This window comes from Sporosarcina sp. NCCP-2222 (assembly GCF_023168145.1).
Taxonomy (GTDB): Bacteria; Bacillota; Bacilli; order Bacillales_A; family Planococcaceae; genus Sporosarcina.
The window spans coordinates 240,587-298,257 of sequence record NZ_BQYK01000005.1; the positions used below are offsets into that span (position 1 = coordinate 240,587).

At 42.4% G+C, this 57,671-nt stretch carries 61 protein-coding genes and 1 riboswitch (1 of these 62 cut by a window edge); of the genes, 17 read left to right on the forward strand and 44 right to left on the reverse strand.

Annotation, left to right across the window (positions count from 1 at the left end; genetic code table 11):
* A partial coding sequence (locus tag NCCP2222_RS13020; protein WP_248512781.1) for a DNA/RNA helicase domain-containing protein occupies window positions 1-1,375 on the reverse strand: 1,375 nt, incomplete at its 3' end.
* 584 nt (window positions 1,376-1,959) lie between these two features.
* Here NCCP2222_RS13020 and NCCP2222_RS13025 point away from each other — a divergent pair.
* Complete coding sequence (locus NCCP2222_RS13025) at window positions 1,960-2,322, forward strand: hypothetical protein (protein WP_248512782.1); 363 nt, start codon at window positions 1,960-1,962, stop codon at window positions 2,320-2,322.
* Window positions 2,323-2,611: 289 nt separating this feature from the next.
* On the opposite strand, the gene NCCP2222_RS13030 is transcribed toward NCCP2222_RS13025, so the two are convergent.
* Window positions 2,612-4,552 carry a DUF2207 domain-containing protein gene (locus NCCP2222_RS13030; RefSeq protein WP_248512783.1) on the reverse strand — a complete coding sequence of 647 codons (1,941 nt, stop codon included), beginning with the start codon at window positions 4,550-4,552 and terminating at the stop codon, window positions 2,612-2,614.
* A 241-nt stretch (window positions 4,553-4,793) separates the two neighbouring features.
* Between NCCP2222_RS13030 and NCCP2222_RS13035 the strand changes: the two genes are divergently transcribed.
* Window positions 4,794-5,591 carry a hypothetical protein gene (locus NCCP2222_RS13035; protein WP_248512784.1) on the forward strand — a complete coding sequence of 266 codons (798 nt, stop codon included), beginning with the start codon at window positions 4,794-4,796 and terminating at the stop codon, window positions 5,589-5,591.
* A 213-nt stretch (window positions 5,592-5,804) separates the two neighbouring features.
* Here NCCP2222_RS13035 and NCCP2222_RS13040 read toward each other — a convergent pair whose 3' ends face one another.
* From NCCP2222_RS13040 to NCCP2222_RS13065, 6 genes are all read right to left on the reverse strand, one after another.
* Window positions 5,805-7,082: a DUF4179 domain-containing protein gene (locus NCCP2222_RS13040; RefSeq protein WP_248512785.1), complete on the reverse strand. Its 1,278-nt coding sequence runs from the start codon at window positions 7,080-7,082 to the stop codon at window positions 5,805-5,807.
* Entirely contained in the window at window positions 7,075-7,602 is a 528-nt protein-coding gene (locus NCCP2222_RS13045) for an RNA polymerase sigma factor (protein WP_248512786.1), read from the reverse strand. Before NCCP2222_RS13045 ends, NCCP2222_RS13040 begins: the two co-directional genes overlap by 8 nt.
* Window positions 7,603-8,261: 659 nt before the next feature.
* Window positions 8,262-9,707 (reverse strand): S-layer homology domain-containing protein, encoded by a 1,446-nt coding sequence (locus tag NCCP2222_RS13050; RefSeq protein WP_248512787.1) that lies wholly within the window; start codon window positions 9,705-9,707, stop codon window positions 8,262-8,264.
* A gap of 53 nt (window positions 9,708-9,760) precedes the next feature.
* A complete protein-coding gene (locus NCCP2222_RS13055; protein ID WP_248512788.1) occupies window positions 9,761-10,858 on the reverse strand; it encodes an S-layer homology domain-containing protein in 1,098 nt (365 codons plus the stop codon).
* Window positions 10,859-11,005: 147 nt separating this feature from the next.
* Window positions 11,006-11,377 (reverse strand): VOC family protein, encoded by a 372-nt coding sequence (locus tag NCCP2222_RS13060; RefSeq protein ID WP_248512789.1) that lies wholly within the window; start codon window positions 11,375-11,377, stop codon window positions 11,006-11,008.
* A 47-nt stretch (window positions 11,378-11,424) separates the two neighbouring features.
* Window positions 11,425-11,910 carry a hypothetical protein gene (locus NCCP2222_RS13065; RefSeq protein WP_248512790.1) on the reverse strand — a complete coding sequence of 162 codons (486 nt, stop codon included), beginning with the start codon at window positions 11,908-11,910 and terminating at the stop codon, window positions 11,425-11,427.
* Window positions 11,911-12,414: 504 nt separating this feature from the next.
* Between NCCP2222_RS13065 and NCCP2222_RS13070 the strand changes: the two genes are divergently transcribed.
* Window positions 12,415-12,855 carry a YybH family protein gene (locus NCCP2222_RS13070; protein WP_248512791.1) on the forward strand — a complete coding sequence of 147 codons (441 nt, stop codon included), beginning with the start codon at window positions 12,415-12,417 and terminating at the stop codon, window positions 12,853-12,855.
* A 105-nt stretch (window positions 12,856-12,960) separates the two neighbouring features.
* Here the strand turns inward: NCCP2222_RS13070 and NCCP2222_RS13075 are convergent, their stop codons facing one another.
* From NCCP2222_RS13075 to NCCP2222_RS13125, 11 genes are all read right to left on the reverse strand, one after another.
* The gene (locus tag NCCP2222_RS13075) at window positions 12,961-13,374 is read right to left on the reverse strand and encodes a MarR family winged helix-turn-helix transcriptional regulator (RefSeq protein WP_248512792.1); all 414 of its coding nucleotides are present in this window, start codon (window positions 13,372-13,374) and stop codon (window positions 12,961-12,963) included.
* 198 nt (window positions 13,375-13,572) lie between these two features.
* Window positions 13,573-14,838 carry an MFS transporter gene (locus NCCP2222_RS13080; RefSeq protein WP_248512793.1) on the reverse strand — a complete coding sequence of 422 codons (1,266 nt, stop codon included), beginning with the start codon at window positions 14,836-14,838 and terminating at the stop codon, window positions 13,573-13,575.
* Between the two features lie 652 nt (window positions 14,839-15,490).
* Window positions 15,491-16,573, reverse strand: a complete 1,083-nt coding sequence (locus tag NCCP2222_RS13085; protein ID WP_248512794.1) for a LolA family protein — start codon at window positions 16,571-16,573, stop codon at window positions 15,491-15,493.
* Window positions 16,570-18,024, reverse strand: coding sequence for a HAMP domain-containing sensor histidine kinase (locus tag NCCP2222_RS13090; RefSeq protein ID WP_248512795.1), 1,455 nt, complete (start codon window positions 18,022-18,024; stop codon window positions 16,570-16,572). Before NCCP2222_RS13090 ends, NCCP2222_RS13085 begins: the two co-directional genes overlap by 4 nt.
* Window positions 18,021-18,722, reverse strand: a complete 702-nt coding sequence (locus tag NCCP2222_RS13095; RefSeq protein WP_248512796.1) for a response regulator transcription factor — start codon at window positions 18,720-18,722, stop codon at window positions 18,021-18,023. Before NCCP2222_RS13095 ends, NCCP2222_RS13090 begins: the two co-directional genes overlap by 4 nt.
* A 209-nt stretch (window positions 18,723-18,931) precedes the next feature.
* On the reverse strand, window positions 18,932-20,230 hold the full coding sequence (locus NCCP2222_RS13100; protein ID WP_248512797.1) for a polysaccharide deacetylase family protein: 1,299 nt from the start codon (window positions 20,228-20,230) through the stop codon (window positions 18,932-18,934).
* 232 nt (window positions 20,231-20,462) lie between these two features.
* Window positions 20,463-21,191: an ABC transporter permease gene (locus NCCP2222_RS13105; protein WP_248512798.1), complete on the reverse strand. Its 729-nt coding sequence runs from the start codon at window positions 21,189-21,191 to the stop codon at window positions 20,463-20,465.
* On the reverse strand, window positions 21,188-21,916 hold the full coding sequence (locus tag NCCP2222_RS13110; protein WP_248512799.1) for an ABC transporter ATP-binding protein: 729 nt from the start codon (window positions 21,914-21,916) through the stop codon (window positions 21,188-21,190). The genes NCCP2222_RS13105 and NCCP2222_RS13110 overlap by 4 nt, the downstream gene beginning before the upstream one ends.
* Window positions 21,916-22,347 carry a helix-turn-helix domain-containing protein gene (locus NCCP2222_RS13115; RefSeq protein ID WP_248512800.1) on the reverse strand — a complete coding sequence of 144 codons (432 nt, stop codon included), beginning with the start codon at window positions 22,345-22,347 and terminating at the stop codon, window positions 21,916-21,918. Before NCCP2222_RS13115 ends, NCCP2222_RS13110 begins: the two co-directional genes overlap by 1 nt.
* A 263-nt stretch (window positions 22,348-22,610) precedes the next feature.
* Window positions 22,611-23,870, reverse strand: coding sequence for a peptidase U32 family protein (locus NCCP2222_RS13120; RefSeq protein ID WP_248512801.1), 1,260 nt, complete (start codon window positions 23,868-23,870; stop codon window positions 22,611-22,613).
* A 12-nt stretch (window positions 23,871-23,882) separates the two neighbouring features.
* Window positions 23,883-24,794 (reverse strand): peptidase U32 family protein, encoded by a 912-nt coding sequence (locus NCCP2222_RS13125; protein WP_375709189.1) that lies wholly within the window; start codon window positions 24,792-24,794, stop codon window positions 23,883-23,885.
* Between the two features lie 283 nt (window positions 24,795-25,077).
* Between NCCP2222_RS13125 and NCCP2222_RS13130 the strand changes: the two genes are divergently transcribed.
* From NCCP2222_RS13130 to NCCP2222_RS13155, 6 genes are all read left to right on the forward strand, one after another.
* The gene (locus NCCP2222_RS13130) at window positions 25,078-25,995 is read left to right on the forward strand and encodes a LysR family transcriptional regulator (protein WP_248512803.1); all 918 of its coding nucleotides are present in this window, start codon (window positions 25,078-25,080) and stop codon (window positions 25,993-25,995) included.
* 102 nt (window positions 25,996-26,097) lie between these two features.
* A complete protein-coding gene (locus NCCP2222_RS13135) occupies window positions 26,098-27,204 on the forward strand; it encodes a 5-methyltetrahydropteroyltriglutamate--homocysteine S-methyltransferase (RefSeq protein ID WP_248512804.1) in 1,107 nt (368 codons plus the stop codon).
* Between the two features lie 805 nt (window positions 27,205-28,009).
* A riboswitch (purine riboswitch) is annotated at window positions 28,010-28,111 on the forward strand.
* Window positions 28,112-28,264: 153 nt separating this feature from the next.
* Window positions 28,265-29,125 carry a DUF3100 domain-containing protein gene (locus NCCP2222_RS13140; RefSeq protein ID WP_248512805.1) on the forward strand — a complete coding sequence of 287 codons (861 nt, stop codon included), beginning with the start codon at window positions 28,265-28,267 and terminating at the stop codon, window positions 29,123-29,125.
* Between the two features lies 1 nt (window position 29,126).
* Entirely contained in the window at window positions 29,127-29,579 is a 453-nt protein-coding gene (locus NCCP2222_RS13145; protein ID WP_248512806.1) for a hypothetical protein, read from the forward strand.
* Between the two features lie 30 nt (window positions 29,580-29,609).
* Window positions 29,610-30,956, forward strand: coding sequence for an amidohydrolase family protein (locus NCCP2222_RS13150; RefSeq protein WP_248512807.1), 1,347 nt, complete (start codon window positions 29,610-29,612; stop codon window positions 30,954-30,956).
* A 37-nt stretch (window positions 30,957-30,993) separates the two neighbouring features.
* Window positions 30,994-31,767 (forward strand): sulfite exporter TauE/SafE family protein, encoded by a 774-nt coding sequence (locus tag NCCP2222_RS13155; RefSeq protein WP_248512808.1) that lies wholly within the window; start codon window positions 30,994-30,996, stop codon window positions 31,765-31,767.
* Between the two features lie 147 nt (window positions 31,768-31,914).
* Here NCCP2222_RS13155 and NCCP2222_RS13160 read toward each other — a convergent pair whose 3' ends face one another.
* From NCCP2222_RS13160 to NCCP2222_RS13175, 4 genes are all read right to left on the reverse strand, one after another.
* Window positions 31,915-32,484, reverse strand: coding sequence for a lysozyme inhibitor LprI family protein (locus NCCP2222_RS13160; protein WP_248512809.1), 570 nt, complete (start codon window positions 32,482-32,484; stop codon window positions 31,915-31,917).
* A gap of 120 nt (window positions 32,485-32,604) precedes the next feature.
* A complete protein-coding gene (locus NCCP2222_RS13165) occupies window positions 32,605-33,123 on the reverse strand; it encodes a DinB family protein (protein ID WP_248512810.1) in 519 nt (172 codons plus the stop codon).
* Window positions 33,124-33,763: 640 nt separating this feature from the next.
* Entirely contained in the window at window positions 33,764-34,420 is a 657-nt protein-coding gene (locus tag NCCP2222_RS13170; protein ID WP_248512811.1) for a zf-HC2 domain-containing protein, read from the reverse strand.
* Window positions 34,401-34,907 (reverse strand): RNA polymerase sigma factor, encoded by a 507-nt coding sequence (locus NCCP2222_RS13175; protein WP_248512812.1) that lies wholly within the window; start codon window positions 34,905-34,907, stop codon window positions 34,401-34,403. Before NCCP2222_RS13175 ends, NCCP2222_RS13170 begins: the two co-directional genes overlap by 20 nt.
* A gap of 275 nt (window positions 34,908-35,182) precedes the next feature.
* Between NCCP2222_RS13175 and NCCP2222_RS13180 the strand changes: the two genes are divergently transcribed.
* From NCCP2222_RS13180 to NCCP2222_RS13200, 5 genes are read left to right on the forward strand one after another with little or no spacing between them, the layout of a single operon-like run.
* Entirely contained in the window at window positions 35,183-35,899 is a 717-nt protein-coding gene (locus NCCP2222_RS13180; protein ID WP_248512813.1) for an SDR family NAD(P)-dependent oxidoreductase, read from the forward strand.
* The gene (locus NCCP2222_RS13185) at window positions 35,899-36,927 is read left to right on the forward strand and encodes an S-adenosylmethionine:tRNA ribosyltransferase-isomerase (protein ID WP_248512814.1); all 1,029 of its coding nucleotides are present in this window, start codon (window positions 35,899-35,901) and stop codon (window positions 36,925-36,927) included. The genes NCCP2222_RS13180 and NCCP2222_RS13185 overlap by 1 nt, the downstream gene beginning before the upstream one ends.
* A 13-nt stretch (window positions 36,928-36,940) precedes the next feature.
* A complete protein-coding gene (locus NCCP2222_RS13190; RefSeq protein ID WP_248512815.1) occupies window positions 36,941-37,288 on the forward strand; it encodes a VOC family protein in 348 nt (115 codons plus the stop codon).
* Between the two features lie 34 nt (window positions 37,289-37,322).
* Window positions 37,323-38,441, forward strand: a complete 1,119-nt coding sequence (locus NCCP2222_RS13195; RefSeq protein WP_248512816.1) for a GAF domain-containing sensor histidine kinase — start codon at window positions 37,323-37,325, stop codon at window positions 38,439-38,441.
* Between the two features lie 29 nt (window positions 38,442-38,470).
* Window positions 38,471-39,112, forward strand: a complete 642-nt coding sequence (locus NCCP2222_RS13200; protein WP_248512817.1) for a response regulator — start codon at window positions 38,471-38,473, stop codon at window positions 39,110-39,112.
* A 77-nt stretch (window positions 39,113-39,189) separates the two neighbouring features.
* On the opposite strand, the gene NCCP2222_RS13205 is transcribed toward NCCP2222_RS13200, so the two are convergent.
* Complete coding sequence (locus NCCP2222_RS13205; protein WP_248512818.1) at window positions 39,190-40,104, reverse strand: helix-turn-helix transcriptional regulator; 915 nt, start codon at window positions 40,102-40,104, stop codon at window positions 39,190-39,192.
* A 102-nt stretch (window positions 40,105-40,206) separates the two neighbouring features.
* Here NCCP2222_RS13205 and NCCP2222_RS13210 point away from each other — a divergent pair, with 102 nt between their 5' ends.
* The gene (locus NCCP2222_RS13210) at window positions 40,207-41,130 is read left to right on the forward strand and encodes a DMT family transporter (RefSeq protein WP_248512819.1); all 924 of its coding nucleotides are present in this window, start codon (window positions 40,207-40,209) and stop codon (window positions 41,128-41,130) included.
* 150 nt (window positions 41,131-41,280) lie between these two features.
* Here the strand turns inward: NCCP2222_RS13210 and NCCP2222_RS13215 are convergent, their stop codons facing one another.
* Window positions 41,281-41,541 carry an ATP-binding protein gene (locus tag NCCP2222_RS13215; protein WP_309295967.1) on the reverse strand — a complete coding sequence of 87 codons (261 nt, stop codon included), beginning with the start codon at window positions 41,539-41,541 and terminating at the stop codon, window positions 41,281-41,283.
* An 87-nt stretch (window positions 41,542-41,628) separates the two neighbouring features.
* Entirely contained in the window at window positions 41,629-42,066 is a 438-nt protein-coding gene (locus tag NCCP2222_RS13220) for a cell wall hydrolase (RefSeq protein WP_248512820.1), read from the reverse strand.
* Window positions 42,067-42,240: 174 nt separating this feature from the next.
* Between NCCP2222_RS13220 and NCCP2222_RS13225 the strand changes: the two genes are divergently transcribed.
* Both NCCP2222_RS13225 and NCCP2222_RS13230 read left to right on the forward strand, forming a co-directional pair.
* A complete protein-coding gene (locus tag NCCP2222_RS13225; RefSeq protein ID WP_248512821.1) occupies window positions 42,241-42,876 on the forward strand; it encodes a hypothetical protein in 636 nt (211 codons plus the stop codon).
* Window positions 42,867-43,895 carry a transglutaminase domain-containing protein gene (locus NCCP2222_RS13230; protein WP_248512822.1) on the forward strand — a complete coding sequence of 343 codons (1,029 nt, stop codon included), beginning with the start codon at window positions 42,867-42,869 and terminating at the stop codon, window positions 43,893-43,895. The genes NCCP2222_RS13225 and NCCP2222_RS13230 overlap by 10 nt, the downstream gene beginning before the upstream one ends.
* Before the next feature lie 100 nt (window positions 43,896-43,995).
* Here the strand turns inward: NCCP2222_RS13230 and NCCP2222_RS13235 are convergent, their stop codons facing one another.
* The 18 genes from NCCP2222_RS13235 to groL all read right to left on the reverse strand — a co-directional run.
* On the reverse strand, window positions 43,996-44,505 hold the full coding sequence (locus NCCP2222_RS13235; RefSeq protein WP_248512823.1) for a GNAT family N-acetyltransferase: 510 nt from the start codon (window positions 44,503-44,505) through the stop codon (window positions 43,996-43,998).
* A 76-nt stretch (window positions 44,506-44,581) separates the two neighbouring features.
* A complete protein-coding gene (locus tag NCCP2222_RS13240) occupies window positions 44,582-45,415 on the reverse strand; it encodes an ROK family protein (protein ID WP_248512824.1) in 834 nt (277 codons plus the stop codon).
* Window positions 45,416-45,440: 25 nt separating this feature from the next.
* Window positions 45,441-45,758 carry a hypothetical protein gene (locus tag NCCP2222_RS13245; RefSeq protein ID WP_248512825.1) on the reverse strand — a complete coding sequence of 106 codons (318 nt, stop codon included), beginning with the start codon at window positions 45,756-45,758 and terminating at the stop codon, window positions 45,441-45,443.
* A 56-nt stretch (window positions 45,759-45,814) separates the two neighbouring features.
* Window positions 45,815-46,192: a hypothetical protein gene (locus NCCP2222_RS13250; RefSeq protein WP_248512826.1), complete on the reverse strand. Its 378-nt coding sequence runs from the start codon at window positions 46,190-46,192 to the stop codon at window positions 45,815-45,817.
* 362 nt (window positions 46,193-46,554) lie between these two features.
* Window positions 46,555-47,076: an SMI1/KNR4 family protein gene (locus tag NCCP2222_RS13255; RefSeq protein ID WP_248512827.1), complete on the reverse strand. Its 522-nt coding sequence runs from the start codon at window positions 47,074-47,076 to the stop codon at window positions 46,555-46,557.
* A 186-nt stretch (window positions 47,077-47,262) separates the two neighbouring features.
* Window positions 47,263-47,583: a hypothetical protein gene (locus tag NCCP2222_RS13260; protein WP_248512828.1), complete on the reverse strand. Its 321-nt coding sequence runs from the start codon at window positions 47,581-47,583 to the stop codon at window positions 47,263-47,265.
* Between the two features lie 206 nt (window positions 47,584-47,789).
* On the reverse strand, window positions 47,790-48,212 hold the full coding sequence (locus tag NCCP2222_RS13265; RefSeq protein ID WP_248512829.1) for an SMI1/KNR4 family protein: 423 nt from the start codon (window positions 48,210-48,212) through the stop codon (window positions 47,790-47,792).
* Window positions 48,213-48,436: 224 nt separating this feature from the next.
* Window positions 48,437-48,901: a DUF600 domain-containing protein gene (locus NCCP2222_RS13270; RefSeq protein WP_248512830.1), complete on the reverse strand. Its 465-nt coding sequence runs from the start codon at window positions 48,899-48,901 to the stop codon at window positions 48,437-48,439.
* Between the two features lie 111 nt (window positions 48,902-49,012).
* Window positions 49,013-49,366: an SMI1/KNR4 family protein gene (locus tag NCCP2222_RS13275; protein WP_248512831.1), complete on the reverse strand. Its 354-nt coding sequence runs from the start codon at window positions 49,364-49,366 to the stop codon at window positions 49,013-49,015.
* Between the two features lie 416 nt (window positions 49,367-49,782).
* The gene (locus NCCP2222_RS13280; RefSeq protein WP_248512832.1) at window positions 49,783-50,316 is read right to left on the reverse strand and encodes a hypothetical protein; all 534 of its coding nucleotides are present in this window, start codon (window positions 50,314-50,316) and stop codon (window positions 49,783-49,785) included.
* A gap of 54 nt (window positions 50,317-50,370) precedes the next feature.
* Window positions 50,371-51,048 carry a hypothetical protein gene (locus tag NCCP2222_RS13285; protein ID WP_248512833.1) on the reverse strand — a complete coding sequence of 226 codons (678 nt, stop codon included), beginning with the start codon at window positions 51,046-51,048 and terminating at the stop codon, window positions 50,371-50,373.
* Between the two features lie 143 nt (window positions 51,049-51,191).
* Complete coding sequence (locus NCCP2222_RS13290) at window positions 51,192-51,635, reverse strand: SMI1/KNR4 family protein (RefSeq protein ID WP_248512834.1); 444 nt, start codon at window positions 51,633-51,635, stop codon at window positions 51,192-51,194.
* 310 nt (window positions 51,636-51,945) lie between these two features.
* On the reverse strand, window positions 51,946-52,347 hold the full coding sequence (locus NCCP2222_RS13295) for a contact-dependent growth inhibition system immunity protein (protein ID WP_248512835.1): 402 nt from the start codon (window positions 52,345-52,347) through the stop codon (window positions 51,946-51,948).
* Window positions 52,348-52,882: 535 nt separating this feature from the next.
* Window positions 52,883-53,134, reverse strand: coding sequence for a hypothetical protein (locus NCCP2222_RS13300; protein WP_000268085.1), 252 nt, complete (start codon window positions 53,132-53,134; stop codon window positions 52,883-52,885).
* A 50-nt stretch (window positions 53,135-53,184) separates the two neighbouring features.
* A complete protein-coding gene (locus NCCP2222_RS13305; protein WP_248512836.1) occupies window positions 53,185-53,589 on the reverse strand; it encodes a hypothetical protein in 405 nt (134 codons plus the stop codon).
* 459 nt (window positions 53,590-54,048) lie between these two features.
* The gene (locus NCCP2222_RS13310; RefSeq protein WP_248512837.1) at window positions 54,049-54,522 is read right to left on the reverse strand and encodes an SMI1/KNR4 family protein; all 474 of its coding nucleotides are present in this window, start codon (window positions 54,520-54,522) and stop codon (window positions 54,049-54,051) included.
* A 21-nt stretch (window positions 54,523-54,543) separates the two neighbouring features.
* A complete protein-coding gene (locus NCCP2222_RS13315) occupies window positions 54,544-56,535 on the reverse strand; it encodes a T7SS effector LXG polymorphic toxin (protein ID WP_248512838.1) in 1,992 nt (663 codons plus the stop codon).
* A gap of 407 nt (window positions 56,536-56,942) precedes the next feature.
* A protein-coding gene (gene groL, locus NCCP2222_RS13320; RefSeq protein WP_248512839.1) for a chaperonin GroEL crosses the window boundary here: on the reverse strand, window positions 56,943-57,671 show its 3' portion. Its footprint extends 897 nt past the window's final position; only the last 729 of its 1,626 coding nucleotides appear in the window; the start codon falls outside the window, past its right edge; its stop codon occupies window positions 56,943-56,945.

A 57,671-nucleotide genomic window follows, 5' to 3' on the forward strand; every position in this document is an offset into this window, starting at 1 on the left:
CCAGCATTTCATTCGGATCATCATAGAGCCTGATGTCATAATCCATGCCTAGGTCGTTTTTGTTTGCAGTATTCCTGATTTGCAGCACATCGTCCAGCCATGCGATATAGCCATCCGAGCCGTCGCAGCGGAATTGGGATGTGAGTTCGCATGAAATGACTTCAGCGTTGTATTCTTTGGCATATTGCTTGATTAGATCTACGCTGCCAATATCGCTTAAGGTGACTTTTTGATTTTCATCTATAAAAAAGAGGGTGAACTTTGAACCTTTGATCAGCTCTTTCACCTGGTTTTCGCCTTTATTCCTGTATAGGCCGGATTTTTCGTTCAGCCGATGTGCCTCATCAACAATCAGTGCATCAAATTCATTATCGCCTACTTCTGTAAAACTACCTGACCCTTTGAACAGATTGTCAATATGGGATTTCTTAAAATCACCTTTCAGCTTTGTGGAATAGATATGCCTAGGTGCCGAGTTCTTTGTCACATACATGGAGACAAGTCCTTGGTTAATAAGGTTGACCAGCAAATTAATTGCAAGGACTGACTTTCCGGTGCCCGGCCCTCCTTCCACAATCATGACATGCTTCTTATCCGTTTTAACTGCTTCCAGGGCAAGTTGAAATGCCTCTTCATAAAACACCTTCTGCTCATCGATCATGATGAATTCATCGTTTCCTTTAAGCATATTATTTAATACGTCCTGTAGTGATTTGGACGGGCGTATACGGCCGTTTTCAATCTGATAGATTAAATGGTTCTGATCGCCTTTGCGGATATATTTCTTGATGAACGAGCGTAATTTCTGGATTTCCCCTTTCGTGAAGACAGGAGCCTTATCGAGGTGATGCTGATATTGTTTGTTCGTCAACGGATCGTCTTCGGTTTTCCTGTAATTATGTAAGTAGGCACAGGGTTTTAGTTGGATCTCTTTCTCCTGAACATTTTCATTGAAATCCTCGATAAGCGCCGCATACGACCATGCCTGATAGGAGGGATGGGTCGTCTCCCTCACTGCGTTCCCCAGATACGTTCTGACAATCGCATCTCTCGTTGAGACTTTCTCTACTTCCTCCCATTGTTTGAGTTCTACGATGACGACATTATCCTGATCGCCGTCATTCCCTGCAATTAAGAAATCGACACGTTTGGATGTATTGGGAATGTTGAACTCAATGGCTACCGCTGCGTCATTTGGGATCTCATCATCTTGCATGACATTGGACATTTTTTGCAATGAATTCTCCCAAGAGCGAATTTCTGCTTTCGAGGTACGCCCAATCTTCTTCTGATATGAATTATAAAGGCGATCAATAAGCAGTTCATTAACAACATCCCCGACGAATTGTTCCTTTGTGGACTCATAGATGATCACAGTTACACACCTGCTTTGTAGTAGAATAATTTGACATGAAGAATAGATTCTAAGATTTAAGTAAATTAGATAGTCCCATTGTCTTATATTTCCACATGATTCGCAAGCTCCTTAGCAAAACGCATCTATTCTATAAATAGAAGTAAAGGACCCTATAATCGATTAACAATTTTCAGCATCCTTTCTCACTATTTCATTTTCCCCACTTCCCCAAAATAACAAGGAAACACCACCTCCTGCTCCTGGCCATGCGATGCCTGCCAGGAGCTTCTCAATACAGGGACACGTCCATCTTGGGGATGCCATCAAGAAAGCGCTAGGCAAGCTCATGGCAGATCTTTAGTAGACAGCGTGGTTTGGCGAAAAAGGATACTTGGATAGAAAATATTTTACCAGTCACGACAAAAACACCTATTACAAGTGGTCGATTGTACGAAAGTTCGGTGTTCAACCACTTGTAAATAGGTATTAGTAAGAATGATGGATTCTAAAATGATTCACTTGGCAATCATTCGTGTCTGTCGTGTATAATTTGTGGTAATTAATTCGACCTTATTTTATTGATGAAGATAGGAGGTAATTAAATGAAATTATACTGCAAAACTTGCGGTGTTGCTGTTACGAATGACTTGCAGGAAATGACGGATATTTCCGGACTAGATCGAGATGCATCTGGCAAAGACTATTTGCCGAGAGGGGTTTACTCCTTCACAGACAAGGTACTTCCTCATATGAAGAGCACAGAAATTGTTGTAAACAATCATGACGTGATTAATTGCAACTACCATTGGGATCAAAGCCGATTAAATGGTTGTTGTGGCCAGGATGGTTGTGATGGTCTTAACCGAGTATGTATGAACGGTCATGAGGTCGGGACAGAACGTTCAGATTGCTGGACATATCATTTCACCTCCTTTGACCCTGAAGTCGTGGAGATGATTGATTGATCAAGTTTCCCTGAAAATACCGCATGGCGAGCGATTGGCAAGCTGTGAGTATTTTTGTGAAAAGTAACTATCCTGCTTACTTGCGCGTTAGCGTAGGGTGGTTACTAAATCGTCCTTTTCACCAACAAAAAAGTAACCCCCCACTACCTTTGGCGAGGAATTTAGTGGGGGTTACTCTTTTCAAGGAAAAAATCTCAACAATCCTAATGGAACCGCTCTTCATGCGGCTGTGACTGTAATTAGCTAAACATTTCGCAGAAATCCAGCTTTTCTTATCCTACGCTAAATCTCAAAACGCCCCAGCACCCCCGCCACCGCCTGATCCGCTGCCACCACTACCGCCAGAGCTTCCGCCAGTTCCCGAGGACGAGTGCATGTGGATGTAGTAATAATGATGCGTGTAGTGAAACGCGGTCAGCAGTTCAGTCAGGTGGACGGTCATTGGTGGTAGCGAGGCCAAGTCCTCCGGCACGTTCTTCGTGTACTTTATAAAGAGTGGGGTGAACAGGCCGAGGGAAATGGCATGCTCATACCACTTATCCGCCAAGTACCTGCTTTGGAAGTCAAACTCTCCTGACTTGACTTCCTTCTTGAACGCTTTGGCACCTTTATAATACGGAGCCGCTTTCCGTTTTATATCACGGAGCGGCAGCAGTAATGCCGTTATGGATAGTAGTATGGTGCCGATGGCGAACAATGCGTACACGTCGTCCGTGCTTCCTGATAATCCTTCCATGCAAATAATTCCCCACACAAAATAGAGCGGCAGCGCAATTCGCCAGTTTCGCTTCACCCGCAAAACGATAGATCCTGCTATTACAAGAAGGAGCAGGACACCTATGTCCGACGTGTCTTCGTTGAGCATCCAGAGATTCAAACATGCAAAGGCGAACCACAAAGGAACGCCGAGCAGCATAAGATACTTGCGCACGGGATTGGGGGCAACATACGTCATGACGTCCGGGTCTTTTTGCACGATCTTCTGCCACTCCTTGAAACGCTTTATGAGCTGTTTGGACCGACTGGAATAATCCGATTCGAGCCGCCAATTCTTGTCGAGCTGTTGTTTTGTAAGGAACGGGAATTGATCCAATGAAAAAGCGAGTGTCCCCTCCGCATCCTTCTCAAACAGCCAATCAATCATGTCTTTTTCATAGTCGTTCAGCGAACTTGTATCCTTCACTACTTTGAACCGGAATGTGTAATCCGGAGCATTGTCATCACTTCTGTAGATGGCGTTTGACGGAACCTTCTCCATCGTGACAATCCCTTTTTGGCGAAGTCGCAACAAAGCCGCAGAAATGGTGGCGGGTTTGATTTTTCCTTTTCCTTCGATTAGCGACAGAAGAAACGAGTCTATCTCTTCTAGTTGATGGATCCGCGGATTTGATATAAATAGCCGGTACAGACGCCGTGGGTACAGAATAGCGATGAGGAATAGGAAAAGTGCAGTTCCCAAGAAGATGATGTTAAGTCCTCTGACCGTTGGAAGTGCTTTTTCTCTTTTCATCATCCAATTTGCATAAGCGGCCTCCTCCGCCGCAAACTCTGCTAACATTGGCTCGTCACGGGTATAGGGGGCATTCTTCAAGAATGTATCAGGGAATAAAAATCGGATTTCCACCTTGCCGTAGGCTTCCAATTCATCTGTCGTATAGACGAATCCTCTTGCATCGGATTTTGATAATTTGCCTGTGAAGCTGTGAAGATACGCCTTCCCTGCCAATGTCGCATCCCGATCTCCAGATAACAGGAATCGAATGCGAAGATTGTGTATATCCGTATCGTTCAGATCGTCAAAGAAGCGCCAATACAGTTGCCCGGTGTCTTGATATTTTTTGGCGGCCCCGCTGATCAAATAACGATAAAACACTTTCTTCTGTTCATTCTCGGAAGGGGTATGGATTTTGAACGTCAAATCCTTCCGCTCCACTTGTAACGGTGCGAAGGTGCTATTGTCATAATCCGCTAGGTCTGTATCCATCGGTGCAAGATAGCCTTCAAAATACTGAACTCCCGCGTGGTTTTCGTTCCCGATCGTTCGCGTAGTTCCATTAAATGCTCCTGAAAAGGTATATGTGAATAATTCTTCAACGTACAGATCACCATTATCCAACACATATGCGTTGATATCGACCTGATCGATTGAAAATGATTTCGCGCTTGCAAACGGTGATCGGACGATTGTCAATAAAAGAAGCAGACCTATTACGCAAACTACTTTCTTCAATTCATCTCCTCCTCCCCCGCTCTGCCTTTACTTTTCATACGAGACAACAAGCATCATAGTTTCATTAATTCTTGAACACTCTTTACTGCACGACAAGACAACTGAGTCGTTCCTATTCTTATGTATTTTTGCCGGTCAGCCACACGTCAGGAGGCGGAATACGTATTGTCTTTCATATAGTAAACGTCTAAGATAGAGATATCAGTAAATGTTTCCAATATTTTTAAAAAGGGGCGCAGTCATGAAGATCTTCACCTTATTATCCGTTCTTCTCCTATGCGTGGGTTGCAGCACAGTTTCAGATAAATCTTCGGAAGTAACTATAGATATGCTACCGCCTTCGAACATAACTGGAAACTTAGTGAAAGAAGTGTCTTTCGATGATGGCAAGGGGTCTGGCGGAGCGATTACAGATAACGTCAACATTCGTACTATTACGTTAGAAAAAGATGAGCACGTCGAGCATATTCATATCGGTTTTACGCAGCGAAGTGATGCGTCAACTCAGAAACCACAGCTCGTTGCCCCTTATTTCAATGTGAACGTACAAGAAAATCCGTACACCATGTCTTTTACCATGCACGGCGTACGGGCGTTTGACGCTAGGGATTTTACAGCTTTACAGAAAAGTGATTTGGTTGAAGATGCCTATTGGGTTATGACGCACGATGACTCGGCTTGGCGTTTTGTGATTGTGTTCAACTCGCCTGTCCATTATCAGATCCACGAATATGCAGATCCGGCAGAAGTGGTTGTAAGTATTCTGCCGCTGCCTTTTGAAGAAAAGAACGATCCTTTTTATACGATTCGGACGGACGCCTATCCACTCGGACATGAACTTGGCAATATGGAAGAGAGGGTCTATGAAGAAGAAGGGATCCGCTACTTGCGTGAAAGCGGTGATCCTTTTAATACAGAGGAGAGCAGCTTTTATATGGAGCTGGGTACTTATGAAACAATTGAAGAGGCTGAAGCAAAGCTTGCTTCCTTCCAAACGATTTTTGAACACGACTTCCCTGTTTTTATTGAAGAAAAATGAATCCCCCAGCTTGCCAGCAGGAAAAGTGCCAGGTTCTTTTGTTTCTTAAGAACCTGGCACTTTTGATGACCGAAATTCCGTTACCGACCGATTTTCTTAATATCCTTATTCAGTTGTTCAACGTTTTCCCTTTTTGCATTCGACTTATTTTCATTTGAATTAACATGAATGTTTTTGGCACATGTACCCGTATACAAGCCTTCAAGGTCTCCGCTACTCCCCCAAAATCTCAACCACCTCATCAACCGGCTTCATATGATGCATCCCTTTAACACTCAACGTATCCGGCACAACATCAGTCGAGAACAACAACGTCCGTTCCTTAACCATCCTTCCATCGTCAAGTTCCTTATAATCTTGCCGGATTGTCGTTTTCAGAGGAACCTCCCCTCCCTCGCCCTCAATCGTTACGCCGTCCAAGAGGACATCTACGTCAGAGGCGATCGTAATTTGGACGCCTTCTTCCGTTTTCTTCACGCCGTTTACCCATAGATCTTCTCCTTTCAATTGAAAGGCTTGATCTTGAATTGGGTGTAGCGGAATGGTTTCGTCGACTTTTGTGTAGCCGACGAATTCCTTGACGACGAGTTCTAAGGAATCGACTTTCTTTGGCAGCGCATCGAAACTAATTTCAAATTTGGTGCCGCCTATGGAAGAGTGCGTTCCGGTACCTATTTGTGGTACTTCTTTTCCGTTGGCACGCAGGACCACTTGTTCAAACGGGAGTTGCACCCGGTCGAGATTTTCGACGTTCACTGTTCCTTTAATGATGGTGATCGTCGGGGTGGCCGTGATGGTTTTAAAGGTGATGGTTCCTTTATCGACTTTGACTTTCTTCATTAACTTTTGTTTGATTTCGGTTTGCATGGCTTGGTTCGGATCATATGGGAATGTGATTTTGCTCGTTACCCATTGGCCGTCATCCGTCGATTTCTCCACTTCCAAGGTCAGTTTCTTTGCAAATGGGCTGACCGGATCGAAAGTAAGTTGGCCTTTAATTTCGGATTTCTCTTCATTGAAGTTCGACATGCCAGCACCCTTGTTGGAGTCCGTTAAGAAGCCCGTAATTTTCCCAAAGGAGATGTCGTGCTCCATGTCTTTGACGTTTGAAAGCGTATAATAGAGAATTAATTGATTCGCGTCTGTCATAATGCCATCGATTTTCAACGTTGTGCCGTCCTCGAACTGCACCTGTTCTCCGATCGTCTGCCCCATTCCTTTGTCATTCAGTTCGGCCAGCGTGCCGCTCATGAGTTCATCAAAGCCTATGATTTTCTTTCCGTAATAGGCCAATCCATTGTAGTTATAGCCAATGAGACAGACAAGCAGGAACGCGGCTACTGCCATAGGCCATTTGGGTTTCGGCTTCTTTTGGACAGGAGCGGGAGCTGCTTCTAATGCCTGCCAGAGCCGTCCTCCCAATTCGGGCGGCGCCGTTACCGATTCCATCCGCTGTTTTTCTTCCTTTAATCGTTTTTCGATTTCATTCATGGGTCTCACCCCTATACTGGTCTCTTATTTTCTTCAACCCTTGAAAGATCCTCGACTTCACAGTTCCAATCGACACATTCGTCATGCCCGCAATTGTTTCGTAGTCCAGGTCATGAAAGTATTTCAATTCGATTGCTTCTTTCTGATAATCATTCACTAGCAGCAGCATCTCCTGCAGTTCCATACGCTGTTCCTTTTGCTCGTACGGATTATGTACATCTGCAGGTGCGGGCTCCCACTCATCCATGAGCACTACTTTCTGCTGTTTCTTCAGCATTTGCTTACAGCGATTCACCAAGATGGTTTTGCTCCAGCTATAGAACGCCTCTTCCTTTTTCAACTGGCCCATATTTGTATATAAGCTGACAATCATCTCTTCCATTGCATCCATGGCATCATGGGCGTTCCCCATATAGGACAGGGCGAGTCGATAATAGTCATCCTGCTGCGCCATAATCAGCTCCAGCAACGCTTTTTTGTTCCCTTTTTTCGCTTTCCTCACTAACTGAACAACCTTCACGATCTCACCTCTCCCCTATAAGAGTCAGCACGCCGCTGAAAAGTTCATTTTTGTTTTGAAATTAATAATGCGACTTCACATAGTACTTTAATATTACAATTTCCAACTAAGTAAGATACGTTTTTGGTATACCATACGTACAGAATTAGTTACATATATGCCTCTATGTATGAAGCATCTTTTCTATATTAAAGAAACAGACCTTTCCATACATTCAAAATAGTTGTATAATATAATGCTAGGCAGGCAATCAAAGAAACCAATAAATTTAACAGGGAGTGATTCACTAATTGAAAAACCTTAGTAACAATCGCTTTAAAGCTAGTTACCTTGAAAAATTAGTCCAATTATCATTCGTATTCTTCTTAATCCAATTAAGCTTAACGAGTGTATTTGTATATCTGGAACCAAAACTGTATGCCAGTTTTCATGGATTTCATTTTATTAGGAACGCTTTGTTATTTTTGCTTGCTTCCTTTTTAATATTTTTATCCGTTCTACTGCTATTTCACTTTACTAAAAAGGATTACAAAGAGTAATATTTATCAACAGCAACGATGATTTTCTAAACCGTTTCGCTTCTCATATCTATGCTAAAGAAAAAACATCAGGCACCTGTAAATAGGTTCCTGATGTTTTAAGGTTATCTTGCTCTTATCTTAATGATCAATTTCTGCGTCCCGCTTTACATAGACATTCACAATGGACCCCATCTGGTGGACATCAATAATGAGCCCCGACCAGGCGGAGAAATAGCAGTCCGTGTCATCGCATGATTGGGAGGTCAGTCTCTGCCCATAATCAACTTGGACGAGGCCTGCCTTTTTGCCAGTCGCTTTGACGTGAAATGTTTTCGTATCGGCATCAAATGTAATTTCGGCAATCTCGGCCGCATTTGGGCTGAGTTTGTATTGGCCTTTGTACTCAGCTACTTCTTTGTAAACGGCTATTGGTTCTTCCATTAGTACTTCAATATCGTAATTAAATTGCTTTTCGTTCACTTTTGCTTCAATGCCATAGCGGACTTCTTTTCCATCCGCAAGCTTCAGCGTCGCAATATACTGGCCGGGTTGATCGATCGAGATGGAAACGATAGAATATTTGTCTTCCTTAAAGGGTACCTGGTCGGACAGCTGCTTTCCATCCATCGTTGATAAGGTAATTGATTTTACGTTTCCTTCATGCCCATATAATCTGACTGGCGTCGATGCCATATCCTCCGCCTCTTCCAAAGTCAGCTGCAGCTCGCCGTTCACCTTTTTCACATGCACATAGTACTTCTTGTAATCTTTCACATTAGAGCCTTGGCTCGGTGTACCTTGCAAGTTCAACATGCCGGTCCCCTCTTTCAACGGGACGAGCTGGATTTTATCTTCGGTGAAGCCTTCCTTGCCTGTTACCTTGAACGCTTTGAAAATACTATTATCCTCATTCGTTTGCACAACCCGCACAGATGTCCATTTTAAATCACTCGCCTTGATTGTCATCATTGGTGGTTTTGCCTCTTCAGTGGCTCTCAACATCTTCGCAGCCTGCCCTCTAGTAATTGGCGCATTCGGGCTGAATGTAGTGGGGGTTGTTCCCGTCGTAATGCCAAGTGCATAGATGGCAAGGATATTCTCGCGGTGAGAAAGCGAGTTCCAAATATCAGTAAATGGATCGTTGTTGACTTGACGCGGCAGATCGAACGCTTTGACGAGGATCGATGCCATCTGGCCCCGCTTGATCGGGTCGTTCGGGCCAAATCGTCCATCCCCGTAGCCGCTAATGATCCCTTTTTCCGACAAAGCTGCGATTGCTTTGTATGAACCGTTCGATGTCGAGACGTCCTTGAAACCTGGATTTTTGACATTGTCCATGTCTAAATTGGTCATCTTGGCAATGATGGCTGCTGCCTGCCCCCTTGTAATCGGATTGCCCGGCTTGAATGTCCCGTCCGGGTAGCCACCGATAATATTGCGGTCAGCGAGATCGTACACAGCTTCTGCGAAATGCTTTGTTGATGGTACATCCGAAAACTTTTTGTTGCTTTCGGCAAAGCTGGCTACAGGCAGGCTTCCGGCGAGCATAAGTGCACCTGCAACCGTAAGTAGTCGCTTCTTCATCTTTTTAATCTCCTCTCCCTTGTAGTCGATTCAAAATGAACTGATCCTTACTCTCACTTCGTCCCCCACTGCTCCCGGTGCCGCTGCACTCCTTCCTCACCAAACAACTTCCGCACAAACTGCTCTTCCGCCTTCTTCGTTCTGACATTGTACTTCCTATCACACACAGTACAATTTCCGTATTCTTGATCAGAGATATATTTCAACTCTTCGTATTCCTTTATCACTTGCGAGAAATCTCCTTGGAGCCATTTATCCAATATGGCTTCTTCCTTTGAATCTTTCTTCGCAAAACGTTTTAAGTAGAGAATGTTTTCCTCCGCCATTTGTCCAAGAGAGTTGCCAGCCCAGTACACTTCTTGCCATCCATCCTCTAGCTCTTCCGGAATCAGATAGTCTGCAGGACTCATTGTCACCTTTTGATGCAGCATAGACACCATGGCCGCCGCCACCATCGTTGGGTCGTTTTCCAGTTGCTCTGGTGTATACTTTGCGAGCTGACCGCGAATTCGTTGCGCTGGTTCAGATGGATCGACGGGATCGTTCATATGCAGAGTACGATGTAAGAAAACCGCGTAATGCGCTCTCGTCACCGGTTTGTCCGGCTCATAGAAACCAAAATTCCCTGTTGTGATACCGTTAGAATAAAGCGCCTGAATATATTTGCTGGACGGGTGAGTCCTCGGGACATCCATAAATTCAAGATCTATTTTCACTTTTAGGTCAAAGGCAATCGTCAGCACCTTGGCCATTTCCGCACGGGTAATCGGTTGGTTTGGATACAAATTCCCTTTCGCATCCGGCTCGAAGATTCCCGCCTGCTGCAATTTCTTAATGTCGTTAAAGAAAGCATTCTTTTGCGATACATCCTTGAATGCTACAAATTCCTTCGTAACGGGCAATTTGACTGCCCGGTTAACAAGCGCTGCAGCATGTTTTCGTGTAATGACTTCAGAGGGCCTGAATTCCCCATTTTCATAGCCACTAATAATATGACGATCCCGCATCTCATGGATGATTTCGTAGTATGGGCTGTTCTTGGAAACATCTTTAAAAGGACTTACTACTTCAGCCTCTGCCTGAATAGGTGCGATAACGGCGGGCACCATAATTGCAGCCGCCAACACCATGCTTAGTATTTTGTTTTTCAATGAAAATCCTCCTACTCCTACAATGTTTATGCAAGCACCGTACAGACGCAGTTTTTCGGAAAAAGTTTCAAAGTTTTTGATTGTCTTAATAAACGTTTGTTAAGGGAGAACATCACCTTCGAATTGTCTCCTGAGAAGTTTGTTCCGTCATCTATGTTGATCAAGCAAAATCAGATTGCCATCCGGGTCCTCAATGGTCAGGCTTGCAGGACCTTCGCCCGTTTCATCTGCCTCCGTCAACAGCTCGATCCCGTTTGCTTTGAGTTGCTTTTGGAGGTCTCGGATATCCGTGAAAGCATCCAGGTTTTCAGCATGTTGATTCCATCCTGGATTGAACGTGAGAATATTCTTTTCAAACATTCCTTGAAATAGGCCAATAACGGTGTCTTCATTCTTCAGGATGAGCCAGTTTTGTGTTATATCCCCGCCTAGAGTTTGAAAACCTAGATTTTCATAAAATGCTTTTGACTTGTGAATGTCCTTTACACGTAGACTTACTGAAAATGCACCCAGTTTCATTCGAATCCTCCTAGAATTTATTTGAGAATGATATCCTTTCAAGTAACTTAGAAATCCTTCGTTATCGACAAGACATGTCCTTTGACTGCTTCCTTTTCTTCATCCGTCATCGGATCTAAGCTGAAATGTTCTATCACCATCGTATTTTCAGCTTGAAAGTTCTTTACGTCCTCATCAGTAATTAGTATCGTTGATGGTTGGTGAAGCTTCTTGTTGCGAATTTTCGTGTTCCCGGTTTGTGTCACTTTGGATGTCGTAGTGGTTACATGCTTCACTTCTGTATTCAAATAATCCCCCTGTAAATCATAAAAGTCTTCAATTGTTTTGCTGTCTGTTTTTATATAGTTCTTTCCTTCCTCATTTGTAGTGATCGCATTCACCCTCACATAACCGTTCTTTTCAAATAAACCGTTCTCCCTTTCTTCGGATGTTTCAGTGAAGAACGCTTCGATATGCTGGATTCTTTCCACTTTACTGCATCCGAATAAGAGAGAAATGCTTAATATTAGCAAGACTATTAAATTTTGTTTCAAATCCATTTCTCCTTCATGCCAATAGACTGACGTATGCGTGGTTATTCACCAATGGAGAGACAACGTCCTGATTTCTTAATTTGATCGCTTTTGTATAAACAAACGGCACTCCCGTTTTCTTTGTAAAGTAAAGCATTCTGTCCTAATACTTTTTGAAATCATGGACCACAACCCGAGTCAAGAATTATCTAACATTATAACTTAAGCGAATAGTAATTTCTAATGTTACCAAAAATCGTATTTTTACTTTCTCGTGGAAACTATCTTCGTTGCCAGTTTCGGATACATATTAATATCTGGTATGAATCAGAAGAAATAGTTTGAATTAAATGTATATTCTTCGTATTATTAAATAAAAATCGAATTGCGTTAACTGGTACTGCACACTAAAGGGAATGGCTATTTTACGGATGATTACATGTACAAAACGATGCAGGCTGAATCATAGGTTTTCTGCAGTACGCGTCTATGCCCAATTTGAAATTAGTAAAGGGGATTAACATAATGTCGAAGGGTTTTATTACAATACAGGACGTACTTGAAAATTACCAGACAGCCATTCATGAAAAAGATGTAGAGAAATTCTTATCCATGTACACTTCTGAAATTCATATTTATGATTGTTGGGGGAAATGGGAGAGCAAGGGTATTTCTTCATGGAGGGAAAATGTAGAAGAGTGGTTTTATGGATTAAATGAAGAGGGCGTTTTACTAAAAGTTGAATTTAATGACCTAGCAATAGAAGAGAATTCAAATCTGGCATTTGTTTATTGTGCTGTCACTTTTGCTGCCTGGCAAGAGGATTCCGGAGAGAAGCTTCGTCAAATGAAAAACCGGTTCACATTCGGTTTAAGAAAAACGAATGACACTTGGGCAATCGCTCATGAACATTCCTCCTTACCTATAGACTTGGAAACCGGTAAGGGAATATTCAATTCGAAGTGAAAAATTATTGGATGCCAGGTTCTAAAAAGAGAACCTGGCTCAAATTCCGCAAAGAACTTTCTCTTTTTATTTACTTGATACAAACTCCAATGACATCACACCTAATTACGAATTCAACTTCTTATAAATCCGTAGCATTTGCTCCTGCTCTTCGCTCGTTAATTTTTCGAATAGCTTTTTACGCAGGACTTGCCCTTCAAGAGTGGCACGTTTCACGATTTCGATTCCTGCGTCTGAAATGGATACATACACAATACGGCGGTCCTCCTCATCTGTAGAGCGGACGGCCAGTTTCTTTTTCACAAGCTTTTCTGTCAGATGCGTCACAGTAGGCGGGGTCAGCCCGAGCACTTTTGCAATATCGGAAGGACGGCTTTTCCCGTGTACCATTAAGTGTCCGAGGAGAAGAATATGGGAGACGCCTAACTCCTCATTGAATGTTTTATTCCATTGAATGATTAAGTTATTCGTGAATTTATCCATGTTATGAATGATTTCAAAGATTGTTTCTTCCTTCATATACTCCCTGCTTTCCAGATGTAAGTTCCTTTATCATACAGAACTTTCTCTATAAAAATAAGCCCATTTTAGGAAAAACCTAATGTGGGCTTATTTTGTCTTATCGAAATTTAAACGATCCACCGTCTAACATGATGGTCTATTCAGTTACATATCATCCTCAGCACTAGTTAAAAATTCAGCAGATGTTCTGCGGTATCATTTCGTCCAAAGTCCTCGGTCAATCAATTTCTTTTTATTCGCAAATGCGACGAAGACACAACCGATATTAATGACAATCATGATAAGAAGCGCATAAAGTACAGATGTGTAGCTTCCCGTGGCATCATAAATGAACCCGTATGCCGGCAACGCAATGATGGAGGAAATGGCAAGTCCTAATGAAGCAGTGGAAAAGATTTCACTATACGCTTTCTTTCCGAACAAGTCAGTTGCAAGTGCGGGTGCCACGATACCGATACATGAACTTACCAATCCAAAAATTCCTACCGCAACAGTGATGACTGTTGTACTGTTGTTTGCGAAAAGAAGGAGGCTTACTGTTACCGCACCCGCAATCATGGCAAAAATCGCAGTAACTTTCGATCCAAGTTTATCGACTAAGAAGCCGAGAATAAGCGATCCGATTAAAACTCCAAGCATATATGTGCCCATGGCATTACCCGCGAACGTAATATCAAACCCTTTACTGACAAGATATTTCGGGATATGCATGGAGAAACTTGAAATAGAGGTAATTAGGAAGAAGAAGACTATCAGCGAATAAAGTGCGGCCGATTTTTTGGCCGTCGCCAAATCTATACCTTCTTCTGCGCTTGCTTGCACCTGATTTCCCTGCTCTGTTTCCACTTCCTGAGACCCGTAAGGCAAAATGCCTATCGCCTGAGGAGACCTTCTGATAAGCAGCAGAGCAACCGGTACTACGATCAAAATAGCTACCCCGCCAATAATCATGTAAGTCGTTCTCCAGCCAAGATTGTCAATTAAACCAGCAGTTACTGGCTGCGTGATGGTACCAAGCAATCCGCCGAAAGCACTGAGAACACCTAAAGCCAATCCGTTGCTTTTTCTGAACCACTGGTTAATGACAATAGGACCGGCAATAACGGTAATGAATACACCGCCCAACGCCAGTGGTATTGATAAAATATACCATCCCCACACTGAACTCATAAAACCGAATAACGCAAAAGACCCCGCCTGCAAAAGGATGGCTACAGACAAGACAAGACGTGTGTCATACTTTGCCATAAGTTTTCCGGCAATCGGCAGGAAGACCATTGTCACGACTGCAGAAATACTAAAGTAAAGGGATAATTTCCCCATTCCGATTCCAAGATCATTAGTGACAGCCGTCAGGAATAGTCCAGCCGTATTGTTAACAGCCCCTTTGCCAATCCCGACGATCAAACTGATCGCAATCAGAATGATCCATGCGTAATGAAATTTAGATGTTTGTTTCATTTATTTTTATCCTTTCCCAACTAACTTTTATTGGCACTGCCTAAAACTCTATTTGCCTCTATTCGGCAAGGCTGTTTATTTCATTTCCAAAAAAACATGAATGTTATTTATATATAACATTCTTCCACGCCAGACTTTATCGTAATTTCCGAGCAACTGCATTACAAACCGTTTTTAAAGCCAGTAATCCCGCTTCCGACGAACTAAACAAAGCGTATCTTTGTGTAATGTCTTTGTCTTCCCTATACAAAATCCATACGATTTACTGATATATCCGAAGGAAAATGATATCACTTACGTTTAGTGTGGAGAGAATAGAAATTTCTACTCCTCCAAATCATTTATACCTTCTAATAATTAGGCACCTAACTGTTTAACACTTTGCTATTGTAATAAAACTATCGTTGCTATGCAACTAAAAAAGGCTATTTTGTGACGAAAAAAGTTTTTTTATCACTGTTCCAGCGCATAATCCTTTGACATTTCACCCCGTTTTCCATAGCACGCCCGTTGTATAACATGGTGTCTTATAAAATAACATGGAGCTTCCGAACAACAATTTCCAATCAGGTTCGCAGACCTATCCATGACAATAAAAAGAACACACGCCCCAAGCGTGTGTCCTTACAATTCCTCACTATTCAAATCATGCTCACTCCACTAATTCCATTTCCTCTATATACGCTTCCACTTCTTCAAACTCAATATCTGGGTTTTCCAGTAGGACAACATATTGCAAACCGTCCTCTTCCCAATCCAATGAACGAAATCCCTTGGCATCCATTTTAGTGCCTTCCAATCCGCGAATCGTTGTCGCTTCTACTGCAGCAGTACGGCCAAAGCTTGTCACGTTCGGCATTAGCTTGAAGACGGATACAGAGAAAGCCGGTTCTCCATCTTTTAAATAATCGAATGAGAACTCCTGGCGTCCTTCAAAACCTTCCAAGACGGTAATTTTGTCGAGCTTCAAATCATCCGTCTCGCGGATTTGATAGTATGCGCCGAGTTCCTTCTTCACTTCCTCTAGGGTCGTTTCATCTGGCAGCATGCTTTCTTCGTCTATCATTTCGATCGTCGCATCTTCCGGAATATCCAGTACAAAGAGATCGTCCGTTATTTCCGGCTTGAAATCAATCAAGGTGTACTCTTGTGTCATGGAGAGACCATTACTTTCGGAAAAAGATTTCAGCACCATCCATGTTTCTTTGTCAATCCACATTTCCTGTTTGCCGATTAGTGTCTTATCATCTTTTGGTTTCGCGATAATATGAAACGTGTCGCGTCCTACGATTTTCTCTTCTTGCCCTACGGAGAGATCGTGTGTATCCTTGACAATTTCCAGGATGGCTTCAGCCTGCTGCCGTGGTGATCGCTGACTGAGTGCGCGCAGATCATCATTGACTTCTGTTATCATGGCAGTGTTGCTTCCCGTGTCGTAGACGGATAACTTTGTACCATCATTCACTGCGGTTGTGAGTTCTGATCCGTCCCCCGTTTGCATTTCAAGTCTCCGTTTCCCTTCTTTCGTTACCCATTCCTTCGCCTCGATTTCATATCCATCTTCGGATGTCATGACGTACTCTCCATAGTATTCGAGTGGTTGGTTCGCTTCTTTCAACGCCTCATTAATGACTTCCTTCGGTGAAAATTGGCCTTCCTCTGAGCTGCATGCTGCAAGCCCGATGGCAAAAAACAGCATGACACCAATAGATGCAGTTGTCTTGATCCAATTCATTTATCTTCTTCCCCTTTCATTCCAGGCAGCCAGCAAATGACGGCTGTTCCGATGTTCTGGACAGAGGCCATCTGCACGATGCCCCCATGTTTTTCAATAATTTGTTTTGTAATGCTTAAGCCAAGACCCGTGCCGCGCTCTCCCGCTTTCGTCCTTGCTTGGTCGGCTTGATAGAGCGGCTGGAAGACTTGCTCGATTTCCTTTTGGGACAGTCCCGTTCCTTCGTTTTGGACAATCAAGTACAGCCCCTCGTTTTTCTTCAGTTCACTCGTTACAAAGTCCAAGCACCATTCAGGCGTCTTGCCCGCTTGAACCGCAGCAAGACCGATTGTTCCGCCAGCCGCCGTATGGGCGATGGCATTCGCCATCAGATTGTCGACGACCCGCATCAGCTGCTTGGAATTGACGTTGTAGTCGCCCGTTACGTCACATGCCACCAGCAAGTCAATCCGCTTTTCTACGCAAAGCGTTTCGTAGCCGGACACAAGCATTTCGAAGAATTCTTCCCCGTCCACGGGAACGAGTTCCATTTCATACGTAGTTGATTGCAGCAATGTGTACATGAGCAGGTCATCAAGCATCTGTCTCATATAATTCGATTTTGCAATGATGATGTCGTGGTATTCTTGTCGGTCGTGCGCTGAAGGTCCTGCCTGCAGTGCCTCCGCATAGGCCCGGATGGATGTAAGGGGCGTCTTCAGATCATGTGAAATACTGGCGATCATGAATTCACGCTGTTGCTGTTCGGCCGCAAGTCTCCGGTTCGCCTCTTGGAGCTCCGCCCGCATCGATTCGAAGCTTTCGGCCAATTCCCCGATTTCGTCGTGGCGCTTCGGCATCGTCTGGACAGGCTCTCCTTTTGCAAATGAATTCATTTGTCCCATCAAAAGATGAAGCGGCCTGTTTAATTTCCGGTTGACGAGCCAGGCGACAGCCCCAAACAACAAGAGGAAAAAGACGCCGAAAATTCCTGTCACAAACCACATCCGTTGCTCTACGCCGGTTACCCATTCATCCCGGATCCATATAATCTCATATACACCTACGATGTTTTTCCCTTCCCAAACGGGTTCCTTATACGAGTATCGGCCGAAGGAGTGCTGAAGCTCATAAAAATCTTTATAGAGCCTTTCCTTGTCATTAAATATCAAATCCCCCTGCTTGAGCGGGTTGGAGGAATAGAGCAGTAACCCGGAGTTCGTATACAATGTGATCGAAAGCCGGTCCGTGGCGAGCTGTCCGACCTCGGACCAATCTGCATCCTTCCGATAGAGGGAAGGCTCCCGAACGACCGACTTCACCGCATTCAACTCGATCCAATTATCCATGCGCTCGGCGACATTGCGGTCGTGATGATAGTTGTTAATCCAAGCGAAGAGGCCATATGCTGCGCCGAGCGGCAAAAGCATGACGATGAAAAAAGAGAGGAGCAGCCATGTCCTGATTTTCATTGCGGTTCACCAATGAAGCGATAGCCCTTCCCCCATACGGTCTGGATGAAATGCGGCGTCTTCACGGGATCGTTCAATTTTTCCCGGAGTGATTTAATGTGCACGGTCACCGTATGCAAATCCCCGATTTCAGACTGTTGCCAGACATGACGATACAATTCATTCTTTGAAAAGATATGCTCCGGATTTCCGGCAAGCAGCTTGAGCAGTTCAAATTCTTTAATGGTCACCAGCACTTCTTCACCTTTCAAAAATACCTGCTCCCGCTTCCAATCTACCTTCAAGTCATTTGCAAATGACGATTGTTCCATCTCCTGCGCTTGGCCATTGTAGCGCCGCCACCTCCGTAAATGAGAAGCGACGCGTGCTTTTAATTCTGCCAGGCTGAATGGCTTTGCAAGGTAATCATCCGCCCCGGTGTCCAGCCCCTCGACTTTGTCTTCATCTTCCTTCCGCGCACTGATCATAATGATGGGCACATCGCTCTTCCACCGGATGTTTTGACAAAGCGTAATGCCGTCCATTTCCGGCAGCATCCAATCGACAAGCACTAAGTCGAACGCAGTTCGCTGGAAATCCTCCCATCCTTCCAGCCCCGTCGTCGCCCATGTCACCGTATAGCCTTCCTGTCGAAGCGTATCTCGGATAATCCGGGCGATTTCCGCATCATCTTCTACTAACAATAGCTGTTCCTCCATCGCCATACCTCCTGACTCTAATCTATCATCGATTTTCTATATCTCTTGGAACTTTATAAAAGCTTTATATCTTCCAACTAGTACCCTTGTATCCATCCTACCATTTTGGGGAGAATCAAAAAAAGACCAGCGTCCGTTGGGACCGCGAGTCTTTTCATCTTCTCTTTTGTTTGGACCTCACTGGATTTTGTAGAGACCCCTGTGCCACCCTACTCCCACTTCATTTCACCATCCACATACTCGACAAAATGAGCAAACGATTTCTTCTCTGTTATACCGAAACGGCTTACTTCATAATTGGACGTGCGTCGATCCGCATATCCTTCTTCTGTCGTAAATCCGATGAGCAGACCGGTTTCTTTCGCCGCCTCGAGGAATGCCGCATTATACTGGCCAAACGGATAGGCGATGGAAATTGCAGACGGCACGTGTTCCTTGTTTTGCTGTAAATCTTCTATAATCTTTTCTTTTGCAAGACCTAGTGCAATTCCGACACTCCCTGCCTCTGTCGTCTCAAGTGCATGGAGTTCGTGGGTATGCGCTTCATATTGGAAAACATCTCTCATGTCCGCCATCTCTGCTGCAGTCAAAAACTGCAGGGACCCGTTTGCATCAAATAGCTGTGTTCCCTGTTCCCGATCAGTACGAGAGGAAATGATATGCTGCATCGCCTGGAAACCGTATTGTTTCAAGAGAGGGTATGCGTATTCCTTCGATGACAGCAAGCCGTCGTCAAACGTAATGACTACAGAACGGCTCGGAACAATCAGCCGCCCCTCCAAATAATCATAAAGCTGCTCCGCTGAAAGTGTCTTGAAACGATGATCCGCTAAATAGGACATCTGTTGTTCGAATGATTCAAGGGAAACCGTACTGGCAGTCGTAGTCATCAAATCACTAGGCAATATATGATGATAGACAAGCACAGGCAAGCCTTCATCTGGCACAACCGCCTGTTTCGCTATATACCCCGGCCGCTCCCCCAGCTTGATCACATACCAGTCTTCAGTTTCCTGGATTACCGGATACCGGAATCCTTCCTCGATTTGCAAAAAACGCTTACTATGCTTGTCAGCCCGTTCATATACTTCTGTCCTTTGGACGGTTTTCACAGCAGCCAACTGATCCACATGAGTGGATACAAGCAATTTCATCGAATCCACCGTGCCGTGCCCTTTGGGAATAAAGGCAATCATCTTTCCTAACCGGATGGAATAGTACGCTTCATCTTCCCCCTCAATCGCTACGGGCTGATTCGCTTCCAACTCCCCGATTTGAATGAGTGTTTCCCCTCGCATATAAATCGGCTGGCGTTTTTCCAACGTCAGCACTCGTTCCATTTTCACCTTTTTAACTGAAGCATCACCTTGTATCAATTGTGCAAATACTTTTCCATGCGATCCACTTAAAAAGGAGAAGCGCGTCGAATCGTTAAGCACAAACAAAAACAAACTGCCTAATAAGAGAATACTAACTAGTGCATGCCTGCTATTATATATTTTTCTCATACAACCACCCCCGCCATCATGTAAGCAACCTACAGACGGAGATTATAGGAAAAAGTTTCAAACTTCACCAACAGAATTTTTCACGCCAAAAACGCCCACGGCACCAGCCATAAGGCGTTCTATTATGGATGAATTTATTTGATTAAACCTGCCTTCTTCATCCGATTCGGACAGGTGTGTCTTCCATAACTATCCTAATTTCTCATTACGGACGGAAAGGATAATCTTTCATCTATTCTTTAATTCTTCTTGAGAAAACGTATATGGCAAGTACCGTTATCCCAGCACCGTATCCGAGCACCCACCAGAGATGAGGCAAAATACCATCATAATCCCCTTGCATAACAGCTTTCCCCATTCCGACCGCATGAACAAACGGCAAAGCATAGGCGACTTTCTCAAACCATCCGCCAACAAGTTCCAAACTGAACCAAGTTCCTGATAACCAGGCAGTCAGATTGGTGAGCAATGCCCCGCAAATCGCCGCGACCGCTTTTTCATTGAAAAGGCTGCCGCATAACAATCCGATTCCTATAAACAGAACAGTAACTGGCAATATGGTTAAGATAGCGAATGGAATCTTCCACGTTAGCTCCATCCCGAGGAACAGGGAGACGCCATAACAAATGATAGTCTGCATAATCGCCATAGGAATTAGGGGCAACGTATATCCCGTGATAAAGTCCTTGGCTGTCATCGGGGTAGTGAACAACCTTGTTAATAACTCACTGACATGATCTTTTGCAATCATTTGTGCTGAGAATAAAGTCATGAAAGATAAGCCAAAGACGGCGATACCAGGCGTCAGATTGGTGAGAGTGAAAACAGCCTCCGGAATGTTTTGATTAATGAGCGTCAACAACAGCAAGAGGATGATCGGAAACGCCAAGCCAAAAAATAACGTCAACGGATCACGGATCATTTCTTTTGTTGTCCGGGAAGCGAATATCATTGTTCTCATATCGCCACCTCTTCCACCAAAGTGACAAAGGCATCCTCAAAAGATGTCGCCGCTGTCAGCGATTTTAATTCTTCCGCTGTTCCAACAGCCTTTACTTCACCAGATTTTAAGATGCAGATACGATCCGATAAACTCTCTGCCTCTTCTAAATAGTGCGTTGTCAGAATGATGGTGACCTTTCCTTTTAGATCTGTTATCACCTTCCAAAGCTCGCGTCTTGCCAAAATATCCAGTCCTAACGTAGGTTCATCTAAAAACAAGATTTTCGGTTCGCTTATCAAGGCCATGGCGATGCTTAAACGACGCTTCCAGCCGCCCGAAAGCGTTTTGCTCCGACGCTTTGTAAACGGAGTGAGAGAGAACGCATGCATCATGGCCGCCACTTTCTGCTCACGCTCACTTTTTGAAAAGCCGTGCACCCCCGCCATGAGATCCAAGTTCTCATAGACTGATAAATTCGGTGCGATTGCAGTCTCTTGAGGAGAGACCGCAATGACACGCTTTACTTGTTTCGCCTCCTTAACAACATCATGTCCTAAAATTACCGCTTTGCCACTAGTAGGCAATAGCAATCCCGACAGCATCTTAATCAGCGTGGATTTTCCAGCCCCGTTGACACCGAGCAATGAAAACAATTCTCCGCTATTGATCGACAAAGATATATCTCGGATAACTAGCTCGTTGCCGTAATGTTTAGTGAGATGATGCAATTCAATTGCTTTCATTATTCATCCCCCTCCGGATCAAGAAGGACACCCGGCGGAAAAAATCCTTGCATATATTGTTGCGGAACTATTGCTAATCCCCGGTCCTCATCTCCCACGATAATAAGCGTATCGCCGGCTTCGATTCGGAATAGCTCCCGCGCTTTTTTCGGTATGACGATTTGGCCCCGATCACTGACTGTCGTTGCACCGAAGAAATGCTTTCCTTTCGGCGGCACCGCCACGCCCGCCTGTTGCTCGTCATAATTCACAAGATTATCCAGCGTCACATCATACAACTCTGCCAACCGGACACAAAATTGCAAATCAGGCGTCGACTCGCCTCTTTCCCACTTCGCAATGACCTGGCGAGACACACCCAATTCCTCAGCCAGTTCCTCCTGTGTATACTGATGCTGCTGCCGCAACCGTTTCAAATTCATACTTATCATACATTTCTCACCTCCTTCCTCAGTATGCTTTGATTTCTAGCTATCGTCTATCAACAACGTGTAACACCGATGTTCGAATTTGTATACATTTACTCGATTTATTCTAAAAGAAATTAATGACATGAAGAAAGTCTATTCTACCTGTATTGATTGGGAGGAACGCAGTTGTTTCCTCTGAATGCCAGTTAAAACGGATGAACGCCAATAAGTCGGATTGAACGCCATTAAAACCAGACGAACGTAACGTCTGGCTATTCCTTTTCTCAGCGTTGTTTGCGCATCATATCAAATGGCCGGACAGGTTGCAGCACGCGCATCTTCACTGTCATCATAGCATTGGGTGCCCGGTCGATCGGCTCGTCGTCTTCATTCCACATTTCTTCGATCGTCTGCTCGAAATGCGTGAAGGCCGGTCCGTAGAACTCGATGGCATCCCCCTGGCTAAACACATTGCGCTGCTGGATGGTCGCAATCTTCGTCTCCTCATCATAATCTAAGACCTGGCCGATGAAGCTGTACGCCGGAATCTTGCGCGGTTTTCCGAAAAGCTGCTCCTCTTCACTCGGTATTCCGTAATAAAACCCACTCGACAATTCACGCTGGGCGACTTTCCACAGCTCATCTTCCCATTCCTGGTTGAATACATAATTATCCGGATCGGCGCAATAGGCATCGATGGCTTGCCGATATACATTTGCGACTGTCGAGACATAATGGATGGACTTCATCCGTCCCTCAATTTTCAAACTGTCAACGCCATTCTCGACTAGCTCCGGAATATACCGGATCATCGCCATGTCGACTGCACTCATCGAGAAGGCCTCTTCTATATCGCCGGACTCGTCGCCACCGAGCAGTGACGTTCGCTCCGCCGCTTCATCCATTTCAAACAAACCGTATTTCCATCGGCATGACTGCGTACAGCCCCCTCGGTTCGCATCGCGGTCTGCCATATGATTCGATAGCGTGCAGCGGCCCGAATAGGAAATACACATCGCCCCGTGGATAAACGCTTCAATTTCAACGTCGGTCTTCTGGCGAATTTCCTTGATCTCCTCCATGCTCACTTCCCGTGCCAGGACGACACGCTCGAGGCCTTCCGATTTCCAGAAATTCAGCGTTTCGTAATTTGTTGCAGAAGCCTGTGTCGACAAATGGATTGGAAGACCTTCCGCTTCCATCGCACAGATTTCAATTAGCGCAGGATCCGATACGATAACTGCATCAATGCCGATGTCCCGCAATGTCCGGAAAAAGTCCCCCGCGCCTTCCGTATCACCTTCATGCGCAACCATATTGGCAGCAACATACACTTTCGCATTATACTCCCGCGCAAATGCCACACCTTCCGCCATCTCCTCATACGTGAAGTTGCCCGCACGGCTTCTTAGTCCGTATGCATTGCCGCCGATAAACACCGCATCTGCCCCATAACGGATGGCCGTCTTTAGTTTTTCCAGCGTCCCCGCAGGCGCCAACACTTCAGGTTTCTTTGTGATAACTCGCTTTGTCAATGTTGTCATATCGGTTTCTCCTTACTCTATGTCCTCTGGATTTTTCACAAAAAAGCCTTCATCGAGCGACCGCCCGACAGGATGGTGCTGCTGGATTTCTTTCTGTAGCTGTCCAGCTGCATCCATTGTCCATTGATCCGCTTCCAGCAACTTCTTGGCTTCATTGAATTGCTTCGCGATTTGTACGAAAGCGTCCCCTTTTGTAAATAAACCGTCCAGTTTCCACCGCAGCAACCCGCCTTCTTTCAATACATCCAGCTGTCCTGCCAGACTGACGTCATTCGTCGCGAAAATATGGGTACCGTTTCTATCCTCGTAGATCGAATAATGGGTATCTTCCTTTTTCGGTTCCGACAAAAACAGCGTACGCTCCTGCCCTGATGCCGCCTCACCGACATAATTAAAATAGTTCTGCACGAGTAGCCGCTTCGATTGGTGAATGCATGTGGCACCATATACAAGTACTTCCACTGGCACTTCTGCCTTCCGGCTAATCTGCAGCAATTCCTCTTTCGTCAATTCCCGAGCGAGTACGGCTCCCACCGCTCCCCACTTCGCCCAAAAGTTCACCTGGTTTGCGCTTGTCACCATCGTCTGCGCATCATAGAGATACGGCAACTGGATCTTATGCTGCGCCATCAAATGAATGACGCCGGGATCTCCGACGGTTACCGCATCCGCCCCGGCCTCTGCCAGAAACTCCAAATAAGGCAGTACCGCCTGGATCCGGTCATTGTGCAGCAGCGCATTCACTGCCACTGTCACCTTGCGCCCGGCATCATGGACCAGCCCAATCATCTCTTTCTGTTCAGCCCGGCTGAAGGAAACCGGCAGCCGAAGCCCGAATTCATCTTCTCCTATGTATAAAGTATCCACGCTCTCCAGCAGCTTTTCGGCTTGTCCCAGCGATTCAGCTGTTGCAATCAGTTCAATCATCGGTTTGCATCCTTTCGTCCCGCTACGCAGCGGGTGTAATAGATTCATTATAGTAAGCCTTCGGGCCAAAGGCGTGTCAAAGTCGTGAATCTTTCGTCTTCAGACGAAAAAATAGGGAATTCCCTATGTTTGTAGTTGAAATGACTTCATTGCTAATAAGCATACGGGATGCGCCTGTAATCCAGAGTTCCGCACCCCATTCCCATTCAATCGATGCGTTTCACTACCTCACCCTGTATAATGAATCCAATTCATAACACAAATAGAAAAGAGAATGAAAATGACATTACAACAATTAAAATATGTGATTGAAGTAGCGAGAAGCCGGTCGATAAACGAAGCGGCACAGCGCCTATTTATTAGTCAGCCAAGTCTTTCAAACGCGTTAAAGGAGTTGGAGGACGAAATAGGGATTACAATTTTTTCGCGGACGAATAAAGGCACAGTGATTACAGCGGAAGGAACGGAGTTTTTAGGCTATGCAAGACAAGTAGTGGAACAGGCAGAGCTTCTTGAAAACCGCTATACGAGCACGAAATCGCCGCAACAACATTTCTCGGTTTCGGCCCAGCATTATGCGTTTGCGGTAAGTGCTTTTGTAAGATTGTTGCAAGAGTATGATCGAGAGAAATATGAGTTCACCTTACGAGAAACAAAAACGTATGAAATCATTGATGATGTAAAGAACTTGCGCAGTGAAATTGGAATTCTATACTTGAATGATTTTAATAGAAACGTCATTCAGAAATTTCTGCGGGAAGGGAATTTAGAGTTTCATGTACTATTTAAAGCAACACCCCATGTCTTTATTAGCTCGTCTAATCCATTGGCGAAGCAGGAGTATGTCACACTGGATGATTTATATCCGTATCCATACCTTTCCTTTGAGCAAGGGGATTATAATTCTTTCTATTTTTCGGAGGAAATTCTTAGTACGCTATCTCGGCCTAAAAACATTAAAGTCAGCGATCGCGCGACTTTGTTCAACCTTCTTATTGGCGTTAATGGTTATACGATTTCAACCGGAGTGATAAGCCAAAAATTGAATAGCAAGGATATTATCGCTGTCCCCTTGCAAGTGGATGAACGAATGGATATTGGCTATATAACGCATAAAAACGTAACGAACAGTACATTAGCTACGATCTATATTCAGTATTTGAAAGAATCGATTGTGGAAGAATTACTTCAGTTATAGCTTCAAGTTATAACAAGGGATAGATTTTTCATGTTATATGATAATAAATTTCTCATGCTACACTTTCCTTACACCAAATCAGAGGAAAGAAGGAATGTAATCATGACGACAACAACGATTGTAAAAGCACCATTCCGAGCGGATCATGTGGGAAGTTTATTGCGTCCGGAGGCAATTCACACGGCGCGAAAGGACTTCCAGGAAGGCACGATAACAGCGCAACAATTGCACGATATTGAAACAGCAGAAATAAAAAAAATTATTGATAAGCAAATTGAAGTCGGCCTACAAGCGGTTACAGATGGAGAATTTCGTCGTAGATTTTGGCATACAGATTTTTTGGAGCATCTAAACGGTGTCGAAGGATATACTCCGAATCACGGATTTGCATTTAAAGGCGAGGAAACGGAACGCTATGATGTCCGTGTCATCGGTAAAATCTCATTTAATTCGGAACATCCTCATATTAAAGAGTTCATCGAGTTTAAGGAAATGGTTGGAGATCGTGCCGTTGCGAAACAAACCATTCCTAGTCCGAACCAATTATTCAATGCGGGCATTCGAAACAAAGATGTTTATCCGGATCTGGAAGAGTATACAAAAGATATTATTGCAACGTATCGGGATGCCATCACCGCCTTTTACGATGCCGGTTGCAGATACTTACAATTGGATGACGTCTATATCGCTGGCTTGAATGCACCTGAAATTCCGTTTAACGACAGCGGCTATTCACGTGAGCAACTAATTGATCTGGCATTACGAGTAGTAAATGGCGTGTTGGAGGATAAACCGGAAGACCTCGTTATCACAACACATCTTTGCCGAGGGAACTACCGATCCAAATGGGCCTTTGAAGGAAGCTACGCGAAAATCGCACCGACTTTATTTGCAAAAGAAAAAGTGGATGGCTTTTTCCTAGAATACGATGACGATCGCTCGGGAGATTTTGGACCGCTGGAATTTATTCCGAATGGAGGAGCTCGAGTAGTGCTCGGCGTATTTACTTCAAAGCACGGCCAGCTAGAAGATGCAGAAAATATCAAAGCGCGTATTCAGGAAGCGACGAAATATGTGCCGCTCGAGCAGCTTTGCATCAGCCCTCAGTGCGGCTTTGCATCCACTCATCACGGGAATATCCTGACAGAAGAAGAGCAATGGGCAAAGCTGAAATATATTGTTGACCTGTCGAAGGAAATTTGGGGATAAGTTTCTGAGAGTATACGTATAGAATGCACTCGCTCAGCGTGTAGACAAAGTTGGATTTACACTTTGTCTACACGTTTTCAGTCGTAAATGGAGCGCTCACTTCAGCCTGGATTAAAATGCATAAATACGGCACACCGTAAATCTAGATTATCGATCTGATAAACCGGGTGAACGCCAGATTCCCATTCCTAACGCCAGATTCCCATTCCTAACGCCAGATCAACCGGATGAACGCCAGATTCTCATTTTGAACGCCAGATCAACCGGGTGAACGCCAAATTCTCATTCTGAACGCCAGATAAACCGGGTGAACGCCAGATAAACCGAACGAACGCCAGATTCTCATTCTGAACGCCAGATAAACCGAACGAATCTCATTTTGAACGCCAGATCAACCGGATGAACGCCAAATAAACGAATTACGCGCCAAATGATAACGGGTTCACGCCAAATTATCCCGTTGTATGCCAGATAAACCGGACAATGCGCCAAATCATACCGGTTTACGCCAAATCAAGCGGGTTCACGCCAAATTATATCCAGTTGGCGCCAAATAATAGTTCTGCAAAACAATCAATCTGAGAGACCGGATGCACGGCAGATAACCGGCTGTGTGCCAGATAATTAGTGCAAAATCTTGTGCCCATTTTCACCAAAGATTCCACTTGAAAATGAATCTGTTTTCCCACCAAACCAATGTACATAAGCATTCATTATTCGCCTTTTACAAAATAAACCTTTGACTTTTAAATTAAAATGGTTTAGTTTATTTAATATCCGAACGATAACTTAATAATCATCATCTTAATTCGTATTTCATTTTCTTCGTATAAACTTGGAAATAAGGTCCAAAAGTCTCTACCAAACTACCGTAAATAGTTTGACTACGATGAATGACGAAAAAACGATTTGGCGAAGCATCTATTTTTGATGTGGTTTCTTTGCCTTCTTTTCGTTTTCTTTGCTTGTTCACCAGTCAAACTCTAGTTGGGAAACTAGAGTTTTTTTCTTTTTTTATACGCAGAACTTGAAAAATAGTGAACAGGAGAGGAAGAGGAATTTGGAGAGCACAGCACAGCCGCGGCAGTCAATATGGGGTAATTTGAAAGATAATTATCGCTTATATTTGGCCGCATTCATCATTGTTACCATCGCCGAATTCATCGGAGTGAAAACGTTCCACGTAGGTTCTGCGTTAATTGTCCTTTATCCTATGCTTTTTGCCATTGTCATTAGTGTTTTACTCGGCAGGGATATCTTACGATTTTTTACTAAGAAGGAAGCAAAAAAGGCCTCCTCCCTTGTACTTGTCGTCATCACCCCTTTTATGGCGAAAGTTGGCGTGTTAGCGGGGGCAAACCTTCCCGAACTCGTCAATGTCGGACCGGCACTAGCCTTCCAGGAGCTTGGTCACGTTGGAACGATTTTGCTCGCATTGCCTGTCGCTTTACTGCTTGGCGTCAAAAAGGAAGCGATCGGCGCTACGAGTTCCACATGCCGGGATAAAGATTATGGGTTGATTTGCCATTTATACGGTTCTGATTCTCCTGAAGCACGAGGCGCTCTTTCTATATACATCATCGGGTTTTTAATAGGCACGGTTTATATCGGATTTTTAGCGAGTATCGTAGCATCCCTCAACTTTTTCCACCCATTGGCTCTTGCCATGGCATGCGGAATTGGCAGCGGCGTAATGATGGCTGCTGCATCAGGCACACTCGCGGCTATCTATCCCGATTATGCCGATCAAATTATTATGCTGGCCGGGGCAAGCGACATGTTGGCTGCCATCGTCGGTATCTATTTCACTTTGTTTATTTCCCTGCCGATCACGAAGAAATTATATTACTTTCTGGAGCCCAAGCTTTCCCGCGGCAACTCTCGGCACGGCAATACAAAAAAACTAAAAGGAGATGTCTGACATGACGATGAATTTGCGAAACTGGACAGTCTCTCTTCTTCTGACATCCGTCGTTACTACGCTGATGGCGAACTTGATTGGCAATGACGTTTCCATTGCAGAATCCATCCCAGGTGTGCTCTCGCTATCCGCCATTGCGTTTGTCGGCATCGCTTTAGGGAAGTTAATTCCTTTAAAAATTCCACCTATCGTCTATGTCGTGTTGACGGGAATGGTTGTGGCCAGTCCTATTTCTCCTATCGCCCAGCCGATTATTGATTCCACCGCGAAGATTTCTTTCATGGCTCCGATTACTATTGTCGGGACGCTCGCCGGAATCGGGCTCGACTTCAAATCATTTATTAGCCAAAGCTGGAAAATGGTCATCGTGGCCATCTTGGTTTTCACGGGCACTTTTCTCATACAAGCTACGTTTGCTGAAATTTTCTTGAATGTGACAAATGCATTTGATTGATTTACAAATAAATAATCATGGAGGGTTATCATGAAAATAAAAGAGCATGCGGATTTGCTTGTATACAATTGTTCCCTATTGACCCCTGACTTTCAAATTACACATAATCAAACCGTTGTAATAAAGGATTCTACTATTGTCGAGATTGGAGACACGACAACCCTTTCGGACTGCTATACAGCGACTGAAACCATCGATGCAAAAGGAAAGCTCGCTATGCCAGGTCTCATCGATGCCCATACTCACACTTGCCAACAGCTTTTAAGAGGCAGGATCGCGGATGAGCTGCCGATGATCTGGACAAGAATCATGGTTCCCTTTGAAAGTCATCTTCAGGAAAAGGACGTTCGGATCAGTTCCCAGCTAAGCTGCCTTGAGATGATCAAATCAGGAACGACCGCATTTATAGATGCCGGTGGAAGACATATGCATCAAGCGGCTGAATCCATATTGGAATCCGGTTTGCGTGGCGTCATTACCTGTTCTACCATGGATAGCGGCAGAGAGATTCCCTCTTCGATGAAGCTGACAATCGCTGAAAATATCGAGCTCAATCGGCAATTGTTCAATGCTTTCAACGGAGCTGGCAACGGGAGACTGGATGTATGGTTTTCTCTACGCTCTATCATTTCCTGTACGCCTGAACTGACTCAGCAAGTGTTTGCAGCAGCAAAGGAATGTTCCACTGGTGTGCAGTCCCATATGAACGAATACACGAATGAAATCGGGTATTGTCTGGAAAACTTTAAAATGCGGCCATACGAATATTTGGAATCATTAGGTGTACTGGATAAACATTTCTTAGGGGCACATAGCATTCTCCTCTCACCAAACGAGATGGATATCATCCAGCAGCATGATTGCAAAGTTACCCATAGTCCTGCGAGCAATTCTGGAAAAGGATTGCCTAACACCCCTCAATTATTACAGAGGGGGATAACCGTCAGCCTTGGTACAGATGGCGCGGGGCATTCCGGCTTGAACTTGTTCGATCAGATGCGCATATTCAAATCACTAATGCGCGCTACTTATGGGGCGCCTATTTCCGACCCGGTCGTCATGCCTTCCACGACGCTCCTGGAAATGGCAACCGTAGGTGGAGCAAAGGCGATGCGTCATGAGGACCAAGTAGGAACGCTTGAAGCCGGCAAAAAGGCGGATCTCATTCTCATCGATATTAATCAGCCCCATATCCAACCGACCCATAACTTAGTAAACACGCTGATTGAAGTTGTCACGAGCAGGGACGTTACACATACGATTGTCGATGGGCAACTGTTGATGAAAGATAGACAAGTCCTTACAATGGATGAAGAGAAAATACTATTTGAAAGCAGCCATGCAATGAAAGAACTTTCCGTTCGAGCAAATATATAACCCCTGTCCAAGGGGAGGAATAATTGAGGTTTCCCTAATGTCTATTTTACTTTTATGTATCGTCTTACTCGCCAACTTGGTGATCGGCATCTTTCTAGGAATATCCGGAATTGCAGGATTCCTATTGCCGTTAATTTACGTTGGTTTCTTACACTTGCCTGTACATGACTCTCTTGCCCTCAGTTTTTTGGCATTTGCCGTTTCAGGCGTGCTGGGAGCCTATTCCTATTGGAAAATGAATAACATGGATTTGAAGCTCGCCCTATTTTTAAGTATCGGAAGTCTTCCTGGAGCTTTTTTGGGCGTGCAAATCAATGTTCTGACTTCCGATTTCCTCGTCAAGCTGTTTCTTTATCTGTTCGTCTTGCTTGCGGGGTTATCCATTTTACTTAAGAAAGACAAAGGCGACGTGGAACAAAAACGTTCAACTCTGCTGGATCACCGCCTATTCGTTATGCTGCTTGGATTTTTGACAGCAACCATCTGTGCACTGACAGGTGCGGGCGGACCGATCCTATTAGTTCCGTTACTCGCAAGCTTTGGAGTCAATATTCGAGTGGCAGTCGGCGTGAGTCTTTTAAATTCCGTCATTATCGCCCTGCCTTCTATGGCGGGCTACTTCTCTCGTGCCAATACGGACTCTATCGCCGTCTTGATAGCAGCCAGCTTGCTTGGAACTATCATCGGAATCATGACGGGCACCCGGATTGCCAACAAAGTTCCGATTCCGCAATTGAAGTTAACGATTGGAATCATTACCGTCGTGTCATCCGTATATATGTTAGCTCGATTGATGATTGGCGCCGCCTAATATTTATTAAACCTAATCCATTACCGTGAAGAGCCATGCCCCTATTTGAGGGCATGGCTCTTCTCCAATTATTATTACTCTCCTGCTGGAGAAGAAAATTTTCTGCAGTTTCAAAAAGGGATGGATACATTAAACCAGGTCGTAAAATCACTTTATATACTTTGCCACGAGTTCATAGCATCTCTCTTTCGTAATGCTCGCTTGTACCGCTACATATTCCAAGGCTTCCATTGAACCGCCTTGATATTCGAGTGATGACTTTTTTGCTTTCTCGTCCCGTTGTTGGACCCACTCTTGTTGCTCCCTTCGTAGGCGTTCCATCTGTTCCGAGCTGAGCTGCTCCTGCAGCAATCCATAGATCCGATTCAGCTCGTCATCCCACTTTTCAAATCGATCCGTCTCCTGGTTCTCAAGCTCTACAGTTGTCGTACCCGCCGCTTCATTCCGATCCGCCTCCTCCATTTCATTGAGTTTCTTGAGGTATTGTTCTTGCGTCAGCACCCTATTTTCCTCTTCAGGCTTCTCATTGGACGGTTTCGTCTCAGACTCAACTTCTTCATTGAAAAGGTTGTCCGAAGCAGGATCGAGTTCATTTTGGGTTTGATCCGACGAATCATCCGGTTTTGCAGCTGGCTCCTCCGACGTGTTTCCACATGCCGCTAATATCCCTAGGCTTACTGTCAATAAAACCATTGAAAACGTGCGTTTCTTTTTCACTCGCAAAACTACCTTTCTTTTCTAGGATGAAATCTTCTCTACATTCTAAAGAGTGTATTTTGCAACTTCAACAATTAGGTTTCCATTAAAAAAGCACCATGCAACATGGCGCTTGGAAGACTAGTTGGTTGAATTGATTTCATACAGATAATAAATATAATCCGTTGGCACACCCGATTCCCCTTGCTGACGAATCATAGCTGCAATATTCCCCCTGTGATAGGTGCCATGGTTGACGACATGATGAACGAGCTCAGCCAGGTTCGTTTCCAGCCGGCCAAACTTGGGATGCTCCGGGAAGACTTCCTTCTCCATGTCGCCTACTTCAGCGAAAAATGACCGGTATGCAGCCGTCGATTCTCCAAACAGTGCTTCTATCGTTTCCAATCGCTTATCGCCGATCTTTTCTTGCGCTTCACGCATGGAATCCTGTATGACATCCATCGCCTTGCCCTGCATGACGCCATGCCAGATGGTGTCTGTCATAAAAATATGGGCCAGCGTGTCGGCGATGGACGGAAACACACTTTCCATCTTTCGGTCATAGACCTCTTCTGGCAATTCCCTTAATCGGGCAAATAGCCGATTGTTCGCCCACACGTGGTAATCATACATTTGTACAGCATGGTGTTTTTTCATCACTCTTCACTCCTTCTAATTCTGTTCCTCTCTTAGTATTTCACATCAATTAGCAGAATCCTTTATTCTCGAATCTGTTTTTTTAGCTAGGTTCAAAAACTGTCTACTAAATAAAAAAGGATTGGAAATCAATTCGATGTCCAATCCCTGTGAGTTACCCATCTTTTTTTTATCAAATAAACAACAAAGCCTACCGCAGACGGAATCAAAAAAATAATAGGCATACTCCAATCAATAACTAAATCAATATTCTCAGACCCGAAGTAGATATACGATCGAAGTAAGTGAACGGAAAACAGTATCATAATAACGGTGAGTATGAGCGTGAATTGTAAAATGTATTTTTTAGCTGAAAGTACTGTGATTATAATGGTCCCGGTAGTTAGAATGCATAATAAAAGAAAGAACCTTCCCTCTCCATCTGTATAATTTGGAGGACTGTCAACTGTGATCATGAGTCGAAAAATGACAGTAATTAAAAACATAGCCACACTAAACCAAGCGCTGATTATGAATGCGATAGTACTTACTATATTTGCTCTCATGACGGCCTCTCTTTTGATATTATTAATTATACACATTTTAACATTAGACCCTTACAATGTATATGGGCACCCTCAGCAATGGTTCAAGCCCTTGCTTAGTCTTTCTGCTTTTGAGGCTTATACAAATCCTTCAATAAAATCTCTTTGGTTTTATCCTTATACTCAATATATAGTTTATCCTTCTCTGTTAGCTTCCGTTCCTTCCCGTTGTGCAGTAACAACGTGTTTTCATCCACAAAAGTAAACCTAACATTACTGCCTCCCTTCAAAAGATTCGAGGCCTCAGAAAAATCATTCCATTTTTCATAAACCACAATCATATTTGAATCAGCTCCCGAATGTTCAATCGGTATGATAAAACGTTTATCATGTTTCGTTTGAAAGGATAACGTAACCGTTTGATCCTGCTGGGTGACTGCTAGTTTTACATCCTTTTCATTCACAATCCACATATGAACAAATATGATGTACCAGCCAATCCCAATAATCAAGAAACTAGATAGGAGTGACCCTACAATCGTGAACAATTTTTTCTTATTTCTCGACTTCACCTTTTTAAAATAGTCGATATTACTCTTCTCTTTTCTTTGCTCCTCCGTCCGTTCCATTGATAACCCTTCTTGCATTTCGTTCAGATACATGCGGCAATCCTCGCACTCCCTTATATGTTCCTCCATTTGTTGATTCGTTTCATCACTCGTCAGGTTTTCAATATAACTCGGTACTAAATCTCTAAAAACGTGATGATTCATCGTTTCGATCACCCTTTCGTATTTGCTGTTTTGCCCGGTAGAATGTGACGCGCGCCCAGTTTTCTGTTTCTCCAAAAATAGATCCGATTTCCTTAAAAGATAAATCCCCTAATAACCGGAGATACAGAATTTCACGCTTCACTTCATCAAGCCGATGTGCCAATTTGAAGAAATGGATTTTGTCTTCGTTTCGAAAATACTCTTCCTCCAATGTAGTAGAGACATTACTTTCATCCTGCAGCGAATCCAGCAGCTTGTTCTTTTTCTTTTTTTGATTTATCTCTTGCAGCCAGACGTTTTTCGCGATGGAGCATAACCATGTGGAGAATTTTGCTTTCCCGGTTGGATGAAAGTTGTCGATCGACTTGATGGCTTGGTAAAACGTCTCTTGCGTTAACTCTTCCGCCGCTTCTCTATCTTTTGTCAACGTTACTAAATATCGAAAAATAAAGTCTCCATATTCTTCATATATCGTTTCTTTTTTCACTATGTACCTCCTCTCCCCCTCAGACGATTGATATTCACACGTCTGAGATTCTCGCATGAAGAATAGAGACTTTGAAAGTCGAATCATCTATATATCATGAAATCTATGAATTCGTTACAATGTTTTTTTATTTTTCTTCTATTCTGCGTTTGCATCATACCATAATTCGTCATCCTCCATCGAAAGTCGTAGAAAAGTTCAAGCTTTTCTACGAGGGAAAGATTTCTTGCCATCGATATACTGTGGATAGCAAGCACATAAAGGAGAGATTGGATATGAAAAATAAAGTTGTTATGATCACAGGCGCATCGAAAGGGTTAGGCCGAGCATTAACGTTAGCCTTTGCAAAAGCAGGGGCAAAGCTGGCCATCTGTGCTCGAACATCAGAAAATCTGCAGTTGGTAAAAAAAGAAGCGGAGCTGTTTGGAGCGGAAGTGTTGGCGATTACGGCGGATGTATCGAATGCACGTGATGTGGAACGGTTCGTTGCCACGACGGAAAATGCGTTCGGCCGGATTGATGTATTGATCAATAACGCATCCATTTTAGGGCCTAGCCCGATGCCGATGCTTCTTGACTATCCTGAGGAGGATTTTGCCGAGGTACTGCGGGTCAATGTCGTGTCCGTATTTTCAGTCGCAAGACGAGTCCTGCCTGGCATGCTCGAACGAAACGAGGGTTCCATCATCAATGTCACTTCGGAAGCCGGCAATACGGGCTATGCCGGCTGGGGAGCGTACGGCATTTCCAAATTCGCAGTAGAAGGTCTCACGGAGACATGGGCGGATGAGCTGCGCCATACAAATGTACGCGTCAATATGGTCGACCCGGGGGAAATGAACACAGACATGCACCGGTTAGCCGTTCCCGACTGCGATTATCCATTGGCAAACCCTGAAGATATCGTGGATGTGTTTCTCCACCTCGCTTCAAGTGATTCAGCCGAGATGCACGGGCAGCGCCTGGAAGCCCAGCCGGAAGGTGATGCGTGATGGTAGTCAAAGCACTGGATTTTCACCTGCCGGATGAACTAAATGCTTCCCATCCGCCTGAAAAACGGGGCTTGCGAAGAGATCATGTCAGAATGATGGTGCTGAATCGGACAACGGGAGAAATACAACACGACCGATTTGATCATCTACTGGATTATCTACAGCCAGGCGATCTGGTCATCTTAAATAACAGCCGCACGATACCTGCCGTCTTACATGGGAAATGGTCACGGCAGCTAGAGCAAATGGCAGCACAAGTGGAAGTCCGATTGGCACGACGCCGAAATGAGGATACATGGGATGCATTGATCATTGCGGGGCCTGTCCAAATCGGCGATACCTTGCATTTTTCAGCGGATTTATCGGCCGCCATTATCGAACAGAGGGAGCATTCCCCGCTAACTACCCTACGCTTTTCAAAAAAAGAATCGGAACTGTTTCAAGCCATCTATTCCCTTGGGGAGCCGATCCGGTATGAATACATTCAGGAACCATGGGAATTGGATAGCTACCAAACCGTGTTCGGCAGCCATCCGGGATCTGTTGAAATGCCGTCAGCCGGGCGAGCGTTCAGCTGGGAGCTCCTCTTTTCCTTAAAGCAAAAAGGCGTCGAAATCGAGTTTATTCAATTGCACACGGGTTTGAGCTACTTGCTTGATGACAATTACGAGCAGTCGCCCGAGGACAATGAAGAAGAATATCATATTTCCGAGGTCACTATGCAGAGGATTTTGCAGGCAAAGGCTTCTGGGAACAAAGTGATTGCCGTCGGGACAACAGTCGTGCGAGCTCTTGAAAGTGCTGCCCTGACGAACACACTGTCCGGTGTAACCAATCTGTATATTAACCGCCACTACCCTTTGCAACTGGTCGATGGCATGATAACCGGCCTGCATGAACCAAAGGCCAGCCACTTGGAGATGCTATCCGCTTTTGTTTCCGAGGATCATTTACAAGCTGCTTACGCAGAAGCTATCAAATCCCGCTACTTATGGCATGAATTCGGGGACATGAATTTACTCATTTGAAGGGGTTGGTCTAATGCGATTCCATCATTACGGGGTGAACGTAAGGAATCTCGACATGTCGATAGCCTTTTATCGAGAGCTCCTCAATCTTGAATTAGAAACCCTCTTCACTTTTATGGAGGAAAGGATTGTGTTGCTAGCCTCAGGAGATTTCAGAATTGAATTGATTGAAACAGAGGAAGACGAGAAAACGATTCATCTTTGTTTTGAAGTGACGGATCTTCAGGAAGTGATGAGCCGGTTGAATGGAATGAAAAAAATAGAAGGACCCTATCAGCTCCACAATGGATGGAGAACCGTTTTTTACGAGGGACCTAATCTTGAAATCATTGAGTTCCTTCAAACGGCAAGTACAGTATAATGGAAGTATACTTAGCGGGCTGGAGGGACTTAGAATGTCAGGAGAAGCGCCATATGAAGATATCACCGTTCTAAAAGAAATTGCCGAGCTTTTAAATGAAGGAACGGATACGAAGACGGTACTCTCCGGTGTTCTGCAAAAACTTCTTCAGGTCACCGGCCTGCAAACCGGCTGGATTTTTTTAATCGATAAACGCGGCAGGCACGAGCTCATCGCAGATGTCGCGTTGCCGCCTGCTTTACTGAATCATAATAAATTGAGAATGTGCCAGGGGAAGTGCTGGTGTGTCAATCGATATAATAACCATGAATTGAATAAGGCGACGAATATTATCGAATGTAAACGCATTGAGGATGCGATGGCAGAGGAGGCCGGCAACACATGCGGGCTTACCTATCATGCCACCGTTCCCCTTCGCGCTGGCGAGGAACGGTTCGGCATTTTAAATGTCGGCTCTCCGTATAAAACGCATTTTGAAAAAAATGAATTGGCATTGCTAGAGGCAGTCGCTTTCCAAATAGGAACAGCCTTGAAGCGTATCAAGCTCACGCATAGAGAACAGGAAACCGCATTGATTGCCGAACGGAACCGGCTGGCACGAGATCTTCATGATTCCGTGAACCAGCTGCTATTCTCCTTGAGCCTGACAGCAAGAGCAGGCGTGGAAATGACATCCGAGGAAGAAGTAAAGCAAACCTTCCGATACATACAAGACTTGACCCAGGAAGCTCTTGGGGAAATGCGGGGGCTGATCTGGCAATTAAAACCACAAGGACTTGAAAACGGCTTAGTGAGCGCACTCGGCAGTTATGCTGAAATGATCGGTCTTTCCATCGAAACGAAGATGACTGGGGCCGTCAGCTTACCAGGAAAAGTTGAAGAAGCACTGTGGCGAATCGGACAAGAGGCGCTCGCCAATTGTAAAAAGCATGCCAGTACGAATGTAGCCGTGCTCTCCTTCCAAGCAGACGAAAATGAAGTGAAGATGGCCATTCAAGATGCCGGATGCGGCTTTCATTACGATGAAAATTCCCCCATCCTCTCGCTCGGCTTACGCAATATGAAAACGAGGACAGAAGCATTGAATGGACAATTCATAATAACAAGCAGGCTTGGAAGCGGGACAACAATCTACATTCGGATTCCGCTGTAGAGAACATTTCAGCGAAGGAGGAAAAGCTAATGAGCATTCGTATAGTAATTGTCGATGACCATCACGTTGTCCGAAAAGGGCTTGTCTTCTTCTTCCGCACCCAACCGGATTTAGAAATCGTCGGGGAAGCGGCCAATGGAAAGGAAGCAGTGGAGCTCGCCAATTCCCTGAAGCCGGATTTGATTCTTATGGATCTCGTCATGCCGGAGATGGACGGAATCGAAGCGACGAAACACATCAAACAACAACATCCTGACATGAAAATTATGATGCTCACGAGTTTTTCCGACCAAGATCATGTCCTTCCTGCACTCGAAGCGGGTGCCTCCGGATTTCAGTTAAAAGATATTCAGCCAGATGAACTCGTTGCGTCATTGAAGAAAATCATGAATGGCGAAAACCAGTTACATCCGAAAGCAACATCTCATCTCATGAATAATTTCACAAATAGAAGCAAGCAAGACAAAGAACGAGTCGAGGATTTAACAAAGCGGGAGCTCGATGTCCTACAGGAAATCGCGAAAGGAAAGAGCAATAAAGAAATCGCCTCTTCCCTGTTCATCACCGAAAAAACGGTGAAGACCCATGTTTCCAATGTGCTTGCCAAGCTTGAGCTTGCCGATCGGACGCAGGCTGCATTGTATGCGGTGAAGCATCGGTTGGTAGAGTGATTAATTATAAAAGCGGATATCTATCTATCCAGCAATACTCATGCCTTGTATGTTAAACCCGGCAATGAAACGATCGCCTATTGAGTAGGGAGTGGCGGTACTTTTCTCCCCTGACCATTATTCTTTCTATATTCTAAGGGGGTCATATTCATTAACCTTCGAAAGTGATCGATGAAGTAACTCGTACTATTAAAACCTACTTGATATGCGATATCAGAGACGTTTAAGTCTGCTTGTTGCAGAAGGACTACACTCTTTTGAATACGATAGTCGTTTACATAACGCAAGGGGGTTGTTTTTAACATTCGTTTAAAATAACGACAGCATTCAGAACGGCTCAATTGCCCTGCTCTCGCAATATCTTCGAGCAAGATTTTTTCATTGAAATGATGGTGTATCCAATTCAACATTTTTTTCATCCTCTCATGCTTCACCGCTTCTGCCTGATCATATTCTAAACGAAACCCATTCGTAATAAGGTTTTGCCAAATATGTGCGAGTTGTATACCAATATCAATTTCGTAATATAGGGGTTCCTGCTGAATCATTTGTCTAATATGCAGGATTGCTCTCAAGATGCTCTTTCCCCAATCATGCGTTGCATCAATTACTACATACGATAGATTGGTCGATTGAATATAAGGATACATATAGATTGTAAACAACTCAGGCGATAACACGAAATGGGGCGAAACATTCAAGCAGAGGTACACACAACCTGACTGACTTGGATCTTCAGCCATATGTAAACGACCACTGTTAATAAACAACCCACTTCCTTCTTTCACAACGATAGTTTCCTCATTTACACGAAATACCGCCTCTCCTTTCAGAACGTAAACAAATTGCAGTTCATCATGCCAATGAAGAGGGATATAGCCTTGTATATTTTGGCGAATAGTTGTTTTATAGCAGGCAACTGGCACCGTGACAGTACGGTGGCTGGTAAGTTCTTTTAAGTTACTGCCAATCTTTATACGTTTTAACTGCAAATCCCCCACCTCAATATCCTTATATTTTTTTATGCAAAATCAGTATTAATTCGCCATTCCTTTCGCTATCATAGCATTATCCTTTTAGTTTGGGGTGGACATATGAATCATAAAAAAAGAGGTTTATTCCTCGTAATAACTGGTGCAGCCTTTTGGGGAATCGGCGGCACGGTTTCACAAAAACTTTTCCAACAATATGCAATTGAAGTCAATTGGCTCGTTACGACGCGGTTGCTCCTATCCGGCTGTTTATTGTTAGCCATTCAAGTCGCTAGAAAAGGCTATTCACAAATATTCGATGTCTGGAAATATAAAAAGACCGCAGGCCAACTCCTGTTATTCGGGTTGCTCGGCATGCTGGCAGTTCAATATACATATATGGCATCCATTAGTTTGGGCAATGCAGCGGTTGCCACGTTGCTACAATACACAGCACCCGTCATGATCATCATTTATTTACTCTTACGCAAGCAGACTGCTTTTACACGTAACGATTTAATGACGGTATCACTAGTTCTGCTCGGCTGCTTTCTTTTATTGACAAATGGTTCTTTTTCACAGCTTTCGGTACCGCTGCCATCCGTTACTTGGGGCATTTTATCCGGCGTTGCACTAGCCTTTTACACGCTATATGCCGTTCCCCTTCTAGCAAAATACGACTCGATGGTAATTGTCGGGTGGGCCATGCTGATCGGCGGTTTCGCCCTAAGTTTTATACACCCGCCTTGGCAAATGAATTTTGCAAGCCTGTCCACCGAGGCATATGGCTATCTCATTTTTGTCATCCTTTTCGGTACCATGCTTGCATTCTGGTTCTACATCGAAAGTTTACAATATCTTTCCCCGAAAGAAACGAGCCTGCTTGGCAGCTTGGAACCACTGACCGCAGTATTAACTACCGTCATTTGGTTACATGAACCATTCGGAATGCTTCAATGGCTCGGTACAGCGTGTATTATTGGAATGATTATACTTGTTGCATTAGGGTCTTCATCAAAGAAAAACAATAAAGCCGATGCAAACTAAAGAAAACCTCTACGTTTGATATTCAAAACGTAGAGGTTGTTTTATTGTCTAATGCCAGAAAGTGACGCGATGAAAGCTTCTTGATGAAACCAATATTCCTCTGCATTATTGCTTTCCGCCTGCTCTTTTGATTTACAGGCTTCCTGCTGCTTACGGAAGAACCACAGTGACTTCTGTCCCTTCCCCAAGCTTACTTCGCACCTGAATATCCCCTTTGTGCAAATCAATAATCTTTTTAACAATCGGGAGTCCGAGGCCGTTACCTTCCGCTTCACGATTTCTGGATTGATCAGCTTTGTAAAATCGTTCGAAAACATGCATTCGTGTCTCCTCACTCATCCCAATACCGTTGTCCGATATCAACACAGTTGCAAACCGATTTTGTATAGAAGGTCGGTTTGCTTTTATCACACTAAACTTTAGGACAGAAAACGTTAAGCATCCAGAAAAAAGCTTCCCACAAGTTCATTCAACTCGTGGGAAGCCTCTTCTAAACATCTAGCTGTAAACAGCATCACAAGTACCCGCCGCTGGTTCATAAAAACAATGATTTTTAAATTGTCCTGTAAAAGGTTGCCCATACCACGTCGGCGGACAAGGCGCATATGGGTTAAAGTACCATAGAGCATATTTTGCCGGGTGGACTCGCCAATAGTCCAAATTCTGCTTGGCTAATCTTCTTTCCGTATCTCTCGCTCGTTGATAAAACATATTACCTTTTTGAACCGCTTCAAACGAATAATTCCCACCCTGCACCTGGAAAATCACGTCCTCAATCGTTCGAACATCTCGAAAGTCCAAACAATCGGCTACTGCTCGATTCACAATGACATTTCCGACATATAGCATCCCTTGTTTACCTTCGCCCTCTGCTTCTGCCCGCATCATTCGGGCCATTAAATCAATATCCGCATCACGATATTTCACTCTCGGCATTTTCCCACCTCCACCTATAGAATATGAAAGCAAAACTCCAATGATACACCCGAAGGCAAACCGCGTGGTACAGGACGGTCTTTTCTCACACCTATTTCAACAATACTCTGTTTCAAACTATCGCAATAGTGCTATTATTGATATACATTACTTACTAGGGGGAATCTGACATCTATGAAAAATTTTTATATAGCATTTGTCAGTTTGGTGAGTTTATTCATATTGAGCGCCTGTACGAGCGGGTTTGCTATTACGGAAGAACAAAAGCGGGAGGCGGCGTATGAGGAGGCCGCAAAAAAGAAAAATGATGAACTGGGAAAGGAACCGGTGGAGCTGACACCCTATGCCCGGAAATTAGGTGCATCTTTGACACAGCCTACTTACAAGGAGATAGCGGCAAACGGAGTCGTGACAGTCGAAGGGACAATTGAGCAGCATGAAAAATTGAAAGGTAACTATGTAATAATTGAAATTGGCTTTAGCGAAGGAAAAGAACTTGGCGATTCGGTCTCTCATTATGTACCTATTAAAAACGGTTCGTTCAAACAAGATATTATGATGTTCAATGGAGAGGGTGACTATCTGGTAAGTGTCCTGCTCCCCAGTACAATTTTCGAAGAAGCATTTGATGACATGACTACTTTCTCTGTCTTTAATGTAAATCCAACTACGGATGATGAAATTGTCTACACCCCGTTCGCGCAAGCTGCGGGCCTCTCAATTCAGGAACCTGATAGCAGGTACGTAAAAGGGAATGAAGTCTTACACTTAAAGGAAAGGTTGACACAACAGAAAATATTATGCTCGTAATCTACAAGGGGGAACAATCCTGGTCACATATGCTCTCTGTCAATAATGGTGAATTTTCATATGACGTGCCATTGCCTTACGGAAAAGGAGTTCATGGATTAGCAGTTTACCTACCACCAGAAAACCAGGGGACATATTATCAACAAGGCGCAGTGGTCTATATAGACAATCAATCCGATCTCACATTTGAGCCAATTCAAAACACGACGGATGAGCGTGGGGTCCATTTTGCCTCACCCGCTAAAAGCGGCGAAGAAGCCGGTTTAACTTATCGCATTTCAGGAACCATCGACAAAGATGACCCCCTTGCCAAGGAGACGACACACCTCTTTATTGAGATAGAGAAAGACAACGAACTAGCATATTCCGTTATTCCAATCGACAATTTTACATTCGACGATCAGATCTATCTGAGATTCGGAGCTGGCACATATAATGTGACGGTCAATGTGCCGGAAGCCAGAGGCAAAGAACTGTATTATGTAAATATTGCTGAGTTTTCGGTAGTAAGTAAGGACAATGAAGATCAACGCAATCTCTTGCCATCCATGGGCGTCCAATCCGATGCGCCGGAAATCATTGCGCTTGCAAAAGATCTCATTACCGAAGAGATGTCCGATCGTGAGAAAGCGAAAGCCGTTTACGAATACACCGCTAAGAACATTTCTTATGATGTGAAAAAATGGGACGATAAAATTAATGAATGGGATGACAGTGCCTTAAAAACACTTCAGTTGAAGAGTGGAATTTGCGGAGATTATTCGTACCTTGCTATAGCTTTGCTACGTGCGTCCGGCATGGAGGCAAGGTATATCGGAGGAACAGCTTTCAATGGTTACACCACGGATTATCATGCCTGGGTGGAAGTGAAAGTGGACGGAAAATGGCTTACGATGGATCCTACATGGGGCTCCGGCTATACTAGTGGGAATGCATTCATACCGAAGTATACGGAAGATTACTTCGATCCGACCGAGGAATTATTTAAGACGCACACACGGCTGGAAGTCAGATATTAAGCACGAAGTGATGGATATGGCAGTACTATTTTGTCAAACGATAAAAAGAGGTCTCTCCTAAATTTCGAGAGACCTCTTTTATGTGAAAGGTTCGTCCAGCTCAATCGCCAATAAATAATACCATCAAATCCTCATCAAAATACTGCCCCTTGAATTTCAGCGCATTTCGTTCAACCCCGTAGACCTCAAATCCCAACGACTTATATAACCTCTTTGCAGATTCATTAGTAGATACAACCGTCAAGTGGATCTGTTCCAACCCCTCGCAGCTTTTCGCCCTTCGAATAAGCTCCACCAGAAGCGCTTTACCCACACCCTGCCCTCGGGCTTCTGGAGCAACATACATCCCAAAAATATTACCTTTATGACTCGTTTTCAGGTTATTGTCGCGCATAAATGTAACAATCCCTACTAGCGAATCGGTTTCATCAAAAGCCCCTAAAACAAATTTGTCTATCGTTGGCCTGACTCGCTCTTCAACCGTTTCGAGTGAGAACCTCACTTCTCTTTCATATGTTGACCCGAATGCTTCCGGATTGACTTGTAATGCACGCAATCGTATTTGTTGGTACAGCTTTGCATCGGATTCATTTAATACACGTATATTCATGAGCCAGTCCCCTTTATCCCGTTTTACCTTTTTATACTAAACTGCTCCGCCTTGCTGCGATTTCTTCAGAACACAATCACATCGACTGTTTTGAACTCGCAAAAAGCATGGCTCCTTGCGCAACCATATAGGTAGCTTCCTCCGCTTTGTGGATTGAGCATGCATCCCAGAGATTTGGAAGAGTATTCGTTTTTGCAACTTGTAACGCTGCTTCGTAATAGCCTTTGTATTGCAGGCTTCCGCCACCTAAAATAATCTTGTTAGGATTCAATAGGTGAATAATCGTAGAAATGCCTATCCCTAAATATCCACCTGCAGCATGAATGATTTCTTTTATCGATTCATCCTCTTCCTCCAGCTGCGTATGCACTGTATTCGCATCGGCCTTGGCTCTCGCGAGAATGCTTGCTCCACTTGCCAGCTCATCTAAATTACGTATGCCCTCATTAGTAGGAATCGGCATACTGCCCAACTCGCCGGCCCAACCTTTACATCCATTGATAAATTGCCCATTCAGCTTCATGCCCATCGCTATACCCGTCCCCACCATTAGAACCACAAGATCGGGGTTGTTATCGAAAGAGGCCTCGCGTACAAGGGCTGCCTTTACATCATTAATCATATAAACATGCTTGTTAGTGAATCGTAGAAAATCAGTATCCATTCCTGCAAGATGCGGGAGAACATCTGACAAAACAACCGTGTTCTCATTTTCAACTAATCCGGGAATGGCAATGCCTATGCAATCCACACTAAAAGACAAATCGTCGAGGAAGCGTTCCATTTCCTTTTGTATCTTCTCGGGTGTGCAGTCTCTTCCCGTTGGAACGGTTCTGAAGATTCTTTCACCATTGTATTCAGCTAGCATCAACATTTTGGTACCGCCGATATCAATTCCTATTGCTGTCATCGTTGCTCGTCCCCTCACCAGCTTTTTAAAACAACTCCACTCCAACTTGTTTATAAAATTTAACTTTTATCCTCTCTTCTTCCCCCACATATATGATCATCGTTTTGTCATCTCTTTTTATCCTAGTTACATTATTAAAATCACCTGTAAATACGATAGAATCATTAAATGTGATACTTAAACTGCTCGTTTGTTGATAAACATCTAAAGTTAAAATGACCTTGAATTTTTGATCATCTTTATAAGTATAAATTAACACTCCATCATCTATATTGCCTGTTACACTCACTGGCTCACTTTGAAAAAGTTCGAGTAGATCATATACATCATACTTAATAAACATTGCGTTCATCCTTTTATCAATCTAATACCATTTGAGGGTCCTCTCTCAACTATCCTCTATTTATATAAGTCATAATCAAATTTTTCCTCATCCCAAACAAGGTCGTGATCATCTATATGTACATGCCATTCAGCACCTTTTAAAACATTTCGAATATCTGCAAGTAATGAAGCCCAATGATCTACCCCATCAAAAATGGCGTCTTCACTATTATTCGGCAGTTCAGTTGAACCCTCAAAAATCACATCAGGCTCCGTCGGATTTTTTGGATCATAGATAGAAAAACTTGCCCAATTATGACCTTCTCCACCATTTACATATTCATCCATTTCCTCATCTACGGAGTACCTTACCAGTAATTGATTAATTGCCTCTTGTTCAGCTTGAGTAATTTTTTGTGTACGTCTTGCTGTGTAATAGATGGAAACACTCATATTGAAACTCCTCTCTACACCTGACTTTTATTTTGTATCCACTCTCTAGCTTTTTCCCCAAACAAGATTATTGAATTCTCTGGAGTACCTAATGCCTCTAAAATCGATTTCATCAACACTTAGCTTTTCACCTTGATTTTCCTAATGTATCGCTCCAAGTTCGATGTGATTTAAGTCGTTCTATTATCTCCATGCGGTTATATATTTTCAAATATTACCACTTCTTTATGGATACCAAATTACTTGTTCTGAAGCCCCTGTTTTCATTGCAACATGTTCCCGAGTTAGTATCTTGCGTCCTACATTATGTCCCCGAACAAAATCTTCATTTACCTCTATATATTTTTCCGGTTTTCTACTAATTAAAAATCGAATTCTATCTCATTTCCCTCATAATCTACTAACATTGAACCTTCTTTCAGAACATCCATAATCCAGTCTTTAAAACCCTTCCAAGTGCGGGAAACGGACTTGCTTTCAGTGTCCCATTGAACCACTACAGCATCTTGACCATTGCTAGTGTTTAAATTGAAACAAATCAAATCACCATAATTTAGATCTGCAATAATGAACAAATTTTTAGTCATACCTGGGGGTCTACGGTCTGTCCGAAATGATTCATTGATGTATGAAACGCCCTTTTTCTTTGAACCTAACTCAGGATAATAAATCTCTGAAAGTACAGTACCAGGAAGAAATAGTTCCCCACCATTACAAACTTGTAAAAAATCCTTATAAATTTTTGGGAATTTAATGTTTAATACTTTTTCTACCTGTTCGATATGATAAATATCTACACCAGGATTTAGTGAATGAACATGATCCGCATACTTAGTAATCTCTTCGAAAAAAGGCTCTAAAACGTTAATTTCACTGTATACCATCTTTAATCCTCCTTCATCTTCCGATATATTGCAGATAACTTGTATATACTCACCAAATTTATTTAAATCTTAAACAAAAGAGCACTCGTGACCTTCAGCAGACAATCGAGTGCTCTGTAAATCTTAAAATTAGATAAAAGGCATACGACTACGTCACTGTTAATTTTGTGTATATGCCCTACTTGTCTATTTTATTTGCTCATCCACTTCTTCCAGATACCTTTCTGTATCCAAATGGGACGCTATAAGATTATCTAAAAACTCGACGCTAACCTCTCTGCTCTCTTCAAATATGCGAACTTTAGCATCAGCCTCTAATAATAAACTTACTATTTTTTTCATTTCTAAGAGCTGCTCAATATCAACTAGACTATACGAAAAGATATAGTCATTATTATTAATAGATTTTTTCAACTCAGAGATACTCTTCTTTGTATTTTTACTTAAAATAGATAGGTACTTGACCTCATTAGTATCTTTTTCTATCTTTATATTTATTCTTGCCATTAAAATGTCCCCCTCGTTTCATGATAAATATCACCAGAACGGATATCTCTCCATCTTGATGATGATACCAAGTGCTCGTGGTTTCAATAAAAAAGGACAGATGTTCTTTATATTCTAGCTTAGTTCATACCAGCCCATCAGCTTAGTAAGATAACTCTCTAATTTTTATCGTTACATCATTATAAATTTCGATAATGTTTATTGGTCTAAGAAATATAAATACCGTCATTATTTACCAATATTTCCGTTAGTGATGGTGCAATAAATACTGCCTCTTCAATGTCTAAATCTGCGAATCTATTGTAGTAAATACCAAAACCATCTTTACCCTGTATATAGATTAATGCACCACCTCCTTCATCATCACCAATGGCGAGTGAATTAGGGAGATATTTATGTACTTCATATGCTTCATTCATTTCTTTACACCCAAATGCTCCCCAGATCCGGATATACTTTTGATTGCTAATATTAATTTCAACATCTGAAGCTTGCTGAATTATATTTATATAATCTGTAGGTATATCTATTTTCGAAAAATCCTGAAGCTCTTTAATTTCGTCATCTTTCGACGGAGATTTTCTAGCATCAATTGTAAACTCACTACTGATATTATTTAATAAGTTCATTAGACTCAATCCTTTCATACTTTACATCAAGCTTATCTAACATCCCACTGGATCAAAACCTTTGCCTTTCAATACTTCTTATATATATAAATCCATATTTTGAGCGTCGCTATCATAAGCTCTCGATTCCCAACCACATCACATTCTTATTGTCTCACTCGAATTCTAGGCTAACTTAACATTAAAAAGCCTTGAAAGGCAATAAGCCAATCAAGGTCTATCTTTCAAATTACTTTTTTTACTTCTTCGAACCAACAATCAAAAATATCATCAGGTAATAGTCCGTCATCGTGTGAATAAATCAAGTCATATCTATAGTTTGCTTTCAAACTATTTTTCTTCACATCATAAAATAGTTTTATTTCGGTTGGCATATCCCGATTAAAGTCTTCACATTTCTGACGAATAAGTTTCAAGTTTTCATTACCAATTTTCAAGGCAGCCTTCTGTCTTTCTCTTGAAACATCATAAGCTAAATTGTCTAGGTTATCTAATTTTACTTTAGCCTCATTCAGTTGATGTTTATGGATTACCATTCCATTAATTCTAAAGAAAAAATCAAAAACATACATCTTGGACTCACATGAACAATAGATATATATTTCATCAGCTTTATTTTCGACATATTCTAAACAAATAGCCACCATGTCTGATTGTAATTCTGAAACATAATCTTCAAATACCTTCATGTAATCATCTCTAATTTTCTATTGAGTTGGAAGCCGCTAAATTAGATGGAGTAATACAGGCGACTCTAGTTATGATAAGTATTGTTAATTGTATTGAAGAAGTTCCAAGGATTATCTGTTACACTTTATAAGCTCATTAACTGCTTCTTGTAGCCATTCCCATAAATCCTTATAAGTTCTCCTCTGTTCATAGCCACTCGATGCAAAGTCATGAATTATTTGAACCTTTTCAGGCTCACTTAAATCAAAACATGCAATATCATCATTGTCGTCTCTTCTAGCGAACGGTACTAAATATCGTTCAGGATATCTTTGCCTTAAACCTGCTAATCTCTTTAAGGCTTGTTCTTCACTCATAATATACCAGTAATCAAAGTCAACTAAATTCAATTCAATAATTTTGGTATATGATTCTGGATATTCGAATCTTTTTTCAAAAAACTCTTCTGGTATCTTCTTTATCATTTTATCTTCTCCATTTCAAATGAGCCATATGGGTTGTTTATCAAACGAATATTTCATAATATTTTTCCCCTTTCTAAGATCCATCAATCATTCTTATCCACTATAATATGATAAGACTCTCTAGATTTCCATTTACCGGCACTTTTGTTTGTATTTCTACATTGTAGTGGCCTTCATTAGGAGATCTCGGATTTTATTTCCAGTCCTTTCCCACCTATACATTTCAGAAAAAGAAAAAGCACTTGTTGCCTATTAAAATATACAATCAGCGCTTCACTCTTTATTCATAAAAAGTGTATAATTATACTCTACTATTCTTATAAAAACCGCTTAAAAGTCTAATACTAAAGATAATTTAACAGAGTATAAAGAACACTTTAGAGTATCTGGATAAACATTAATTTACCAATTATTATTTAATTATCTATATTATTACCTAGTACTTCAAATCCCAAGAAACCATATGCAAGCAACTCTAAATTATTTTGATAATCTTTTTTTATTTTTTCTAGAACTTCTTTGTAGTAAATTGGTAACCTATCCTCTAAAAAGTCCACATAATCTTTTAGATAAAACTGAAAGGTTTCTATATTTCCTTTAGGAAATAATCGGACTGTCTTTAAAGAAATATTTTTTTGTTCATCCGTCATTAAATTAAATTCCTTTTCCCGTATTTCACTAATTTCTTGCTCAATTTCACGTTCTGTAATTGTTCCATTTTCTGTCATTGAAATACTAAAATCCTCATCATCCCATACTATTCCAACGCCTATTTTACTATTTTGATATATTGGTATAATTACAATTTCTGCAAATTCATTAGTTCTAATTATCTCATTAATTAACTGCTTCAATTCTGTAAAATCAATATGTCTCCTATTTAAATTGTAATTATATACAGTAAATTCATGAATTAAATCGCAAACTTTCCCTGGTTTTTTATTAATCACAAGACTACACTCCTTTATAGTCCACCTTCTGGAACCCAATCTGCTTTATATTAATCAGCCACCTGTATGACTTTTACAAAATTTATCACTAAATTTAATGTCCTCCGCTTTAATCTTATCACTATCCCCCTTGGTCTCAACATACACATTCTTCTTCGTATCAACCTTAACATCACTAACTCCACTTGTACTAGGCGTAGAAATATCCTTCACTACATACGGTTTATTGAATGTAAAGTTACTCGGCGTGCTATAATGGTAACCGTTTGCCATTAATAACTCATATTGAGGTTGAACTTTGCCTATATCCATTGGCAAGTCATCCATCTTTCCTAAATGGAATTGCGTTTTGCTAAGCGGGTTGTTGATGACGTCTTGGTAAACTGGCCTATAGATGGACTTCATCGCATCTGTGCTGACCACATTTTTAACTTGTTTTACATTGGTTGTTGATTTATAGACCCATTTCCCGCCAGTGCTGAACCATCCTGCAACAGGAATCATTCCCCCAACAGAAAGGGCCGCGTTTACTGTATCTCCTCGCGCGGCATAGATAATTGCATTTAATCCATCCGCTGGTTCACCAATTACAGGGAGAAGCCCTACCAGATTTAATCCAAACTGAAGATCATCCACCCAGTTGTTTTCTTCGGCTACGGTAGCTGTAATGATCTCTTCTTCCTTATACTCTACATGGGGAACAACCTCATAGAAAACGCTTGAGCCTACCATATACTCCCAAAATCAACACTCGCAAATGCTAGACAATCTTTTATGCTGGATCAACAAAAATTGGCTGGCATGAGACCGGTAATATACCGTCTCACACCAGCCAATCAGCTGCGTAAAAAAACTCTAACTTTTAGGGAAATGTGTTAGAATTGTATATTTAATTCTTCATGTATTGCTTTTTCTAAGTATTCCTCAAAAGTTTTTGCTAGCACTTCTTTACCGCCGAAATTAAAGTCAAATGTAATGATTTCTGTATTCGGAAAATTAAATCCTATTGGATTTCCTGCACCATCTATACCAATTGTAATAAAATTCTCATATCCTTTAGGTAATATCCCCCTAAAGTGCTTAGATTTCTCTATAAACGATGGCGTCGCTACAAACTCTACCTCTTTCAACCCTAATATTATAGCCTCACCAACGGCTCCAGAACCATATCTCAAAAGAAATTCAATAAAATCTTCAGGAAACTTTATATTTAGTTCATCTTCTGCTTGGGTTACTTCCTCAATTTTTAGAGATCCTCCAAAGGCTTCTGGGCACATTTCGTACTCTGCATCTATGGCATTTATTAATGTTACCTTCATTCAATTCCCCCTTTTTATCATTTCATTTGCATATCTTGCCTTCCAATATTCTTTACGCCACTTATTAAATTCTATTCTAGCTTCTCCACTACCGAATCAACCAGAACGCTAAAGACTACCATATGTTTCTGAAAATATTTCTCTTAGATAAGAAATGATTTTTTCACTAGGTATTACTCAATGTTGGATCAAATAAAAAATGGCTGGTAGGAGACCGGTACAATACCGTCTTCAGCTGCGAAATAAAAACTTAAACTTTTAGAGAAGACCACAAAGGCATATAGCCAAAAACCAGAAAAATATTATAAGTTTAGCAAGTGTTTATATTAGTTAAAAATTTCTCTACTAGGTCTTGATATTCATTAAAATCATCATCACTCAAAAAATCATCCAGTTCTACATTTTCTTTAACATCCATGAGTACTGCTTTTAATGTTTCTTTTTGTTCTGTGATTTTTTCCATATCAACAGAAAATAGCAACTCTAATAATTGACCATCATATACATCACCTTCTAGAGGATTAAGCTTAAGAAACCCTATTGCTTTATCTATTGCTAATTCAATAAAAACATTCTGCTTAATCATTCTACATAAATCAATAATATCTAATTCTGAAATATCTTTATTTATTAAGCTATTATACCAGTCTTCCAATGCATATTCTTCTCGTACTTCTCCCTGTGACAATTGATAAATATCCCTAATCTTCAATTTTATATCCCTCCAAAAGGTTCAAATAAGTCTTCTATTTTTTTAATATTTTTTTCTGCCTTATCCAAACCATCTTGTACATAAATTGTAATTTTCGTAACGCTTTTTAACGAATAGCGAGTATTATACGACCTTCTCTTGTAAAAATACAACCCAAAACTTTAAGCCAAGGTAGCACAAGCAAACAATTTCACGTTATCCATTGTTTATCGCCACGAGCTTTGTCAATCTCGTTAGTTTTTTACCCACTCCATATAATAACTACCCCTGCCTTGTAAAATGTCATCTCGCCTATTTATCGTACTTTCACTCTATCCGAGTATTAAAACCAAACTCCATGATGGTAAATACCACCATGAGCTCTCGATTCTCAAGCAAAACATTTTGTTATTGTCTCACTCAATTATCAACTGTTTTAATATAAATTAAAGTAAAAAACCTTGAGAGGCATTTAGCCAATCAAGGTCCTTATATTGTGCTATATCTCTTAAATACCTATATCTAATAAAAAATTTATAAAATCATAAGCAGGCAATTAAGATTCAATAGTTGTTCGATCAACAAAATTTTGATTTTCTTTAATAATCATTCTTGAAAGTCGTCTTCCTGCTCTCTTAAAGAAGAATTCATCAGCGAACTCTTGTGAATCAATTTGCGATAGTTGGTTGATAACTCCATTTATTTTATCATATTCAATTCGTCCCATTAAATCTTCATTCGGTCCATATTGATAAACCACTCTCTCTTCATCCTCAAATTCCTTCAACATTAAAACAAAAACTGCCATGAATCTTCACTCCTCATAGTTTTTCTCCCAATTCCATGGTCTTCCAGATTCTATAGTTTTGTCATGAGCTGTTCTATAATTAGTCTGGAATATACCCTCAACTTTTGACTCGAAAATTCGTGATGTAATAATTGCATATCAGAATCTACTTGTTTCCCATCTATCAATCTTTGCCATGCTTGAGCTAGTTCGTAGTCCGGATCAAATCTCCCAACTCCATGATCCTTTATATGAGATTTATTAAAAACATGATCTTTAATCCTTTGTATTCTAGCAACAGAAGAGCCTATATTTTTAGCAATTGCATTCACATCTTCTGTTCCTAGATTTCTAAATTTTTCATACATTTCTTCTGCAATAGCTTCTTCCTTAAAGAACTGCTCTGGGGATATATTTCTTCCACCAGTTTCAGCATATTGTATAGAATTACCCGTACCCTTAGTCTCAACATCCACACTCTTCATCCAAGTATTAAAACGATACTCCTTGATGGTACACCATCATGAGCTTTCGATTTTCATGTAAATCATTTTCTTTTTGTCTCACTCAAAAATCCTCACTTTCTTTTTACTAGATTTATGTATCTGTATCGTTTAGCACTACGAGCTTTGTCATTGTTGTCTTTAGTTTGTGGTTTTGTAGTATAATAAGTCCTCTTTGCATGTAAAATGTAGTCTCACCTATTTATCTTATTATTTTCACAAACACAGTATTAAAACAGAATGCCTTGATGGTATAACCATCATGAGTTATGAATTTTCATTAGCATTTTTCATGTAGACCAAAGCATAAATTTCTCACAAAAAACAAAAAGCACCTGTTGCCCTATTAGACAATCAAGTGCAAAAGTAAATTAAATAAGTGTTACTAACTTACGGGCATTATTTCAAGGTTTAGATACTACCGACAAGTATCTATTCTGTTAACATATTTAGAAATTCTTCAAAGCTATTACTTACTATATATGTTATAGGATTTAAATCTGAAGACTCTTCATGATTCCAAACGCATACAATAGGCTCTTCAACATTGTTACGATAGTCTAAGCAAACAAAGTCACCTGCAAATAAAACGGCTATTGGTAGCAGTTCAGTACCTACTAAATTTTCATCAAAAACAATTCTTTCGTCTAGTTGTGTTCTAACTACTCCTATATCGCAATACTCATCATCTCTTTCCCCGGTTACTTTTAAAATACATAAAAACCTATCAATCGCATAAATATGGCTATTACACTTAAAACTATCTTTTATAGGAGTACCACCATTATATTTTTTTATAAATTCTTTATACGTCTCTGGTAAATTTATTCTCCACTTACCTTCCTTTTCAGAAAGCAAAGTATCGTCCGGCAAGGGATAAATTATCGAACTATCCTTAAATTCCATTTCTATACCTCCTCAATATTATTATCTTGGAGCGTCGGCCCACATACCTTTTGTCCTTCCACCATTATGAGGTGTAATATTATGAATACCAAAGGGGACTAGCTCCATTTTACCAGGAACCTCCGTATGATGCCACGTCATTCCTTTTCTTGTACCACCTATTTGTTCGTCTAACCACTTAAACTGTTCTTTATCCGATAACTTCCAAAATCTCTCTGGTAGCTGAACAGTCTCTTCTACAACACCTGCACTTGCAAAGTCCGCAAATCCATACCTCATACCATCTGCTTTTGTAACCTTTATTTCAGGAATGTGTCCTTTTTCTATAGCCATTTCTTTTATCTTTCTTTTTTGAGCAGAAGACAAGCTATCTCCACCCGGAATAGTATCATCCCAAGACCAAGGTTTGTTTAAATCAACATGTTCTTTATATACTTTTGCAAAGTCTTCAATGACTTCATCAAATTTCTTGTTACCATTTATAAAATCATCAATATTTGTTAAATTAGTTTCACTAACTCCCTTATCTTTAACCGTACCCTTAGTCTCAACATCCACATTCTTCTTCATATCAACCTTAACATCACTAACTCTACTTTTACTAGGTGCAGAAATGTCCGTTTTTACTAACGGCTTATTGAATGTAATGTTGTTCGGCGTGCTGAATTGATAACCATTTGCAGTTAATGGATTAAATTGATGTGGAGATTTGCCCATATTGAATGCAACGTTATCTAGCTTTCCTAATTGGTAATAATTATTAGACAATAAATCAAGATGATTCTGAGATTTACTTAGCGGACTGTTGATGACATCTTGATAGATTGGCGTATAGATGGACTTCATCGCATCTGTGCTGACCACATTTTTAACTTGTTTTACATTAGTTGTTGATTTATAAACCAACTTCCCACCAGTGCTGAACCATCCTGCAACAGGAATCATTCCCCCAACAGAAAGGGCCGCGTTTACTGTATCCCCTCGCGCGGCATAGATAATTGCATTTAATCCATCCGCTGGTTCACCAATTACAGGGATAAGCCCTACCAGATCTAATCCAAACTGAAGATCATCCACCCAGTTGTTTTCTTCGGCTACGGTAGCTGTAATGATCTCTTCTTCCTTATACTCTACATGGGGAACAACCTCATAGAAAACGCTTGAGCCTACCATATACTCTTTAATAAGCAAACCGTTATTATAGACTTGGTATTTCACATTTTCGTCCACATTCTGATCGATCGTGTTTACTTTCTTCCCTTCCAGAGTTTTAAAAGTAGCGGCAGTAAGCATCGTGCCGAGCAGCTTCTCATGCTCGTTCCCCCAAGGGTCTAAGAACACTTTTGGTAATAGTTCCGTTCTGATTTCACTTCCGAACGTTAATACATTCCATTGGCTCGTCTGGAAGTTTATGTCCTGCACTCCTGATTGGAAAAGTCCCTCGATAGTAGCAAGCCAATTATCCATTGCCAGCAAGTCATGTTCAATGGCATTCAGTGCGAAAGTCTGCGTTGCATCAAATTCATAAAGTTGGGCGATGGTATCATCACGTTTCCGTTTGGAGTGAATGACCCCCTCCTGTACTTCACTATCATCTAAATGGGGCAGGCCGACAATATCACTTACTTTGTCCATAATACTGTTTGCCTCATCCGTCAAACTCGCCGTGAGACGGCCAATTAGCGTAAGTCCCTGTTCCAGCTCACCCTCAAGGAATTGTTCATCTATGTACCCGGAAGGATCGGGTTCGAGAGAATGAAGAGCAGCTTCCATCTGAAGAAGCACTTGTTTAAACCGATTTGAAAACATCCTAAAGAAAAGAAGAAAGGGCAAATGACATTCCCGGTAAAAGGAACGAATCGCACTGCCCCCCATTCCTTTCAGCTGTTCCTCCATTTCAACGAGATCGCGCACGGCACGGTCAATTGTTTCCATTTCCGTGCTTAGCCTGTCTAACATTGTTATGTTCCGTTGAAGTCCCTCTTGAAATGGACTGACACTCAATATTTTCATTGGCTCCGCCTCATCGAGCGGTTAGAAAGAGACACGCTATAATTCTTTGTATTATACAATAATTCACTATAGGCGAACATTTTCTTCCCCTCCAGTTTTCGATTATATTACCAGTAATAATACTCCATTTTTTACAAGAAGATAATGAATATAGTTATAAAAATCCGAAAATAACCCTTACGGACTAACACGCCTATCTCTAGACTGCGACGCAAATACTATTAGATAAGTAATAAAGTTATAGTTTACTCAGGTTCTAATAGTAGAGCCTGACACTCTCCATGTATGGATCTTCTTGTTTCGGTCTTGGGGAAGAAAAATTAATGAAACGAAAAAGAGGCCCCTCATTAATTCAGTGAATTAATGAGAGACCTCTTGAGTTGGCATAAGAGGGTTTAGCGTATCCCTTACATCATGCCGCCCATTCCACCCATGTCAGGCATGCCTGCTGCTGGTGGTTCTGGGATATCGGCAACGACTGCTTCTGTTGTCAAGAACATAGCCGCCACAGATGCCGCGTTTTGAAGTGCAGAACGTGTAACTTTAGTTGGGTCTACGATACCTGCTTGCATCATGTTGACCCACTCGCCGTCAGCTGCGTTGAAGCCGATGCCGACTTCTTCGCGCTTGAGGCGATCGACAACGATGGAGCCTTCAAGGCCAGCGTTTGTTGCGATTTGGCGAACTGGCTCTTCAAGTGCGCGAAGGACGATTTTCACGCCAGTTGCGACGTCGCCTTCTACAGATTCCAGCAATGTTTCCACTTTGTTGTAGACGTTGACGAGGGCTGTACCACCACCGGATACGATACCTTCTTCAACAGCTGCACGTGTGGAGTTGAGTGCGTCTTCGATGCGAAGTTTGCGCTCTTTCAATTCTGTTTCTGTTGCAGCACCGACTTTGATGACTGCTACGCCGCCTGCTAGTTTCGCAAGACGTTCTTGAAGTTTTTCTTTATCGAACTCAGAAGTTGTTTCTTCGAGTTGTGCACGGATTTGGCCGACGCGAGCTGTGATTCCGTCTGTTTCGCCTGCTCCTTCAACGATTGTTGTGTTGTCTTTTGTGACAACGACTTTAGCAGCGCGTCCAAGCTGGCTGATGTCAGCAGATTTTAGGTCAAGACCTAGATCTTCTGT

Excerpts from the sequence above, each read along its gene's own strand:
- NCCP2222_RS13025 (WP_248512782.1), top strand. The coding sequence starts at position 1,960 with ATGAAATTATACTGCAAAACTTGCGGTGTTGCTGTTACGAATGACTTG.
- NCCP2222_RS13035 (WP_248512784.1), top strand. The coding sequence starts at position 4,794 with ATGAAGATCTTCACCTTATTATCCGTTCTTCTCCTATGCGTGGGTTGC.
- NCCP2222_RS13040 (WP_248512785.1), bottom strand. The coding sequence starts at position 7,082 with ATGAATGAAATCGAAAAACGATTAAAGGAAGAAAAACAGCGGATGGAA.
- NCCP2222_RS13050 (WP_248512787.1), bottom strand. The coding sequence starts at position 9,707 with ATGAAGAAGCGACTACTTACGGTTGCAGGTGCACTTATGCTCGCCGGA.
- NCCP2222_RS13060 (WP_248512789.1), bottom strand. The coding sequence starts at position 11,377 with ATGAAACTGGGTGCATTTTCAGTAAGTCTACGTGTAAAGGACATTCAC.
- NCCP2222_RS13070 (WP_248512791.1), top strand. The coding sequence starts at position 12,415 with ATGTCGAAGGGTTTTATTACAATACAGGACGTACTTGAAAATTACCAG.
- NCCP2222_RS13075 (WP_248512792.1), bottom strand. The coding sequence starts at position 13,374 with ATGAAGGAAGAAACAATCTTTGAAATCATTCATAACATGGATAAATTC.
- NCCP2222_RS13080 (WP_248512793.1), bottom strand. The coding sequence starts at position 14,838 with ATGAAACAAACATCTAAATTTCATTACGCATGGATCATTCTGATTGCG.
- NCCP2222_RS13085 (WP_248512794.1), bottom strand. The coding sequence starts at position 16,573 with ATGAATTGGATCAAGACAACTGCATCTATTGGTGTCATGCTGTTTTTT.
- NCCP2222_RS13090 (WP_248512795.1), bottom strand. The coding sequence starts at position 18,024 with ATGAAAATCAGGACATGGCTGCTCCTCTCTTTTTTCATCGTCATGCTT.
- NCCP2222_RS13095 (WP_248512796.1), bottom strand. The coding sequence starts at position 18,722 with ATGGAGGAACAGCTATTGTTAGTAGAAGATGATGCGGAAATCGCCCGG.
- NCCP2222_RS13100 (WP_248512797.1), bottom strand. The coding sequence starts at position 20,230 with ATGAGAAAAATATATAATAGCAGGCATGCACTAGTTAGTATTCTCTTA.
- NCCP2222_RS13105 (WP_248512798.1), bottom strand. The coding sequence starts at position 21,191 with ATGAGAACAATGATATTCGCTTCCCGGACAACAAAAGAAATGATCCGT.
- NCCP2222_RS13110 (WP_248512799.1), bottom strand. The coding sequence starts at position 21,916 with ATGAAAGCAATTGAATTGCATCATCTCACTAAACATTACGGCAACGAG.
- NCCP2222_RS13115 (WP_248512800.1), bottom strand. The coding sequence starts at position 22,347 with ATGATAAGTATGAATTTGAAACGGTTGCGGCAGCAGCATCAGTATACA.
- NCCP2222_RS13120 (WP_248512801.1), bottom strand. The coding sequence starts at position 23,870 with ATGACAACATTGACAAAGCGAGTTATCACAAAGAAACCTGAAGTGTTG.
- NCCP2222_RS13130 (WP_248512803.1), top strand. The coding sequence starts at position 25,078 with ATGACATTACAACAATTAAAATATGTGATTGAAGTAGCGAGAAGCCGG.
- NCCP2222_RS13135 (WP_248512804.1), top strand. The coding sequence starts at position 26,098 with ATGACGACAACAACGATTGTAAAAGCACCATTCCGAGCGGATCATGTG.
- NCCP2222_RS13145 (WP_248512806.1), top strand. The coding sequence starts at position 29,127 with ATGACGATGAATTTGCGAAACTGGACAGTCTCTCTTCTTCTGACATCC.
- NCCP2222_RS13150 (WP_248512807.1), top strand. The coding sequence starts at position 29,610 with ATGAAAATAAAAGAGCATGCGGATTTGCTTGTATACAATTGTTCCCTA.
- NCCP2222_RS13155 (WP_248512808.1), top strand. The coding sequence starts at position 30,994 with ATGTCTATTTTACTTTTATGTATCGTCTTACTCGCCAACTTGGTGATC.
- NCCP2222_RS13165 (WP_248512810.1), bottom strand. The coding sequence starts at position 33,123 with ATGAAAAAACACCATGCTGTACAAATGTATGATTACCACGTGTGGGCG.
- NCCP2222_RS13170 (WP_248512811.1), bottom strand. The coding sequence starts at position 34,420 with ATGAATCATCACGTTTTTAGAGATTTAGTACCGAGTTATATTGAAAAC.
- NCCP2222_RS13180 (WP_248512813.1), top strand. The coding sequence starts at position 35,183 with ATGAAAAATAAAGTTGTTATGATCACAGGCGCATCGAAAGGGTTAGGC.
- NCCP2222_RS13185 (WP_248512814.1), top strand. The coding sequence starts at position 35,899 with ATGGTAGTCAAAGCACTGGATTTTCACCTGCCGGATGAACTAAATGCT.
- NCCP2222_RS13190 (WP_248512815.1), top strand. The coding sequence starts at position 36,941 with ATGCGATTCCATCATTACGGGGTGAACGTAAGGAATCTCGACATGTCG.
- NCCP2222_RS13195 (WP_248512816.1), top strand. The coding sequence starts at position 37,323 with ATGTCAGGAGAAGCGCCATATGAAGATATCACCGTTCTAAAAGAAATT.
- NCCP2222_RS13200 (WP_248512817.1), top strand. The coding sequence starts at position 38,471 with ATGAGCATTCGTATAGTAATTGTCGATGACCATCACGTTGTCCGAAAA.
- NCCP2222_RS13210 (WP_248512819.1), top strand. The coding sequence starts at position 40,207 with ATGAATCATAAAAAAAGAGGTTTATTCCTCGTAATAACTGGTGCAGCC.
- NCCP2222_RS13220 (WP_248512820.1), bottom strand. The coding sequence starts at position 42,066 with ATGCCGAGAGTGAAATATCGTGATGCGGATATTGATTTAATGGCCCGA.
- NCCP2222_RS13225 (WP_248512821.1), top strand. The coding sequence starts at position 42,241 with ATGAAAAATTTTTATATAGCATTTGTCAGTTTGGTGAGTTTATTCATA.
- NCCP2222_RS13230 (WP_248512822.1), top strand. The coding sequence starts at position 42,867 with ATGCTCGTAATCTACAAGGGGGAACAATCCTGGTCACATATGCTCTCT.
- NCCP2222_RS13235 (WP_248512823.1), bottom strand. The coding sequence starts at position 44,505 with ATGAATATACGTGTATTAAATGAATCCGATGCAAAGCTGTACCAACAA.
- NCCP2222_RS13240 (WP_248512824.1), bottom strand. The coding sequence starts at position 45,415 with ATGACAGCAATAGGAATTGATATCGGCGGTACCAAAATGTTGATGCTA.
- NCCP2222_RS13245 (WP_248512825.1), bottom strand. The coding sequence starts at position 45,758 with ATGTTTATTAAGTATGATGTATATGATCTACTCGAACTTTTTCAAAGT.
- NCCP2222_RS13250 (WP_248512826.1), bottom strand. The coding sequence starts at position 46,192 with ATGAGTGTTTCCATCTATTACACAGCAAGACGTACACAAAAAATTACT.
- NCCP2222_RS13255 (WP_248512827.1), bottom strand. The coding sequence starts at position 47,076 with ATGGTATACAGTGAAATTAACGTTTTAGAGCCTTTTTTCGAAGAGATT.
- NCCP2222_RS13260 (WP_248512828.1), bottom strand. The coding sequence starts at position 47,583 with ATGGCAAGAATAAATATAAAGATAGAAAAAGATACTAATGAGGTCAAG.
- NCCP2222_RS13265 (WP_248512829.1), bottom strand. The coding sequence starts at position 48,212 with ATGAACTTATTAAATAATATCAGTAGTGAGTTTACAATTGATGCTAGA.
- NCCP2222_RS13270 (WP_248512830.1), bottom strand. The coding sequence starts at position 48,901 with ATGAAGGTATTTGAAGATTATGTTTCAGAATTACAATCAGACATGGTG.
- NCCP2222_RS13275 (WP_248512831.1), bottom strand. The coding sequence starts at position 49,366 with ATGATAAAGAAGATACCAGAAGAGTTTTTTGAAAAAAGATTCGAATAT.
- NCCP2222_RS13285 (WP_248512833.1), bottom strand. The coding sequence starts at position 51,048 with ATGGTAGGCTCAAGCGTTTTCTATGAGGTTGTTCCCCATGTAGAGTAT.
- NCCP2222_RS13290 (WP_248512834.1), bottom strand. The coding sequence starts at position 51,635 with ATGAAGGTAACATTAATAAATGCCATAGATGCAGAGTACGAAATGTGC.
- NCCP2222_RS13300 (WP_000268085.1), bottom strand. The coding sequence starts at position 53,134 with ATGGCAGTTTTTGTTTTAATGTTGAAGGAATTTGAGGATGAAGAGAGA.
- NCCP2222_RS13310 (WP_248512837.1), bottom strand. The coding sequence starts at position 54,522 with ATGGAATTTAAGGATAGTTCGATAATTTATCCCTTGCCGGACGATACT.
- NCCP2222_RS13315 (WP_248512838.1), bottom strand. The coding sequence starts at position 56,535 with ATGAAAATATTGAGTGTCAGTCCATTTCAAGAGGGACTTCAACGGAAC.